The following is a 56956-nucleotide window of genomic DNA, read 5'->3' on the forward strand; positions in this document are numbered from 1 at the left end:
CGGAATTATTAGATGATGGAGGCGGCTTTCAGCGCCGCCTTGATCTCGGCCTCCGCCTCGGGCGACAGGTCGCGAAGAGGCGACCGGATCGTCGCGTTTTCAAGGATGCCACGAGCGACCAGCGCGATCTTCAGGGCTACCGTGCCCTCCATATGCGATCCGCGATGGTAGATGGCCTTGGTCACCGGCAGCAACTGATCATGAATCTTCCGGGCCTTCGGATAGTCCTTGGCCTTCCCTGCGGCGATGAACTCCACCAGCAGCTCGGGCGCCACGTTGCCGTATCCGACCAGGGCGCCATCCACGTCGAACATGGTGTGCAGCAGGTACTCATCGTGGCAGGTGAGGATCTGCAGATCCGGGAACTCGTTGCGCAGCACCGGGATTTCCGTGTCCCAGCGACGCATGTTGCGCACACCGTTCTTGGTGGCCACCACGCCCGGCTGGGCGGCGATCTCCAACTGGGTTTTCAGATTATAGCTGGCCTTGGTGACGTCCGGGTATTGGAACAGGATGCACTGCAGGCCCGAGTGTTCATGGATGGCCTTGTAGCGGTCCTGCGGCGCGCCGTCCTGGAAGCCGAAGCGCAGCCAGCCGTGGGATGGATAGACCAGGGCGCCGATGGCGCCGGCGTCCGCGGCACGGCGCGCTTCCTTCGCCGCCACTTCCGTGCCCTCGCCGGTGATGCCGGCGATGATGGGAACCTGTCCGCCGACCGCCTCCACCAGCGTTTCAATGAGCTTCACCTGCTCATCCTGGGTCAGGAAGGTGCCTTCACCGGCATGGCCCAGGCAAACCAGGCTTTTCACCCCGTCGATGGAGACCAACCATTTCGCCAGCGCGGCGTTGGCTTCGTAGTCCACCTTGCCGTCCTTGGTGAAGGCCGTCACCGGGGCCGGGCTCAGGCCACGCAAATCCATGACGGGGGTACGGAAGGCAGACTTCTCCTGCCGGGAGATGGGCGCGTTCATGGGTTTCCTCACAGTTATCGGTTTCAGGCGACGGTCCATCACGGGGATAGGGATCGTTCGCGGGAACGTTCCCACGATCGATCCAAAGCATACTGGAGTCAAGCCTGATGTTGAGGCATACAAAAGGGCGGCGGGGCACGCACGGCGTCCGTGGCGTGGATGGTGGGGAGATTGCGTTGGCGGAAAAGGAAGATATGGCTGGCCGCCCAGGGCGGGTGACGCTGCACGACGTGGCGGCGGCGGCAGGGGTGTCCAAGTCCACCGTATCGCGCATCCTGGACGAACGCTTACCCCAGTCGGACAGCGAGACAGCCAGGCGGGTCCGCCAAGTCGCGGCCGGCCTCGGCTATATCCGCGATGTCTCAGCCGCCAGCCTGCGGCGTGGAAAGACGATGACCATCGGCGTGATCGTGCCGCGCCTGACGGACACGGCCATGGCGATGCTGTATGAGGCGCTCACCAAGGCATGCGTCCGCTCCGGGCGGTTCGCCATCGTCGCCACGACGGATGATAGGCCCAAGGCCGACAGGGTGGCGGCGGAGACCTTGCTGCGCCGGGGGGTTGATGGCCTGGTCTTGTCCACGGCCCGGCAGGATGACGACTTTCCCACCGACCTGGCGCAGCGCGGCGTGCCCCATGTCCTAGCCTTGCGCACGGACGGCCATAGCCTGTCCTCGGTTGGCGACGACATGCTGGGTGGCTATCTTGCGACCCGGCATCTCTTGGATCTGGGGCATCGCCACATCGGCCTGATCGCCGGCCCCTCTTATGCATCCAGCGCCCGCGGTCGGGTCCAAGGATATAGGCAGGCGCTTGACGAGGCCGGCGTGGCGCTTGATCCCGCCTATATCGTCGAGTCAACGTTCGGCATCGAATCCGGGGCGGAAGCGGCCTCGGCCCTGATGCGCTTGGACCCCAAGCCCACCGCCATTTTCGCGGTCAATGACAACACGGCCATCGGCGCCCTGTCCGCGCTCACCAGGTTGGGCTACGCGGTGCCGGGCGACGTGTCCCTGGTGGGCTACAACGACATTCCCATCGTCGGTCACCTGCCCACACCGTTGACCACGTTGCGGGTGCCTTTCGACCAAATCGCCTCGGTCGCGCTGGAATTGCTTACGGAAGAGCCGACTGCGGTGAGCGATAGGATCAGGGTTTCCGCCCCCACGCTCATTCCTCGCCGATCCACGGCGCCACTTTCAACGAAGCGGCGTTGATCACTCCCACTCGATGGTGCCCGGCGGCTTGCTGGTGATGTCGTAGGTCACGCGGTTGATGCCGCGCACCTCGTTGATGATACGGGTGGCCACGCGGCCCAGGAACTCGTGACTGAAGGGGTAATAGTCGGCGGTCATGCCGTCGACGGAGGTCACGGCGCGCAGCGCGCAGGCGTAGTCGTAGGAGCGGCCGTCGCCCATGACGCCGACGGTGCGCACCGGCAGCAGCACGGCGAAGGCCTGCCAGATGACATCGTACAGACCGGCGTTGCGGATTTCCTCCAGGTAGACCGTGTCGGCCTTGCGCAGAATCTCCAACTTCTCAGGCGTGATCTCGCCGGGGATGCGGATGGCCAGGCCCGGGCCCGGGAAGGGGTGGCGGCCGATGAAGGCCTTGGGCAGGCCCAGCTCCACACCCAGGCGGCGGACCTCATCCTTGAACAGCTCGCGCAGCGGCTCCACCAGCTTCAGGTTCATGCGCTCCGGCAGGCCGCCCACATTGTGGTGCGACTTGATGGTGACGCTGGGGCCGCCGGTGAAGCTGACGCTTTCGATGACGTCGGGGTAGAGCGTGCCCTGGGCCAGGAAGCCGGCGCCGCCGATCTTCTTGGCCTCGGCATCGAAGATCTCGATGAAGGTGGCGCCGATGGTCTTGCGCTTCACCTCCGGGTCGCTGACGCCGGCCAGCTTGCCCAGGAACAGGTCGGCCGCGTCCACATGCACCAGCGGAATGTTGTAGTGGTCGCGGAACAGCGTCACCACCTCATCCGCCTCACCGGCGCGCATCAGGCCGGTGTCGACGAAGATGCAGGTCAACTGGTCGCCGATGGCTTCATGGATCAGCACGGCGGCGACGGAGCTGTCGACACCGCCGGACAGGCCACAGATGACCTTGCCGGTGCCGACCTGGGCGCGGATCTTCTCGATGGCCTGGGCCTTGAAGGCGGCCATGGTCCAGCTGCCCGACAGGCCGGAGACGGAGAACAGGAAGTTGCGGATCAGCGCGTCGCCATGCGGGGTGTGCACGACCTCGGGATGGAACTGCACGGCGTAGAAGCGGCGGGCGTCGTCGGCGATGATGGCGTAGGGCGCGCCCTCGCTGGTCGCCACGATGCGGAAGCCTTCCGGCAGCTTGGCGACGCGGTCGCCATGGCTCATCCACACCTGCTCGCGGGCGCCCACCTGCCACACGCCCTCGAACAGGGCGCAGGGCTCCTTGACGTCGACGAAGGCGCGGCCGAACTCCCGGGTCTCGCCTGGCTCCACCTTGCCGCCCAGCTGCTCGCACATCGTCTGCTGGCCGTAGCAGATGCCCAGCACGGGCACGCCCTTGGTGAAGACGATGCCGGGCGCGCGGGGGCTGCCCTCTTCCGTCACCGAGGCGGGGCTGCCCGACAGGATGATGGCCTTGGGCGCGTAGGCCTCGATGGCCGCCTCGCTCATGGAATAGGGGTGGATCTCGCAGTACACCCCCGCCTCGCGCACCCGCCGGGCGATGAGCTGGGTCACCTGCGACCCGAAATCGAGAATGAGGACCCGATCGGACGTCGTCTCTGTGGCCATGGGCTTATCCCTATCATTGGGGGTTGCGAGGGTGGCCGCACGCTAGTCCAAGGCACCCCGGCACGGCAAGCGCCGGACAGGCAAGGGCCCCCCGCGCCGAACGCGGGAGAACGGGAGAGCCGGAATTCACGTCGGCTGGACTTAGTTTTGCTATTTTGCTAATTAACAAAATATATTCCCTCCCCCGGAGCCTCCATGCGCGCCCTCCTCCACCGTTTGCTGGCCGCCGCCCTCATCCTCACGGCGCCAGTGGCCTTCGCCCAGTCACCCGACCCGTCCGATACCGCCCTGCCCGATGCCACCCTGTCCGATACCGAGGTCAGCCTGGACGGCGGCGGCGGGGCCTTGCTCTATGGTTCCCTGATGCGGCCGGCGGGCTGGACGGGCGGCGTGGCGGTGCTGATGCAGGCGGGCTCCGGCCCCTCGGACCGCGACGGCAATTCCACGACGCTGGCGGTGCGCAGCAACGTACTGAAGCTGATCGCCCAAGGCCTGGCCGCCGACGGCATCGCCAGCCTGCGGGTGGATAAGCGCTGCATCGCCAAGAGTGCCGCCGCCTGCCCCGGCGAGGACAAGCTGCGCTTTTCCACCTACGTCGACGACATGGTGGCCTGGGCCCGCACCCTGGCGCGGCAGCCCCAGGTGCGCTGCGTCATGCTGCTGGGCCATTCGGAAGGAGCCACCATCGCCACCCTGGCGGCGGCGCAGTTGGTCAAGGAGAAGGTGCCCGTCTGCGGCGTGCTGTCTCTGTCCGGCGCCGGACGGCCCTTCGGCGATATCCGCCTGCAGCAGATCCGCGACCGGGGCGCCCCGCCCGCCATCGTGGACAAGGTGGCGGCCATCGAGGCGGCGTTGAAGGAAGGCCGCACGGTGGAGGACGTGCCGCCCGCCCTGCTGGCGCTCTACCGCCCCGCCATCCAGCCCTACGTCATCTCCCAAGGCGCCGTCAGCCCGACGCAAGCGGCGGCGGCCCTGACGGTGCCGCTGCTGGTGCTGCAGGGCGACACCGACCTGCAGGTGGCGGTGGAGGACGCCCGGCTGCTGGCCCAGGCGCAGCCGGCTGCCAGGCTGGCGATCATCCCCGGCGCCAACCACGTGCTGAAGACAGCGCCGGCCGAGCCCAGGGCCAATATCGCCACCTACGCCGACCCCACGCTGCCCCTGGCGCCCGGGGTGATGGCGGCCATCACCGGCTTCATCCACCAGGCGGCGCCGGGCAACTAGGGCGGCCTATCCCTCGCTGTACGACGACAGCCGGGCCAGGGGGGCCAGGTCCAGCCAGCCGTAGGCGACCTCGGTCAGGCGGGCGCCGGCGAAGGTGATGGGCTGTTCCGCCAGGCGGCTGCCGCCCAGGCGCTCATAAAACCAACGGGCGGGGTTGTCGCGCAGCACCCAGACACAGGCCGAGCGCATGCCCGAACTCATCAGCTCGGTCGCCATGGCCGCCATCAGACGGCGGCCGTGGCCCTGGTTCTGGGCATGGTCATAAAGGTAGATGGCGTAGAACTCGCCCTCATAGCCCCGGATTTCCGTGCGCTGGGCGCCGCAGGTGGCGAAACCCACCACGCCGGTGGCGGGCAGGCCGTCGGCGGCGATGTTCTCGCCCACGGCGACGAAGGTGCGCCGCTGGCGGCCGGCCAGCAGGCCCCGCCAGCGCTGGGCGTGCCCCTCGGGCGACAGGCCCACCAGGTAGTCATCGGGCAATTGCCCGGGATAGGTCGTCCGCCAACTGGCGACATGGACGCGGGCTATGGCCGCGGCGTCCGCCACCGTGGCGGGCCGCACCAAACCGATTTCCGCCGGACCGTGAGCCATGAGCCGCCCCTCGTTCCCGTTACCGTCCCCACCATCCTGCCGCAGAAGCGGCCGTCCCGCCAGAGGGGGCGCGATGGTCGGGTGGGGATCGTTGGGAAACCTGGACGGCGTCAGGCCTCGGCCACGTCCTCGCCGGGGTCTTCCGTACCCTCTTCCGCCCCTTCTTCCGCCTCAGCGGCACCGGCGGCGGCCTCCTTGCGCACCATGACGGCGGCGAAGAAGCCGTCGGTGTCGTGGCGGGCCGGGGACAGCGACAGCATGCCGTTGGTGCTGGGCGGGGTGCCCATGCCCTCGGGCCAGGCCTCGGTGACGGGCAGCAGGGAGAAGTCCGGATGGCTGGCCAGGAAGCTGGTCACCTGGTCCTGGTTCTCCTCCGGCAGCAGCGAGCAAGTGGCGTAGACCAGCCGGCCGCCGGGGCGCACCAGGCGGGCGGCGCTGTCCAGGATCTCCGCCTGCAAGGGCAGCAGCTCGGACAGGCCCGGGCCCAACTGGCGCCAGCGGGCGTCGGGGTTGCGGCGCCAGGTGCCGGTGCCGCTGCACGGCGCGTCCACCACCACGCGGTCGAACCGGCCCTTATGCCGCTTCACCCAGGGGTCGCGGGCGGACTTCAGCGGCCGCGTCTCGATGTTGTGCAGGCCGGCGCGGCGGAACCGCTCCTGCGCCCGCTTCAGCCGGCCGTCCAGCACGTCGCAGGCGATGACGCGGCCCTTGTTGGCCATCATGGCGGCGATGGCCAGGGTCTTGCCGCCGGCGCCGGCGCAGAAATCCACCACCTGCTGACCCGGCTGCGGGTTGGCGGCGAAGGCCACCAGCTGCGAGCCTTCGTCCTGGATTTCCAGCAGGCCGTCCTGGAAGGCCTTCAGCGTGGCGATGGGGAAGCGGTTGCGCACCCGGATGCCCAGGGCCGAGATCTTGGTCGGCTCCGCCTGCACGCCGGCCTTGGCCAAGGCCGCCAGCGCCTGCTCCCGCGTGCCCTTCACGGGGTTGACGCGCAGGTCCATGGGGGCGGCCCCCAGCATGGCCTGCATCTCCGGCACGAAGCGCTCACCCAGGGCGGTGCGCAGCGTGTCCGCCGCCCAGTCCGGCACCTCGGCCACCACGGCGTCGGGCTGCTGCGGGTGCTCCAGCGTATGGGTTTCCAGCGCCTGGATCAGGGCGCGCTCATGCGCCTCCAGCGGCAGCGGCGCGAACTTGCCGCCGTTGAAATGCTCCGCCACCGACGACGCGCTGCGCCCCCTGGTCAGCAATTCATCGGCGATCAGCAAGGCGCGGGCGTCCACCGCCGGCTGGGCCGTACCATCCGCATTGACACCGCCATAACCGGCGCGGTTCAGCCACCAGTGCAGGCGGGCCCAGCGGCGCAGGATGCCATAGACCTTCTCCGCCACGTCGGTGCGGTCCTTGGCGCCGATATAGCGGCGGGCGCGGAAAAAGGCGCTGGCCACGGCATCGGCGGGGCGGGGCGTGGCCAGGACTTCCGTCAGAAGGTCGATGGCCGCCTGCAGGCGGGCGGTCGGGGTCATCAGTATATTTTCCTCAAACGCCGGCGGGCCATCCGGCCCTTGGCTCATCCTCGGTTTCCAGTCCGCTACGCTCCCCGGAAACCTCCGGCGGCTGCGGTCGCAGCCTAAACTATTTTCCTCAAACGCCGGCGGGCCATCCGGCCCTTGGCTCATCCTCGGTTTCCAGTCCGCTACGCTCCCCGGAAACCTCCGGCGGCCGCAGTCGCGGCCTACAGCGGCATGAGACTTATCTCATGCCGCTGAGGGCGTCCCAACTATGGATGGAAGAAGCAAACGTGATCCGAAATCAACCCGGACGGTAGTTGGGCGACTCGTTGGTGATCTGGATGTCGTGGACATGGCTTTCGCGCAGGCCCGCGTTGGTGATGCGCACGAAGCGGCAATTCTTCTGCATCTCCGGTAGGGTGGCGTTGCCGGTGTAGCCCATGGCGGCGCGCAGGCCGCCCACCAGCTGGTGGATGACGCTGCCCACGGGGCCCTTGTACGGCACGCGGCCTTCCACGCCCTCGGGCACCAACTTCAATGTGTTGCTGACCTCCGCCTGGAAATAGCGGTCGGCGGAGCCGCGGGCCATGGCGCCCACCGAGCCCATGCCGCGATAGCTCTTGTAGCTGCGGCCCTGGTACAGGATGACCTCACCCGGGCTTTCGTCCGTTCCCGCGAACATGCTGCCCAGCATGGCGCAGTCGGCACCGGCGGCGATGGCCTTGGCCAGGTCGCCGGAATATTTGATGCCGCCGTCGGCGATGACGGGGATGCCGCGCTCACGGCAAGCGTCCACCACATCCATCACGGCGGTCAGTTGGGGCACGCCCACGCCGGCGACGATGCGGGTGGTGCAGATGCTGCCCGGCCCGATGCCCACCTTGATGGCGTCGGCGCCGGCGTCGATCAGCGCCAGGGCGGCGGCGCCGGTGGCAACGTTGCCGGCGATGACCTGGGTATAGTTGCTGAGCTTGCGCGCGGCGGCCACCTGGTCCAGCACCTTGGCGGAATGGCCATGGGCGGTGTCGACGACCAGCACGTCCACGCCGGCGTCGAACAGGGCCTCGGCGCGGGCCAGACCGTCCGGGCCGGTGCCCGTGGCGGCGGCGACGCGCAGCCGGCCCTTCTCATCCTTGCAGGCGTTGGGGTGCGACTGCGCCTTCTCGATGTCCTTCACCGTGATCAGGCCGATGCAGCGGTAGCTGTCGTCCACCACCAGCAGCTTTTCGATGCGGTGGGTGTGCAGCAGACGCTTGGCCTCGTCCTTGCCCACGCCCTCGCGCACCGTCACCAGGTTCTGGTGGGTCATCAGCTCGGACACCGGCTGGTGCGGGTTGGTGGCGAAGCGCACATCCCGGTTGGTCAGGATGCCCACCAGCTTGCCGGCGCCGCCGTTCTCCACCACCGGAATGCCGGAGATGTGATAGCGGGCCATCAGGCCCAGGGCGTCGGCCAGGGTGGCGTCGGCGGCGATGGTGATCGGGTTGACCACCATGCCGGATTCGAAGCGCTTCACCCGGCGCACTTCTTCGGCCTGGCGCTCGATATCCATGTTGCGGTGGATGACGCCCATGCCGCCGGCCTGGGCCATGGCGATGGCCAACGCCGCCTCGGTCACCGTGTCCATGGCGGACGACAGCAGCGGGATGCCCAGCTCGATGGTCTTGGTCAGGCGGGTGCGGGTGTCGACCTCGCCCGGCATGACGCTGGACGCCGCGGGCTCCAGCAAGACGTCGTCGAAGGTCAGGGCTTCGCGGATTTGGAGCGCACGGGTCATGAACCATCTCCCTAGACAGGCCGGCCACGGGACGTTAGGCGGGCCCGGGCGTCAGATACGGGTATGGGACGACCCGTCCGCCCCCACACGTGGGGCCGGCCGTGTCATCCAGGGCTTAAGGTTCGACGCACTATACACGCGCCTGCCGGCTTGTGAACCCACCACATATGGGTCAAATCCGCCATGGCAGACTTGCGTGGCGATCAGTTCTGGCGAGGTGGAAAATGCCCTCGATCACCGGGCGCCGGCAGTCGCCGCCCGGACTTCGCCGGTCTCAGTCCTCGTCGCCCTCGCCGGCGTCATCATCCCGCCGGGTGGTGGCGCCACGGAAGCCGGTGGCGACCACATAGGTTTCCGAGCTGTCGGCGCGGCTGGCAGCCGGCTTGGCGTGGCGTACCACGGCGAAGTCGCGCTTCAACTGGTCCAGCAGGCCGCGCTCCGCCCCGCCCTGGAACAGCTTGGCGACGAAGGCCCCGCCGGGGGCCAGCACCTCGGCGGCGAAGGCGTAGGCGGCGTCGGCCAGCGCCATGATGCGCAAATGGTCCGTCTTGGGATGGCCGGTGGTGGGGGCCGCCATGTCGGACAGCACCACGTCGGCGGGGCCGCCCAGGGCCTCCTTCAGGCGGTCGGGCGCCTCGGGCAGCAGGAAGTCCATCTCCATGGTGATGGCGCCCGCCACATCCTCCATACCCAGGATGTCCAGGCCCACCACCTTGGCGCCCCGCACCTTCTCCACCGCCACCTGGGTCCAGCCGCCGGGCGCGGCGCCCAGGTCGACCACGCGGGTGCCCGGGCGCAGCAGATGGTATTTCTCATCCAGCTGCAGCAGCTTGAAGGCGGCGCGCGAGCGGTAGCCGCGCTTCTTGGCCTCCGCCACATAGGGATCGTTCAGCTGGCGTTCCAGCCAGCGGGCGGAGGAGACGGAGCGCTTGGCCTTGGTCTTGACACGCACGGTCAGGCCGCGCCCGCTCAACTTGCTGCCCAGATCCTTGGTGCTTTTGGTCATGGTGATGGAAACCCGGCTTGGCGGACCGGGCCCGCGGCCCCGTCATCTCTCGGCATCGATTCGAAGCGGCGCATATTGGTCCTGACACCACCAAAGGCAAGTGAAACCTCAAGACAGACCGCGCGGGGCGGCCATGACCCTGCCTAACCGGGGCACCGCGTGGCGGCCAAGAGTTCGGTGAGGATGCCCTCGCGCACGCCCCGGTCGGCGATGCGCAGGTTTTCCACCGGCCAGCGTTCCCAGATGGCCTCCAGCACCGCGCAGCCGGCGATGACCAGATCCGCCCGGTCATGGCCGATGCAGGGATGGGCGGAGCGGCCGGCATAATCCAAGCACAACAGCGACTTGCTGATGGCCCGCGCCTCCTCCAGCCCCAGCCAGGACCCGTCGACCTGCGACCGGTCATACCGGGTCAGGCCCAGGCGGATGCCGGCCAGCGTGGTGACGGTGCCCGAGGTGCCCAGCATCTGCACCCGGCCGGCCGCGACCTCGCGCCGGATGTCGTTGCGGGCGTCGAAGTCGGCCAGCGCGGCGCCCACGGTGTCCACCATGCCGCGATAGGCCTCGGGCAGGACGCGGTCGCCGCCAAAGGTTTCCGTCAGGCTGACGACGCCCTGGGGCACCGACACCTGGTCGATCAGCATGGGCCGCCCGCGGCTGAAGGACAGCCACATGATCTCCGTCGAGCCGCCGCCGATGTCGAACACCAGGGCGCGGGGGATGCGACGGTTCAGCAGCGCAGCGCATCCGGCCAGCGCCAGCCGCGCCTCCTCCTCCGCCGAGATGATCTCGATGCGGATGCCGGTTTCCTCCGCCACGCGGTCGATGAAGCTGCCGCAGTTGGCGGCGCGGCGGCAGGCCTCCGTCGCCACGGCGCGCAGGTCGGTAACGCCGCGCCGCCGCATCTTGTTGCCGCAGATCTTCAGGGCCGCCACGGTGCGGGCCATGGCCTCGTCCGACAGGGCGTTGGTCCGACTCACCCCCTCGCCCAGCCGCACGATGCGGGAAAAGGCGTCGATGATGCGGAAGCCCTCCCGCCCAGGACGGGCGATCAGCAGGCGGCAGTTGTTGGTCCCCAGGTCCAGCGCGGCCAGCACCGGCCGCCGCAAAGGCTCACCCGGGCCCGCGCCCCGGGGGGCGCGGGTTTCAGGCAGGGGCTGAACGCCCGTTTCACTCATCGCCGAACCAGCCTTTTCCGTCACGCCCATTCCGGGCTTCCGCCGCCCTGCGGCGCCCGGTCAGCCACCCCGGATCCAATGTCCTCGGGGGGCGCCCCGGCACCGTTGCGGCACACAAGGCATACTCTAGACCATGACAGCGGCCCCGCACCACCACCCTCGCGCACGCGGCAGCGCCCCGCAATTGCACCATCGGCGGCCCTTGCGTCCGCCCCCGTCCCGCCCGGTGGCGCTTTCCGCCACCGTCAAAAAAATTCCAAGAAAGGGCTACACATCCCCCAAGAGGGGTGTTATAAGCCGCGCCGTCCGACGGACATGGTGGTCAGCGCCGCCGCGTTCGTTCTGCTGGGGGATCGTCTAGCGGTAGGACTACGGACTCTGACTCCGTCAACCTTGGTTCGAATCCAAGTCCCCCAGCCAATTTCTTCCGCGACAGCTCTGGTCACCTGAGCACCGGCGCCGATCCAGGCGTCATCGCGGCACGTCCTGCTGGGGGATCGTCTAGCGGTAGGACTACGGACTCTGACTCCGTCAACCTTGGTTCGAATCCAAGTCCCCCAGCCAAACGGCATTCAATCCCGTACCTTCAATAAATTCACAGCACCGTCCGGCATCGCACGCGATGGCCTGAGGATGGCTACCCACGTTGCGGCCTTCTCGGGGATATGCCAGAATATCCCGGCCAGCCATTCTGGAAGAGAGCCGCGCCATGTCACACAGCGTTGTCGGCAAATGGGGAAAGAACCTCGCCATCCGCGTGCCCATGGACCTGGCGCGCGCCACCGGTCTGGTGGATGGCGAGAAAGTGGACGTCGAGATTCAAGACGGTGACCTGGTTATCCGCCGCCAAGCCGCCCACATCCGGGCGCGGGACGACGCCGCGGCGGCGGCGGCCGAAATCATGGCTGAAAGCCGCCACCATTCCTTGGGTTCCACATCGATACGGGAGTTGCTTGAGGAGGGCAGAAGGGGATGAGCGTCGTCCTGGATGCCTCCATGGCCGTCGCCTGGCTCTTTGACGATGAACGGACGGCGTCGGCACATACGGCCATGCTGTGCGTCGTAGCCGAAGGCGCCTTTGTTCCCGCCCTTTGGCGGCTTGAGGTCGCCAATGTCCTGCGGAACGCCGTCAGGCGGGGTCGGTGTGACGAGGCCTATGTCGACCGGTCACTCACGCGGCTGGGTCGCATGGCCATCCAGAGCGATGAGGAAACGGACAGCCGGGCATGGACCACAACCCGGCAGTTGGCGCGGGAAGAGGATTTGACGCTGTATGACGCGGCCTATCTGGAACTGGCCCTGCGGCGGGGTATTCCATTGGCCTCCTGTGACGCCGCCTTGATCGCCGCCGCGAAGCGCCGTGGCCTGGAGGTCCTGTCAGCCTAACGCATCGTTGACAGCGCCCCGCCAATCGTCGTTTCCTCAACCGCAGTGCGCAGTGGGGCGCCACCTGTCCGCGGCAAGGGGGCCTGGCCTCCACCCATTCGGCTTCGTCCGTACCCGACATATCCCTTCTTCCGGCCCCTTGTAGCGGACATCGGGCATTTCACGGAAGGAAGGTCCATGTCCTCGCGCACCCTCTCCCCCCGCACCACCGCCGACGCCCTGCGCCGTGAGGCAAAACGCTGGCTGAAGGCGCTGAACGCCGGCGATGTCGACGCCGCCGCGCGCTTCCTCAGCCAGTTCCCCGGGCACGCCACCGCGCCCAAGCTGCGCGAGGTGCAGCACGCCCTGGCGCGGGAGCACGGCTATCCCACCTGGGCGGCCCTGACCCGCGAGCTGGCCGACCGTGCCCGCACGCAGGAGGAGCGCATCCGCCTGTTCCTGGAAAAGTCGGTCAACCGCTATGGCACCGATCCCGCCACGCGCACCTGGGGGGATTATGAGCAGGACGGTGCCGGCCGGGGCGCCGTCGCCGCCCGCCTGCTGGCACGGCATCCGGAGATCGCCAAGGCCAGCATCCACACGGCGGTGGCGGCGCATGACCTGGACGCGACGCGCGCCTTCCTGAAGAAGGACGCGGCCCTGGCGCAGGACCGCAGCGATTTCGATGGCTGGACGCCCCTGATCCGTCTGGCGTACGCGCGGCTGCCGGCAGAAGGCGCGGATGGAGGCGCGGACGCCCTGGCCATCGCCACCCTGCTGCTGGACGCGGGCGCCGACGCCGATGCCGGCTGGTCGGACAAGAGCCCAGAATTCACCCCCCTGGTGGGCGTGATCGGTGAGGGCGAAGGCGGCCAGGCACCCCACCCGCAGGCGGCGGAATTCGCCCGCCTGCTGATCGGGCGCGGTGCCGACCCGTTCGCCGCCCAGGCGCTGTACAACACCTCCCTAGGCGCGGACTCGACCGCCTGGCTGGACTTCCTGTGGGCGGAATCGGCGAAGCGCGGGGAAACGGACAAATGGACCGGGCCCGCGCCCGACGCCCTGGGCGGCGACAAGGCGCGCAGCGCGGTGGCCTATCTGCTGGGCAACGCCGTGGCCAACAACCACCCCCGCCGCGCGGAATGGCTGCTGGCCCATGGGGCGGACGCCAACGACATCAACCACTACTCCCGCCACCCGGTTCTTAAGCACGCCATCCTCGGTGGGCGTACGGACATGATGGACCTGCTGCGGCGCCATGGCGCGCGAGAACCGGAGCTGAGTGGAGGGGAAAGGTTCGTGGCCGCCGCCGCCAGCGGCGATACCGCCACGCTGCGGCAGCTGGCGGCGGCGCATCCGGAGTTCCTGCGCCGCATGGCGCCCATGGCGGCCGCTATCCGCGCGGGGCGGGTGGACGTGGTCCGGACGCTGCTGGACCTCGGCATGTCACCCGACATCGCCGACGACCATGATCACAGCGCCCTGCATGCCGCCGTCCATGCCGGGGCGGTGGATATCGCCCGCCTGCTAATCGAGCGGGGGGCCGAGGTCGATCCCTTCGACCGGCGCTACGGCGGCACACCCCTTACCCATGCCGTCTATGTTGGCCAACGGGCCATGGCGGATTTCCTGGCCGGGCACAGCCGCAACTTCCGTGGCCTGTGCTTCGCCGGCAAGGTCGAGCGGCTGCGCACCCTGCTGACCGAGGAGCCCGACCGCGCCAACCGCCAGGACCGGCCGGGCGAGCCCGCCCTGTTCTGCCTGCCCGAGGATGAGGCGGCGGCGGTGGAGGTGGCGGAACTGCTGCTGTCCTTCGGCGCCGATCCCACCTTCCGCAACCCCCTGGACCAAACGCCGGCCGAGGCCGCCCGGCGCCGGGGCCTGGACGACGCCGCCGATGTGATCGAGATGGCGGCGGGGGAGTGAGGCTTTGCGACACTTAAGCCTTTGAAGGCAAAACCCGGCCCCGGCACACTGCCATCGGCAACCAGGGGGGCGACGGTGGGCATGGGGTGTATGGGCAGGAGGCGTTTGGGCAGGGGTGCGGCAGCCGCCCTGATGATGGTGGCCGCTTGGACGACATCCGCGCTGGCGGCGGATGCCAATGACTGGCGGCGGGCGGCGGAAACCGACCTGAACGCCATGCATGACATCCTGGTGGCCAACCATCCGGCCATGGTGGTGGCGAAGGACAGCGCCCCGTTCCGCGCCTGGCTGGAAACCGGGCGGGTGGAAGCCAAGAAGCTGCTGCCCGCAGTGCGGGATGAACTGACCTATTTCGACCTGCTGCGCTTCTACGCCGGCGGCTTCCGCGACAGCCACATCGGCGCTTATTGGCTGAAGGACCCCGGGCGTCTAAAGCGTCCCTACATCTGGCCCGGCTTCAATCTGGCATGGGCCGGCGGCGGCTACACCGTCACCGACCATCCGCCCGATCCTGCCCTGCCCCCGGCCGGCGCCCAGTTGGTGGCCTGCGATGGCGTGCCCGCCACCGCCCTGGCCCATGACCGGCAAGAGCGCAACGGGCAGGACCTGACCCTGGACTCCCAGCGCCGTCGCCACGCCTTCTGGCTGCTATGGTCCAGTGAGGGCAGCCTGTTCCTGCCGCCGTTGAAAGCCTGCACCTTCACACCGTCCGGTGGCGGCCCAGCCCGCCCCTACGCCCTGACTTACCGTCCGACGAAGGCGGATAGCAGGCCCGCGCCGCCCGCCCGCGCGCAGTTTGGCCTCAGCCGCTGGGGCCAGGACGGCTGGTGGATCGGCGCGCCGGACATGACCAGCGATCAGGCATGGAAACGCACCCTGACGGCGGTGAAGACCCATCTCCAAGCCATCCGACGGGCGCGGACGGTCGTGGTCGACGTGCGCGGCAACACGGGCGGAAGCGGAGACTTCGCGTACGCTCTCGCCGATCTGCTGTGGGGCGCGGATATGGTAAATGCCGATAAACCCGACCTGGGGCCCGTGGTCTATCGCGCGTCGCGCCTCAATCGTGACCAGCTCGCCGCCTACCTGCCCCAGATGAAGGAGATCAACGTCCAGACCGGCAGCGCCGCCATAATACGGCGCCGGCTGGCACGCTATGACGACGCCATCGCCGCCGGCCAGGGCACCTTCACCGAAGAGGCCCCCGGCCGGAACCAGCCCCTGCGTCCGCCGCCCAATCCCTTGCGGGGTCAAGTCATCGTGCTGACCGACGGCGCCTGCGTTTCCGCCTGCCTGGATCTGGTGGATTTGTTCCTGGCCCTGCCCAACGTGCGCCAGGCGGGCACCGAGACCGATGCCGACACTATCTTCATGGAATTGACCCAGGCGCCCCTGCCCTCCGGCCACGCCGGGATATCGTTTGGCCACAAGGCCTGGGTGGAGCGGCCGCGCGGCTCCAACGTCAGCTACCACCCCACCCCGGCCCTGACCTGGACGGGCGACCCGGCCGACGACGCCGGGGAGCGCGCCTGGCTGGCCAAGGCGGTGGGCGCCACGCCCTAGAGACGCGAAAAATCGAAGCGCGGGCGGAAGCCCAGCACGGCGGCGGCGCGGCCGGCGTCGTACACCCGGTCCAGCCGCGTCGGCAACGGCCATCCCCGCCGCTCGAACAGGGCCGCCACCCGGGGCAGGCGGGCGCGGATGAGGCCCGCCGCATCCGTGGCCAGCGCCCCCGCCTCCTCCCGCCGAAAGGGGGTTAGGGCGGAGATGAGGAAGGTGCCGGACACGTCGGCCGCCGCCGCGTGGACATGGGCCGCTGCCGCGTCGGCCATGCTGAGGCCCCGGTGCAGGCGGTGGGCGGCGCGCGTCGGCGCCGGCTCACGGAAGCAGCGGGCGATGCGCAGGATGGCCACGCCCTGGGTGAAGCCGGATGCGGCGGCGACACACATCCCCTCCGCCGCCTGTTTGGTCTGGTCATAGATGTCGCGCGGCCGGACGGGCGTATCCTCATCCACCCAGACCAGGCCACCCGGTGGCGGCACCAGGCTGTGACCGTAGAGGGAGGTGGTGGAGGTGTGGACGATGCGGCCCACCCCGGCCTCGGCCGCCAGGCGCAGCAGCGTCCCCGTCGCCTGCACATTCACGCGGTGAAAATCGGCCTCCGGCACCCGGCCCACCTGGGGCGCGTGCAAGGCCGCCACATGGATGACGGCGTCCTGTCCCTCAAGGGCCCGTGCCAGCGCGTCGGCATCCGCCACGTCGGCCAGGATGGCGGTGGTGGCGCCCGCCCGGATGTCCAGCCCCGTCGCCGCCCAGCCGCGCGCCCGAGCCTGGCGGACGATGGCGGCGCCCAGCGGGCCCGATGAACCGGTGACCAGCATGCGCATGCGGTCTTTCCCCAAGGACAGGGGCCCCAAAAAGAAACGGGGGACAGGTTTCCCCGCCCCCCGCTTTTACCACTGATCGGCCCTTAAGGCTCAGCGCCGCCAGGCGATGACCGTCTGCTCCTGCGTGCCCAGCAGATCGGAGCCCAGGCGCATGACGTCACCGGCCTTCAGGTACACCGGTTCCGGCTTCATGCCCATGCCCACGCCCGGCGGGGTGCCGGTGGTGATCAGGTCGCCCGGCTGCAGGGTGATGAAGCGGCTGATGTAGCTGACCAGCGTCGCCACGCCGAAGATCATGGTGCTGGTGTTGCCGGTCTGGCGGCGGGTGCCGTTCACATCCAGCCACAGGTCGATGTTCTGCGGGTCGGCGATCTCATCGGCCGTGACCAGCCAGGGACCGACGGGGCCGAAGGTGTCACAGCCCTTGCCCTTGTCCCAGGTGCCGCCGCGCTCGATCTGGTACTCACGCTCCGACACGTCGTTGATCAGGACGTAGCCGGCGACGTGGCTGAGCGCGTCGGCCTCATCGACATAGCGGGCGGTCGTGCCGATGACGATGCCCAGCTCCACTTCCCAGTCGCTCTTCACGCTGTCCTTGGGCAGCATGACGTCGTCATTGGGGCCGTTCAGGCAGCTGATGGCCTTGGTGAACAGCACCGGCTCCTTGGGCAGGGGCAGGTTGGATTCGGCGGCATGGTCGGCATAGTTCAGGCCCACGGCCAGGAACTTGGAAATGCCGGTGTAGGGCACGCCCAGGCGCGGGCTGCCGGACACGACGGGCAGGCTGGCGGGGTCCAGCGCCGCCAGGGTGGCGAGGCCCTGGGCCGACAGCTGGTCGGGGCCGATGTCGGCCACATGGCCCGACAGGTCGCGGATCTGGCCGGCGGCGTCCAGCAGGCCGGGTTTCTCCTGGCCCACCGGGCCGTAACGCAGCAGCTTCATGGGAAGTCCTACCCTGATTGATAAGGCGCATTGTTAGCGGTCGCAGTTTTCTTCCAAGCGGATACCGCTGGCAATGCCGAACCTTTCATGGCGCCCGTGGTGGCGGCGGGACTTGACGCCGCACCCGGCTGCCCAGGGGCGCAACCGCCGCCTTACCGGCCATCGCGGATGTAGGCGGCCAGCCCCTCCGCCAAATGGTCATACAGCAGGCGCACCCGGCGGCTGGACCTCAGGTCCGGGTGCATGACCAGCCAAGTATCGAGGTCGAAGCCCAGGGTCCCGGGCAGCAAATGCACCAAGTCAGGATCCCGCCGGCCCAGGCCCACGTGGCAAATGCCGATGCCGAAACCGGCGCGGATGGCGGCCAACTGCGCCACGTCGCTGTCGGCGCGGAAGGCGAAATGCTCACGCCCGAAATACCGCCCCCGGGCGCGTAGGCTGCGGATGACAGCCGTTTCGGTATCGAAACCGATCAGGCTGTGACTAGCCAGGTCATCCCAGCGGGTCGGGATGCCGTGCGTTTCCAGGTAGCGGCGATGGGCGTGAAGGCCCAGCGCGATGACGCCCAGGTGCCGGGCCACCAGGACCCCTTGCGTGGGCCGCACCATACGGACGGCGATGTCGGCGTCGCGCCGCAGCAGGTCCGCCGTCTCGTTGGACAGGGACAGCTCAATCGCCACCTTGGGATGGTCGCGGCGGAAGGCCGCCAGCAGGGGGGCAGCACCTCCACCCCCACCACCTCACTGGCAGTCACGCGCACGCTGCCCGTCACCGCGTCCGCCGGGCCCGACGCCGCGCGCTGCAGGGCTGCGGCCGCGGCGGCCATCACCTCGGCATGGCCGCGCAGTTCCAGCGCGGTTTCCGTGGGTGCCAAGCCTTGAGGGGAACGCGTGAACAGCGCCGTGCCCAACGCCCGCTCCAGTTCCTCCACATGTCGGCCGACGGTGGGCTGGGTCAGCCCCAGCGCCCGTCCAGCCGCGGACAGGCTGCCCTCCCGCAGCACCGCGAGGAAGGAGCGGTAGAGTTCCCAGCCGGGTTCTTGCCTAGTCATAAATATATGTATAGACGCCCCACTATATTGCGCAATTACGTTTAGCCGATCAGGTCCCTACCCTCCACTCATCGCACTGACGCGCATGAGGGATGAGATGACGACGACGAACGGCAAGACGGCGCTGGTGATCGGGGCCAAGGGCGGGTTCGGGGGGGCCGTGGCCGCCAGCCTGTTGGCCCAAGGCTGGACGGTGAGGGCGCTGGCCAGGGGCCACGCCACGCGGCAGGACCTGGCCGGCGCCCACTGGATCCAGGGTGATGCCCTGAACGCAGCCGACGTGGCCCAGGCCGCCCTGGGCGCGGATGTCATCGTCCACGCTGTGAACCCGCCGGGCTACAAGGATTGGGGCAAGCTGGTGCTGCCCATGATGGACAACACCATCGCCGCCGCCACGGCGGTGGGCGCCCGCATCGTCCTGCCCGGCACGGTTTACAATTACGGCCCCGACGCCCTGCCGGACCTCACGGAGGGATCGCCACAGAACCCCACCACGGTGAAGGGCGGCATCCGGGTGGCCATGGAGCAGCGGTTACGCCAGGCCAGCCAGAGGGGCGCCCGCGTCCTGATCCTGCGCTGTGGCGACTTCTTCGGGCCGCATGCCGGCAACAACTGGTTCGGCCAGGGCCTGGTGAAGCCGGGCCGGCCGGTGGCGTCCATCCCCTACCCCGGTCCGCACGCCGTCGGCCACGCCTGGGCCTATCTGCCCGATGCGGCGGAGGCAGTGAGCCAACTTCTGGCGCGGGAAAGCGAGCTGGCGCCTTTCGAGACCTTCCATTTCGGTGGCCATTGGCTGGAGCCGGGGGTGGAGATGGCCCACGCCATCCAGCGGGTGGTGGTGGCGCGGGGCGGCAAGCGGCCCGCCATCACCGCCTTCCCCTGGTGGCTGGTGACCCTGGCCTCCCCCGTCGTCACCGTGTTCCGCGAACTGCGCGAGATGCGGTATCTGTGGCAGCGCCCCGTGCGGCTGGAGAATGCCAAGCTGACCGCCTTCCTGGGGGCCGAGCCGCACACGCCGCTGGACGCGGCGGTGGCCGCCACGCTGGCCGACCTGGGATGCCTGCCGGCCTGACATCGCATCTGGCGCGGGATCGGGACTGGACAAACGCACCTGCATCCAACATCAAATTTTTATTGGATACGAAATCCTTGAGATGGAGCAGGGAATGAAAAAGATGGCAGGGGTGAACCGGCTGGCGGCGGGCGCGCTGACGGCGGTGCTGATGACCAGCGTGGCGGCCAACGGCTGGGCCGAGGACAAGAAGGACAAGGGCGGGGAGGACGGGCCCAAGGCGGGTAAGATCGCGGAGCAGATCGAGGCCGCCACCGCCCGCGCCCCCATCGCCGAGACGGCCAAGAGCAGCGCCCACACCGTCACCATCCACGGCAAGAGCATCCGTTATCAGGCGACCGCGGGCACCCTGACCATCCGCGACAATGACGGCAAGCCCACGGCCAGCGTCTTCTATGTCGCCTACACCGCCGACGGCGCGCCGGCGACCAAGCGGCCGGTGACCTTCCTCTACAATGGTGGTCCCGGCTCCGCCAGCCTGTGGCTGCACATGGGGCTGGGGCCCGTGCGGGTGCGCACCAACGCCCCGGACAACACCCCGCCGGCGCCTTATGTCTATGCCGCCAACGAGGAAAGCATCCTCGACAAGACGGACCTGGTGTTCATCGACGCGGTGGAAACCGGGTATTCCCGCGTGCTGGGCGACGCCAAGGGCAAGGACTTCTGGGGCGTGGACCAGGACGTGGACGCCTTCGCCCGCGCCATCAACCGCTATGTCACCATCAACAACCGCTGGAACTCGCCCAAATTCTTGTTCGGCGAATCCTACGGCACCACCCGGTCCGCCTCCCTGGCCAACCGGCTGCAGCAGGACGGCATGGATTTGAACGGCGTCGTCCTGCTGTCGTCCATCCTCAATTACGGCATCCGCCAGCCGGGATTCGACAACATCTACGTCTCTTATCTGCCCAGCTACGCCGCCACCGCCTGGTACCACAACCGCATCCCCAACAAGCCCGCCGACCTGCCGGCCTTCCTGCAAAAGGTACGGGAGTATGCGCGCGGCCCCTACACCGTGGCGCTGGCCAAGGGCCAGGACATCACGCCGGAGGAGGAGGACGCGGTGGCCAAGCAGCTGGCGGCCTATACCGGCCTGTCGGTCGATTATCTGAAGCACGCCAAGCTGCGCGTCAGCCTGCAGCGCTTCCGCAAGGAACTGCTGCGCGACAAGGAACAGACGGTGGGCCGGTTCGACAGCCGCTTCCTGGGCGTGGATAGTGACGCGGCCGGCGAAGGGCCGGAGTACGACGCCTCCTCCAGCGCGGTGACCAGCGCCTTCATCTCCAGCCAGCGCGCCTACATCAACGGCGACCTGGGCTACAAGACCGACCTGGATTACCGCCGCAGCGCGGAGGGGGCCATCGGCCAGTGGGACTGGCACCACAAGATCGGCGGCCGCCGCATGGAAACGCCAGACGTGGCCCTGGACCTGGCGGAGGCCATGCGCCAGAATCCGCACCTGCAACTGCTGTCGCTCAACGGCTGGTACGACATGGCCACGCCGTTCTTCGGCACGGAGTATGACATCGGCCACATGCAGCTGGAGCCCGCCCAGCGCAAAAACGTGACCTTCAAGTATTACCCCTCGGGCCACATGGTCTATCTGAACCCCGAGGCGCTGAAGCAGATGATCGCCGACCTCGACGCCTTCTACGACAAGGCGGCCCCCGCATCCCCGTAAGAGGCCGCGCCTTAAGCGGACAAACCAAACTGGGGCCGGCACTGCATCGGGTTGATGCGGCCGGCTCCAGCCCCTGCGACAAAAAGGCGGGACGCTGAAAAACCGGGGCAGACACGCGACGTGTTATAATATTACATTCCCTGCTATCGAGCCCTAGCATGTCGGGTTTTCAACAGGGAGTAGGGAATGCGTAAAACGGTCGTGGCCGCACTGACGGCAGCGCTGTTGACCTCCGTCGCCGTGGCCGGATGGGCGAGCGGCGCCGAGGACAAGAAGGACAAGGGCGGGGACGACGCGCCCAAGAACGAAAAGGTGGCGGAACAGATCGAGGCGGCCACCGCCCGCGCGCCGGTGACGGAATCCTCGAAGACCACGTCCCACACCGTCACCATCAAGGGCAAGAGCATCCGCTATCAGGCGACCGCCGGCACCCTGACCATCCGCGACAACGACGGCAAGCCCACCGCCAGCGTCTTCTATGTCGCCTACACGGCCGAGGGCGCGTCGCCGGCCAAGCGGCCGGTCACCTTCCTGTACAACGGCGGCCCGGGATCGGCCAGCCTGTGGCTGCACATGGGGTCGTTCGGGCCCATCCGCGTGCGTACGGCCAGCCCGGACAACAACGCCCCGGCGCCCTATAACTTCAGCGCCAACGACGACAGCCTGCTGGACAAGACCGACCTGGTGTTCATCGACGCCATCGGCACCGGCTATTCCCGCCCCCTGGGCGAGGCCAAGGGCAAGGACTTCTGGGGCGTGGACCAGGACGTGGACGGCTTCGCCCGGGCCATCGGCCGCTATGTCACGCTCAACAACCGCTGGAACTCGCCCAAATTCCTGTTCGGCGAGTCCTACGGCACCACCCGGTCCGCCGCCCTGTCCAACCGGCTGCAGCAGGACGGCATGGATCTGAACGGCGTCATCCTGCTGTCCTCCATCCTGAACTACGGCATCGGGCAGCCGGGCTATGACGAGGGCTACATCGCCTTCCTGCCCAGCTATGCCGCCACCGCCTGGTATCACAACCGCATCCCCAACAAGCCCGCCGACCTGGCGGCCTTCGTGCAACAGGTGCGCGTCTTCGCGCGCGGTCCCTACGCCGCCGCCCTGGCCAAGGGCCAGACCATCACGCCCGAGGAGGAGGACGCGGTGGCCAAGCAGATGTCCGCCCTGACCGGCCTGTCGGTCGATTACCTGAAGCGGGCCAAGCTGCGCGTCGACCTGTTCCGCTTCCAGAAGGAGCTGCTGCGCGACAAGCGGCAGACGGTGGGCCGCTTCGACAGCCGTTTCCTGGGCGTGGACACGGACGCCGCCGGCGAGGGGCCGGAATACGACCCCTCCGACAGCGCCATCAACAGCGCCTTCATCTCCAGCCTGCGCGCCTACCTGGGCGGCGAGTTGGGCTACAAGACGGATCTGGAGTACCGCGTGGGGTCCGACGAGGCCAATGAGCAGTGGGACTGGCACCACAAGGTGCCCAGCGTGGGCCGAATGGAGGTGCCGGACGTGGCCCTCGATCTCAGCCTGGCCATGCGCCAGAACCCGCACCTGCAGGTGCTGTCGCTGAACGGCTATTACGACATGGCGACGCCGTTCTTCGCCACGGAGTACGACATCAACCACATGGCCCTGGAACCGGCGCAGCGGAAGAACCTGACGTTCAAGTACTACCCGTCCGGGCACATGATCTACCTGAACCCCGACGCGCTGAAGCAACTGGTCGTCGACCTGGACGCCTTCTACGACAAGACGGCCCCGGGCGGCGCGTAAGGCATGAACGGCCGGCCCCGCCTGCCGCTGGGCGGGGCCGCCCCCATCCTGACGCCCTGATCCGATCACTGGACACCGCTCAAAGCCGGGCGGCCAAAAACGACTTGCGAGGATAACGATGCGCTCTTCCGTACTGGCGTTGGCCCTGCTGCTGGGCACCACCTCCCTCACCATGGCCGCCCCGCCCGCCCCGGCCACCAGCCCGGCCGCCCCGCTGATCGAACGCGCCAAGTTCTTCGGCAACCCCAGCCGCACCCAGGCCAAGCTGAGCCCCGACGGCAAGTGGCTGTCCTGGATCGCGCCGCGCGACGGCGTGCTGAACATCTGGGTGGCGCCCGCCAGCGACCCCACCAAGGCGAAGGCCCTGACGGCGGAAAAGGTCCGCCCCATCCGCCAGTATTTCTGGGCGCCCGACGGCAAGATGATCCTGTTCGTCAACGACAAGGGCGGGGATGAGAACTTCGTCCTCTACGGCGTCACGGTCGCCACGGGCGAACAGCGCACCCTGACGCCGCAGGAAAAGACGCGCGTCGACATCGTCGGCACCAGCCACCGCATCAAGGACCGCATCCTGGTCGGCCTGAACAACCGCGACCCCAAGTGGTTCGACATCTACAGCCTGGACCTGGCCAAGGGCGCCTTGACCCTGGTGTTCAAGAACGATGGCTATGCCGGCGTCACGGCGGACGAGGACCTCAAGATCCGGCTGGCGGGGAAATCCCGCCCCGATGGCGGCACCGACTTCTTCCGCGTGGTCGACAATAAGGTTGAAGCCCAGCCGCTGGGCGCGGTCGGGCTGGAGGACAGCCTGACCACCAATGCCCTGGGCTATACCGAGGACGGCAAGACCCTGTACTGGATCGATAGCCGCGGCCGCGACACCGCCGCGCTGATCGCCCAGGACGCCGCCACCGGCGCCACCCAGGTGGTGGGCCAGAACGCCAAGGCCGATGTGGGCGAGATCCTGGCCGATCCCAAGACCGGCGTGGTCCAGGCCTATGCCGTCGACTACCTGCGCACGGAATGGACGGCGCTGGATTCCAAGATCGGCGCCGAGCTGGACTTCCTGAAGTCCCAGCTGAAGGGCGACATCCACGTCACCAGCCGCACCGACGACGACAGCGCCTGGATCGTGGTGGTGGACCCGGTCACGGCGCCGGCGGCGACATACCGCTTCGACCGCAAGGCCCACACCCTGACCAAGCTGTTTGTCAACCGGCCGGAGCTGGAGGGCGCCGACCTCGCCGCCATGCATCCGGTAGAGATCAAGGCGCGCGACGGCTTGACCTTGGTCTCCTACCTCACCCTGCCGGCCGGGGCCGACGGCAAGGGCGACGGCCATCCCGACCAGCCCCTGCCCCTGGTGCTGTTCGTCCATGGCGGCCCCTGGGCGCGCGACGGCTACGGCTACAACGGCTATCATCAGTGGCTGGCCAATCGCGGCTATGCCGTGCTGTCGGTCAACTATCGCGGCTCCACCGGCTTCGGGAAGAACTTCATCACCGCCGGCAACCTGCAATGGGGCCGCAAGATGCACGACGACCTGATCGACGCCGTCGACTGGGCCGTCGGCCAGGGCATCACCACCAAGGACAAGGTGGCCATCATGGGCGGGTCCTATGGTGGCTATGCCACCCTCGCGGGCTTGACCTTCACCCCCGACGCCTTCGCCTGCGGCGTGGACATCGTCGGGCCCAGCAACCTGGCCACCCTGCTGAAGACCATCCCGCCCTATTGGGAGGCCGGCAAGCAGCAGTTCTACAAGCGCATGGGCGACCCCACGACGGAGGACGGCCGCCAGCTGCTGCACGACGCCTCCCCCCTGTTCAAGGCGGCGGCCATCAAGAAGCCGCTGCTGATCGGCCAGGGCGCCAACGACCCCCGCGTCAACCAGGCGGAATCGGACCAGATCGTGAAGGCGATGAAGGAGAAGAACATCCCCGTCACCTACATCCTGTTCCCTGACGAGGGCCACGGCTTCGCCCGGCCGGAGAACAGCATCGCCTTCAACGCCGCCGCCGAACAGTTCCTGGGCGCCTGCCTGGGCGGCCGCGCCGAACCCTTCGGCACGGCGCTGAAGGGCTCCAGCATCACCGTGCCGGACGGCGCGCAGTTCACGCCGGGCCTGGCGGCGGCACTGGCGGCGAAGTAACGGCGCCAGCGGGATGACGGGATGGGCACCGATAGGGCGCCCATCCCTCCCATCACAAGAATGCAATTGCGATCCGTTATCACTCTCACTATGAAGGAGCCCGTCACCGCCTTACCGAATGGAACCCCCAATGAAAACGCGCGCCGCCGTGTCGCTTCTGGCCCTGCTAACGGCCCTGCACTATTCCCAGCGGGCCCAGGCCGCCGATGCCGTCGGCGCCCCTGCGGAAACAGTGGATGCGATGGGAACCACCTCTGGGGGAACCGCCCCTGGGGGGACCGACGCCGGCCAGGAAAAGGCGCTGGACGACATCATCGTGAGCGGCACGCAGGCCCCCTCCTTCAAGGCGGAGGTGGTGCAGGTCGGCGCCTTCCGGAACCAGTCGCTGCTGGATACACCGCTGACGGTGTCCATCCTGCCGCGCGCCCTGCTGGACGCGCAGGGGGCGCAGGGGCTGGACGACGCGCTGCGCAACACGCCGGGCGTCACCCAGCAATCCACCAGCCCGCTGACCAGCAACAACTTCGTGTCGCGCGGCGTGCTGATGAACGCGCGCACCAACTATCGCCTGAACGGCTCCCTGCCCATCATCAACCTGGGCCCCATCCCCATTGAGAACAAGCAGCGGGTCGAACTGCTGAAGGGCGTGTCCGCCCTCTACTACGGCATCAGCACGCCCTCGGGCATCGTCAACGTGGTGACCAAGCGGGCGGGCCCCGACCCCGTCACCAGCTTCACCATGAACGGCGACGGCAACGGCAGCTTCGGCAGCGGCTTCGATATCGGGCGGGAGTTCGGCGACCACAACGAATACGGCGCCCGCGTCAACGGTTACGCCTCGCGCATCGGCACGCCAGTGAACGACGTGGACGGCCGGCGCTGGCTGATGAGCGGCGCCTTCGACTGGCGCGCCACCGAACGGCTGACCTTCAAGCTGGACACCGAATACTATCGCCGCGAGATGGATGAGCCGGGCGGCGTCACCCTGCCCAGCGCCGTGGGCGCCAAGAACGGCAATGGTGGCACCATCACCCTCCCCGCCGTGCCCGACCCCACGCTGCGCCTGGCGCCGCTGAACGCCCCGTACAACACCTGGGCCACCAACGTGGTGGGCCGCGCCGATTACGCCATCACCGACGACTGGTCGGCGCGTGCGGAATTTGGCGTCGCCTCCACCCGGCGGCAGCGCACCATCGCCAACCTGGGCTCCGTCAACCTTGCCACCGGCGCCGGCACCATCACCGGCACCTACACGCCCGACCAGGAATACCGCAACCAGAACCTGCGGCTGGAGGTGTCGGGCAAGCTTGACACCGGCCCCGTCAGCCATGAACTGCTGGTGGGTTTCAGCCGCAACCGCCAGACCCAGGAGGACCAGCACCAGCAGTCCTACGTCGGGGTGAAGCAGAACCTGTACGACCCGCTGACCATTCCCTATGACAGCCTGAAGTTCACCACCACCAAGTTGAACGCCGGCAGCGTGAACATCGACACCGGCGGCTATGTCATGGACATGGCGCACCTCGGCGAGAACTGGCTGCTGATCGCCGGGGCCCGCTATGTCGATTACGACACCGCCTCCGCCGCCCGGAACTACGCCGTGCAGACGGTCACCCCGACCGCCGGCCTGGTTTACAAGCTGACGCCGAAGTCCAGCCTGTACGCCACCTATATCGAGGGGCTGGAGAGCGCCGGCACCGCACCCGACGGCACCACCAACGCCGGCAGCATCCTGGACCCGGTGGTGAGCAAGCAGGTGGAAGTGGGCGGCCGCATGGAAGTGGGCGGGGCGATGATGTCGCTAGCCTGGTTCCATATCGAGCGGGGCCTGGCCTACACCGACGTCCACAACACCTATGTCGTCAACGGCACCGCCGTGCATCAGGGCGTGGAAGCCTCCATCCAGGGGGAGGTTTTGCCCGACGTGTCGCTGCTGGTCAGCGGCCAGTATCTGAACGCCCTGCAGGAGAACACGGGCAACGTGTTCCAGGACGGCCGGCGGGTGGAGAACACGCCACGCTGGTCCGGCTCCGTCTTCGCGGAGTACCACCCAGACTTCCTGGGCGGGGTGGCCCTGAACGCCGGCGTCTACTACACCGGCGACCGCGCGGCGGAGGCGCAGAACCGCGCCTATCTGCCCGCCTACACCACGCTCAGCCTGGGCGCCAGCTACAAGACTGAGGTACGGGGAAGCGGGCTGACCCTGCGCGTCAACGCCGACAACGTGACCAACGAACGCTATTGGGCCACCGGCGGCACCACGCTCTATGCCGGCATGCCGGCGACGGTGCGCTTCTCCGCCTCGCTGGATCTGTAAGTTCCCTGGGGCGCCGGGCGGCGACAACGCCGCCCCGGCTTCCAGCCCGGCGTCCGGCACGGTCGAAACGGTCAAAGATTGTCGCCACCGCCCTGGCATCGACCCTTTGATACCCAAGCATGCCTTGCCTGGAAATTTCGTGAGCATGTCCGCTTGACACGCCGGCCGGATGCCGCTTTTATCCTGGGCATCATGACCGTGACCACGAACACCCTGCTGCTCCTTATGAACCCGGCCTCCTGAGAGGACCGGGCATCTCGTCATAAGTTTGCGCAAGGTTCGTGAGTTTCCCCCATGTCATGTCCTATAGCCCCCGGGGCCGCCCCCAAGGGCTCTTCTGCCAAAGCCAGCACCGCCGCCGCCAGCGCCCAGCCGCTGGCCCTTGCCGCGCGCCTGCGCCTTACTGGCGGTCGCCGGGCCTGACGGCCATCCGGCGGCTGTAGATCTGGCCGTATTCATCTCCCCCGACTGAATACCTTAAAGCAGAGACGCCCTGACCATGTTGCGCGATCCGTCCACCAAGTACCGCCCCTTCGCCCATGCCGACCTGCCCGACCGCACCTGGCCGTCGCGCGCCATCACCCGCGCGCCCCGCTGGCTGTCCACCGACCTGCGGGACGGCAACCAGGCCCTGATCGACCCCATGGACGCGGAGAAGAAGCAGCGCTTCTTCGACATGCTGGTGAAGATCGGCTTCAAGGAGATCGAGGTCGGCTTCCCCTCCGCCTCGCAAACCGAGTTTGATTTCGTCCGCAGCCTGGTGGAGGGCGGCAAGGTCCCCGGCGACGTCACCATCCAGGTGCTGACCCAGGCGCGGCGCGACCTGATCGAGCGCACGTTCGAGAGCCTGCGCGGCGCCCCCCGCGCCATCGTCCACATGTACAACGCCATCTCCCCCGCCTGGCGCCGCATCGTCTTCGGCATGGACCGGGCCGGCATCAAGGACATCGCCGTCAAGGGCGTGACCATCATGCGCGAGCAGGCGGAGAAATATCCCGAGACCGATTGGATCTTCGAATACTCGCCCGAGACCTTCAGCACGGCGGAACCCGACTTCGCCCTGGAGGTGTGCGAGGCCGTGCTGGACGTGCTGCAGCCCACACCGGACAAGCCCGTCATCCTGAACCTGCCGGCCACGGTGGAGGCCGCCGGCCCCCACATCTACGCCGACCAGATCGAGCGCTTCTGCCGCCAGATCAGCCGCCGCGACAGCGTGGTCATCAGCGTCCACCCCCACAACGACCGGGGCACCGGCGTGGCGGCGGCGGAACTGGCGGTGCAGGCCGGCGCCGACCGTGTCGAGGGCTGCCTGTTCGGCAATGGGGAACGCACCGGCAATGTCGATCTGGTGACCCTGGGCCTGAACCTGTACACCCAGGGCGTGGATCCGGGCCTGGACTTCTCCGACATCCAGTCGGTCGTGCAGACGGTCCAGTACTGCAACCAGATCCCGGTGCACCCCCGCCACCCCTATGCCGGCGAACTGGTGTTCACCGCCTTCTCCGGATCGCACCAGGACGCCATCAAGAAGGGCTTCGCCGCACAGGCCGGCCGCAACGACCAGATCTGGGACGTGCCCTACCTGCCCATCGACCCCACCGACCTGGGCTGTGGCTATGAGGCGGTCATCCGCGTCAACAGCCAGTCGGGCAAGGGCGGCATCGCCTGGGTCCTGGAACAGGACAAGGGCCTGAAGCTGCCCCGCCCCCTGCAGATCGACTTCAGCCGCGTGGTCCAGGGCTATGCCGATGAGACCAGCCGGGAGATGACCGCCAGCGACATCTGGACCATCTTCCAGGACACCTACTGCCTGACCGGGCTGCAGCGCTTCGAGCTGATCGACTACCAGGAGACCGGCGCCGCCGGCAGCCGGGAGCGCATGTTCGTCGGCCGCATCAGCGTGGGCCGGGAGGAACGCAGCGTCAGCGGCCGGGGCAACGGCCTGCTGTCCAGCGTGCTGGCCGCGCTGAAGACCGATTGCGGCGTGGAGCTGGACATCGTCGATTACCAGGAACACGCCATCGGCCACGGCGGCGACGCCCGCGCCGCGGCCTATGTCGAGTGCCGCACCGGCGACGGCCGCAAGGTCTTCGGCGTGGGCATCGACACCGACGTCGCCACCGCCTCCGTCCGCGCCGTGCTCAGCGCCGCCAACGGCGTCGGCTGAGCCAAATGGAAGGACGGGTGGCGCCCCAACGCCACCCGCCCGCTCCCCCGCCTCAAGCCATCGCGATCACGCGGCCGCCCGTTACGCAGCCCCCCGCGCCGCCTTGGCGGCGGTGAAGCGGTTGACCGGCACCTCCAGCCCCAGATTGTCGCGGAAGGTTGCGCCGTCATACTCCCGCCGCAGCAGGCCGCGTTCCTGCAGGTGGGGCACCACGGTGTCCACGAACACGTCCAGCTGCCGGGGCAGCGCCTCGAAGAAGACGAAGCCGTCGGCGGCCTTGGCCTCCAGCCAGTGCTGGAACTTGTCGGCGATCTGTTCCGGCGTGCCGACGAAGTTGCCGCGCGGCGTTGCGAAACGCTGGGCCACCTGGCGCAGGGTCAGGTTGTCCGCCTTGGCGGCCGCCACGATCTTCAGCACGGCGCTCTGGGTGCTGTTGTACGCATCAGCGCCGACCTCGGGGAACGGCGCGTCCAGGTCGTACTGGCTGAAGTCATGGTCGTTGAACGGCCGGCCCAGCATGGACAGGGCGTTTTCGATGGACACCAGGTTGGCCAGCTCCTGGTACTTGGCCTCCGCCTCCGCCTCGGTGGCGCCCACCACCGGCGCCACGCCGGGCAGGATGAAGACCTTGTCCGGGTCGCGGCCGAAACCGGCGGCCCGCGCCTTCACGTCGGCGTAGTAGGCCTGCGCCTCCGCCAGGTCATCCTGGCCGACGAAGATGGCGTCCGCATGCTTCGCGGCGAAGTTCTTGCCATCCTCCGACGCGCCGGCCTGGAAGATCACCGGCTGCCCCTGGGGCGACCGGGCGATGTTCAGCGGTCCCCGCACCTGGAAGAACTCCCCCTTATGGTCCAGGGTGTTGAGCTTCTTCGGATCGAAGAAGACGCCGCTTTCCTTGTCATGGACCAGGGCGTCATCCTCCCAGCTGTCCCAGAGGCCCTGGACCACGTCCAGATACTCCGCCGCCAGGCGATAGCGCTGGTCATGGGCCAGGTGCTGCGCCTTGCTGTAGTTGGCGGCGCTGCCCTCCAACCAGCTGGTGACCACGTTCCACCCCGCCCGGCCGCCGCTGATGTGGTCCAGCGAGGCGAACTGGCGCGCCACGGTGTAGGGCTCGCTGTAGCTGACCGTCAGGGTCCCCACCAGGCCGATGTGGCTGGTGGCGCCGGCCAGCGCCGACAGGATGGTCAGCGGCTCGAAGCGGTTCAGGTAATGCGGGCTGGATTTCTCGGTGATGTAGACGCTGTCGGCCACGAACAGAAAATCGAACTTGCCCCGTTCCGCCACCTGGGCCTGGCGCTTGTAAAAGGCGACATCCGTGCTGGCGCTGGGCTGCGCATCGGGATGGCGCCAATCCCCCCAGGTACGGCCAACGCCGTGAAGGATGAAGCCCAGTTTCAACTGCTTGCCCGCACTCATGATCGCCTCCGGTGAAATCGAGGCGGTCAGCATCCGGGCGGGACCGGCGCCACACAAACGAGTCTTCTCAAAGAGGGTGTTGAGTGGCGCCGGGAATGGTTGGTCGTCAGAACCTCTCCACCCAGGGACGCAGCTCCACCTCCCAGAACTTGGATCACGCGTACCGCGGTTCGCCGTTCCGGTTGCGGGCGGCCCCGAACGGGATGCCCGGCCACGAGCATGTCGCATTTACGGGTAATTGCCCATATGATCGTTGACAGCGGCCCCGTGGGCGCGCCTGATACGCTGGCGCCCGTTTCCACCAGGACCGTCATGCCTGATACCGTCCCCCTCGCCACCGCCGCGTCCGAACCCACGCAGTGCAACTGCGCCGCTTTGCGCCAGGCCTCACGCCGACTGACCAAGTTCTACGACGCGGCCCTGGCGCCCACCGGCCTGGGCATCAACCAGTATTCCATCCTGTCCCGCCTCAACCGCCATGGCCCCAGAGGCATCCAGGATCTGGCGGCCCTGCTGGCCATGGACAGGTCCACCCTGGGGCACCTGCTACGCCCACTGGAGAAGCGCAATCTGGTGTGCCTGACCATCACACCAGCGGACAAGCGCCGCCGGGTCCTGGTGTTGACGGCGGAGGGGCGTGAACTGATCGCCCAGGCCCAGCCGCTGTGGGCGGCGGCGCAAGCACGGTTCGAGCAGGCATTTGGCAGCGACAACGCCCTGGCCCTGCGCGCCGTGCTGCGCCAGGTGGAAACAGCGGACCTGGCGGAGCCGGTGTAGTAAAGCCGCCGACCCCAATCAGATCTTTTAAATAAAATTCTATCTAATAACGGCGGGGCAGCGGCAGAACGCCGCAGCCCGCCTGCCTGCGACAGGATACGCGGTTAACGGCGGTAGCAATTGGATAGGTACACCCCATGTCATCTTCCTATAACGAAGTATCTCTTGTGGGAAATGGTTAGGGACCACAGCGCAATCCACTACGGGAGCAGCCATGCCGCGCCTTGTCGATCTTTCCTTGCGCACCCGGATATTCTGGGCCTTCGCGCTGGTCCTACTCGTGACCCTGGGCCTGGGGCTGTTCGCCCTGGAGCGTCTATCCCGCATCGAACAGGCCGCCGCCGACCTGGGCACCGACGCCTTGCCCTCCATCGTCGCCAGCGATGAACTGCTGCAGGGTGTGCTGGAGGCCCGCCGCTTCCAGCAGGGCATGTTGCTGGCCCCCGATGACGCCGCCCGGGCCGAGCAGGAAAAAACCTTCGCCCAGGAACTGGCCCACGTGAGCAAAAGCCGCCAAGCCTACGAGCCGCTGATCAACATCGAGCGGGCCCAAATGGACCGGTTCGACCAACTGTGGCCACAGTTCCTCGCCTCTTCCGCCCAGGTTAGCGACGCCCTGCACAAGGGCGACCGGGACACGGCGGTGAAGCTTTACGCTGGCGACAACCGGGAACAGACACGCGCCCTGGTCAAGGTGCTGACCGAGGCGGCCGACCTTAACTATCGCGCCGGCCAGGATGCGTACGCCCAGCTGAGCCACACCACCGGCATCTCGCGCCTGGGCACGCTGCTGGCGCTGGGCCTGGCCCTGGCCGTAGCCTTCGTCGCCGGCGCCATCACCGTGCTGACCACCAGCCGCCCCACCCGCCTGCTGACGGCGGCGATGAAGCGGCTGAGCCAGCGGCAGCTGGATGCCGCCATCCCCGGCACCGACCGCCAGGATGAGATTGGCGCCATGGCCCGGGCGGTCGAGATCTTCCGCGACGGCCTGGTGGAGGCCGACCGTCTGGCGGCCGCCCAGCGGGAGGCGGAGGCGGCCAAGGCCCGCCGCGTGGCCGCGATCGATCGCCTGGTCAGCGACTTCGACCAGCGATCCTCCCAAATCCTGCTGCAGTTCAGCGGCGCCGCCGCCGAGTTGGACACCGCGGCACAGAGCATGTCCGGCGTGGCGGAGGAAACCAACCGCCAGTCGGCCAGCGCCGCCGCCGCCGCCGGGCAGACCACCGCCAACGTCCAGACCGTGGCCGTGGCCGCGGAGGAGATGGCGTCCAGCATCGCGGAGATCAATCGCCAGGTGGTGCACGCCCAGACCATCGCCAGCCGCGCCAGCATGGACGCGCGGGAGACCATGGCCACCGTCGCCGGCCTGACGGACGCCACCCAGCGCATCGGTGAGGTCGTGACCCTGATCCAGACCATCGCGGAGCAGACCAACCTGCTGGCGCTGAACGCGACCATCGAGGCGGCACGCGCCGGTGAGGCTGGCAAGGGCTTCGCCGTCGTGGCGGCGGAGGTGAAGGGCCTGGCCAACCAGACGGCCAAGGCGACCGAGGACATCGCCGCGCAGATCATGGCCGTGCAGCAGGTGTCGTCGCGCACCGCCAGCGCCATCCAGGCCATCGGCACGGTCATCGAGGAGGTGAACGGCATTTCCACCTCCATCGCCGCCGCCATGGAGCAGCAAGGCGCCTCGACGACGGAAATCAGCCGCAACGTGGGCCAGGCCGCCACCGGCACCCAAGGCGTGGCCGACGCCCTGGGCGCCGTGACCCAGGCGGCTGGCCAGGCCGGTGCCGCGGCAACCCAGGTGCTGGGCGCCGCCCATGACCTGTCGGAACAGTCCGACGTGCTGCAAGCCCATGTCAGCCGCTTCCTGGCCGCCATCAAGGCGGCTTGAGAGCACGCCACCCGCCGCTGATACCGACGAAGGCCGGCAACGGATAAGCCCGTTGCCGGCCTTCTTTGCGCCTTGGAGCCCGCCGGCGATCCCCTTATGGTGCCCCGGTCACCGCCCCTCGCTGGAGCCTGAGACATGCAATCCCTCTACCGTGCCGCCGACGACCGTTACGAGGTCATGCCCTATCGCCGCTGCGGGCGCAGCGGCTTGGATCTGCCCGCCATCTCGCTGGGCCTGTGGCACAATTTCGGGGGCGCCGACGTCTTCGAAACCGGGCGCGCCATCCTGCGCCGGGCCTTCGACCGCGGCGTCACCCATTTCGACCTGGCCAACAACTACGGCCCGCCCTACGGCTCGGCGGAGGAGAATTTCGGCCGGGTCATGGCCGGCGACTTCCGGCCCTACCGCGATGAGATGATCATCTCCACCAAGGCCGGATACGACATGTGGCCCGGCCCCTATGGCATCGGCGGGTCACGCAAATACCTGATCGCCAGCCTGGACCAGAGCCTGCGTCGCATGGGCCTGGAGTATGTCGACATCTTCTATTCCCACCGTGTCGACCCGACCACGCCGCTGGAGGAGACCATAGGCGCCCTGGCCCAGGTGGTGCGCCAGGGCAAGGCGCTCTATGTCGGCATCTCCTCATACTCCGCCGACATGACGGCCAAGGCCGCCGCCCTGCTGAAGGAGATGGGCACGCCCTGCCTGATCCATCAGCCCAGCTATTCCATGCTGAACCGCTGGATCGAGGGCGGCCTGCTGGACACCTTGAAGGACACCGGCATCGGCTGCATCGCCTTCTCCCCCCTGGCGCAGGGCCTGTTGTCCAGGAAGTACCTGAACGGCGTGCCGGCCGACGCCCGCGCCGCCAAGGGCGGGTCGTTCAAGGAGGAACTGCTGACGCCGTCGGCGCTGGAACATGTGCGCGCCCTGAACGCCATCGCCGAACGGCGCGGACAGACGCTGGCGCAGATGGCGATCGCCTGGGTGCTGCGCGACGCCCGCGTCACCTCCGCCCTCATCGGCGCCCGCACTGTGGCGCAGTTGGACGACAGCCTGGACGCGCTGAAGAACCTGGCGTTCACGGACGCGGAACTGGCGGAAATCGACGCCCATGCTGTCGACACCGGCCTGAACATCTGGCAACGCTCCTCCGACGCCAGCACGCCGGAATAAGGTGGATAAATAAAGCGATGCCCGCGCCCTGGATGATGGGCGCGGGCATCAAGTCTGGCGGCGCGGCAGGGGCCGCGGGGTCCGCCCATGGGGAGGAAAGCGACGGGGTGAGAAAGTGCGGGGGGACACCCCGACGCCGCCTGGAAAAGCTACGCCAGAAGACGTCCGGGCGCTTGCACGCCACATCGACCTTTTGTCTGAAAGGGGCGTCATTTCAGCCCAGGAGGCGCGCCATCTCCGCCTTCACGGCGGGAACGTGGCGCAACAGCGTCACATCCTCCTCGTCATTCAGATCCTGGCGGCGGAAATACGCGTCGTCCAATCCTTCGCGCTTATGCGGGTGGTCATCCGGGAACGGGGCCCGGCCCCGCGCCCGCTTGCGCTCGAACTCCCCCCGCGACTTGACGGAATAGTGGTGGATGTACAGCCGGGCGTGGGAAATGTCGGGGGTGAAGGCGTGGTCGCGCAATTCAACGGCGGCCCCCAGGTCATCAACATAGCGCCACCCCTCCCGCAGACGTCCGGAGTGGATGAGCATGCGGTCCACAGCGGCCGTCCGCGCCAAAGTCTTCATATGGACATGCCCATTGTGTCGTGCCGGAGCGCAGCGGGTGAAGCGCTCGGTCACCAACCGGCCATCGGGTTCCAACTGCCCGCTGGAACCGAAGTAGCGCCAATTCAGCGCCACCGCCCCCACGCCTGGGTCCACGCCATAGTCCGCCGCCAGCGCCGGCAGCGACAGGCCCGTCCGGCTGACGACGAATTCGTCGGCATCGATGAACAGCGCCCAGTCCGTTTCCGCGCCGAAGTAGGTCAGGAAATGGTTGTAGGCGCGCAGTTGCGGCCCCAGCGTCCTGTTCCCCCACCAATCAAAATCCTGTGGATTGGGCAGCGACATCACGACATCGCGGGCCTCGGGGAAAAGCAGGGTGACGTGGCCCGCGGCCGACGGCCAGTCCACGACGGTGATGCCGGCGCGCGCGGCGATGCGGTCCAACAGCGCCCGCGTGCCATCGGTGCTGCCGTTGTCATAGATGATGAAGCGGTCGACACCCATCAGCCGGTAGTAGGCGACCCACTCCAGCAGGAAATCGCCTTCGTTCTTGACGATGGCGCAAATCGTCACGCGCGGCAGGCGTAATGCCTGGTTGTTGATGTCGACATGCCCTGCGCCCTGTTGCGAACCCGCTAAACCTTCGATTTTTCTCACTACCCCTTGCCAGACGCGTCCCCGGAAGCCCCGCCCGGAAGCCCCGGATGAAAACTATAAAAGCGGGCTGACGCATGGAACCAGTATGCCCTGCGCCGTAGGACGAAGGGCTTAAGCCGGTCAACGGTCGATACGGTAGACGAAGGCGTAGTCGCCCGGTGCCTGTTTGGGCACCACCAGATGCAGTCCATCCCCATCCTGGTGGAAGGAAAGGGTCTGGCCGGCCCCGCCATCCAGCAGGGTGACGGCCTTGACCGGCTCGGCCGCCGGCAAGGCGTGGATGGTGACCCGCCCGTCCTCCGGCCAGCCCATCTCGATGGCGTAGAGGGTGTCGCCCTTGACGGTGAAGCGGAAATCCTCCGGCCCGAACGGCCTGTCCGTTTCGCCCTCCTTGAACGAACCGCTGGCCATCCGGGCGGGCCCCTCGCCAAATTGGCGCCACGGCCGGGTGCCATAGATGGCCTCGCCATTCGTCTTCAGCCAGGCGCCGATGGCCAGCAGCCTATCCTGTGCCTCCTGCGGGATGGTGCCGTCGGCGCGCGGGCCGATGTTCAAAAGCAAATTGCCGTTCTTGGAGACGATATCAGCCAGCAGGTGGATGACCTTCTCCGGCGACTTGTACCGCTCCCCCTCGATATAGCCCCAGCTGTAGTCGCCGAGGGATGTGCAGGTCTGCCAGACGCGGGGCTGGATGTCGGGCATCAGGCCCCGCTCCACATCCGCCACGCCGCTGCCGGCCGCCAGCGCCCCCTCCTTGTAATTCACCACCGCCGACGCCCCGCGCCGCGCCTGCGTGTTGTAATAGTAGGCCAGGAACTTGGGCAGGGTGGTGCGGAAGGCCGGATGGCTGATCCACCAGTCGAAGTAAATGAGATCCGGATGGTAGTCCTCCACCAGTTCCGCCGTGCGCGCCAACCAGTCGTCCAGCCAGGCGGTGGACACGTGGGTGAAGTCGCCCGTCATCTGGGCGTCGCCCGTATCCTCCGCCGTCAGGCGCGCCTGCGCCGGGCCGTAGAGGTCGGCGTAGCGCGGGTCGTTCACGTCCGACGCGATGGTGCGCCCCTCGCCAAAGAACCAGTCATGTTCCGCCCGGTGGGAGGACAGGCCCAGGTGCAGGCCCTGGGCCCGCACCGCCCGGGCCAGGTCGCCGATCAGGTCGCGCTTGGGCCCCATGCGCAGGGCCGACCAGTCGGACAGGCGGGTGGCGTACATGGCGAAGCCGTCATGATGCTCCGCCACCGGCACCACGTAACGGGCCCCCGCCGCGCGAAACAGGGCGGCCCAGGCGCGCGGATCGTACTTCTCCGCCTTGAACAGGGGGATGAAGTCCTTGTAGCCGAACTTGTCCGGCGGGCCATAGACGGCCACGTGGTGCTGGTATTCCTTGCTGCCCGGGATGTACATGCGGCGCGAATACCATTCGCTGCCGAAGGCGGGCACGGAATAGACACCCCAGTGGATGAAGATGCCGAACTTGGCGTCCGCGTACCATGGCGGCACCTGCCAGGCGCGCAGGGAAACCCAATCCGGCCGGAAGGGCCCGCCGGCATCGCCCGCCGCCACCTTTTTCAGCAGGGCGTCCCGTTCCCGGGCCCCCTTGGTGGCCTGCCGCCATGTGGCATCCCTCTGCTCCGGCGTCAGGGAGGTCGCGGTGGGAGCTGTGGCGGGCGTCGCCCCGCCTTGCGCCCCGGCCAGGGTGGGCCAGGCCAATGTGGGAATGAAGACGGCGGCACCCAGCAATAGGGCGCGCACGGCCCCAGAACAGCGATCCACCCAGTGTCGGAATGAAGGCGTCATGGCCGGTGCCATCGGTCGTGGTCAACGAAGCGGAAACAGCCTCTCACATCAGCCGCCGCAGGGCTGCATCGAATGCGCCTGTCATCGCACCCGCACGCTGGCCTTGGCCCGCTGACCGGCGGCATCAATGACGGCGATGTCGGCGAAGCCGATGCCGTCCGGCACCCAGTCCGCCGCATCCCCAGCGGCCGGCGGCAGGGGCAGGCCGTTGACCAGCCAGCGCAAGGGGGGCTGGCCGCCCATCGCCTCCAGCGGGACGGGAATGGGGGCGCCATCGCGCCCCTCCGTCCGTTCCAACTCGGCGCCATCGGGGGGAAAGGCGATGCGCAAGGGGGCCTGGGTTTGCGCCACGCCTGGCCCACCCCGGTCGAACAGGGCCAGCGCCGGGGGCAAGGCATGGCCGGGGCCGGCCTCCAGCACGCCCGGCGGCGGCTCGGGGGCCCCGCCACGATCCGGCACCAGGTCCATCAAGCGGAATAGAAGCGGCGCGGCAGTATCGCGGCCGGCGGCGCCGGGCCGGGGGGTGCCGTCGGGCCGGCCCACCCACACCCCGACCACATAGGCGGGGGTGAACCCGACAGCCCAGGCGTCACGGAAGCCATAGGAGGTGCCCGTCTTATAGGCCAGCCACCGGCCCCCAACGGCGGCGCGTCCGTCAGGCCGGGGCGTGCCCGCCAGGATGTCGGCCACATACCACGCCGCCACCGGGCTCATCAGCCGGTGGCTGGGACGCTTGGCGCCGGATTGCGGGGTCAGCAGCAGGGGCTGGGCCTGTCCGCCATCGGCCAGGTCGGCATAAAGGCTGGTCAGGTCCGCCAGGCTCAGGCCCAGCCCGCCCAAGGCCAGGGGCAGGCCGGGGGTGGCATCCGGCCGGGGCAGGATGACTTGCGCCCCCGCGTCGCGCAGGCGGCCCAGAAAACGGGCGGGGCCCAGCCGGTCCAGCACCTTCACCGCCGGCACATTGAGCGACTGTTGCAGGGCCTCGCGCACCGTCACCAGCCCATGGAACCCGCCGTCGAAGTTGCGGGGCGCGTAGTCGCCGAAGATGGTCGGCGCGTCGTTGATGCGGGTTTCGGGATGCAGGGGCAGCGCCTCGAAGCCCAGGCCATAGAGGAAAGGCTTCAGGGCCGAGCCGGGGGACCGGGGGGCGGCCACCATGTCAACCTGGCCGAAGGGACCGCTGAAGCTGCCCCCGACATAGGCGCGGGCCTTGCGGCTGCCAACCTCCATGACCAGCACGGCGATCTCCGCCTCGGGCTCCAGCGTGCCCTGGGCATCGCGCACCAGCGCCTCCACCCGGCGTTGCAGACCGGCGTCCAGGGTGCTGGCGACGACAGCGCCCGGTGGCGCCTCACGGCGCAAACGGTCAGCCAGATGGGGCGCCAGGAAGGGCAGCGGCCGGCGGCCCAGGGGCAACGGCTCCGACATCGCTTCCCGCGCCGCCTGCCGGGTCAGCACGCCGGCAGCGGCCATGCGGCGCAGCAGCCCATCCCGCCCCGCCCGCGCCGCCGCCGGCGCCAAATCCGGCCGGCGCTTGGTGGGCGACTGCGGCAGCGTCACCAGCAGGGCCGCCTGCCCCGGCGTCAGCGCCGTGGGCGCGCGGTCGAAATAGGCCAGGGACGCCGCCCGCGCCCCCTCCAGGTTGCCACCGAAGGGCGCCAGGGTCAGGTACATGCCCAGGATGTCGCGCTTGGAGAACCGCGCCTCCAACTGCACGGCCCGCGCCATCTCCACCAGCTTGGCCCACACCGTCCGGGGGCGCGGCTCCAGCAGGCGGGCCACCTGCATGGTCAGGGTCGACCCGCCGGAAACGATGCGCCCGTGGCGGATGGCCTGTGCCAGGGCCCGGGCGAGGGCCAGCGGGTCGACACCGGGATGGTGGTAGAAACGGTGGTCCTCATAGGCGACCAGCAGCTTCAGATACAACGGGCTGGCCTCCGCCGCCGTCATGGGCAGCCGCCAGGCGTCGTCGTCGGTGATGAAGGCGCGCAGCACCTCCCCCTTCTCGTCCGTCACCAGGGTGGAGCGGTTCCGCCACCGCCCCAGATCGGGCGGGAACAGCCGGTCGGCCACCAGCGCCAGAACGACCAGGACCAGCGCCCCGGCCCCCAGGCGCCCGAGCCGCAGACACCGGGCCCACCACGCCGCCCGCGTCCACCAGGAGCGGACGGGCGGGGAAACGCTGGACGGGTCGGACGTCACGGCCCGGCGTCCACCACGGTGTGGCCGGCGGCGGTGCGGGCGATGGCGCCCGGGTCGTACATGTCCTGGGTGGAGGCGGGCGGCAGCGCGAACTGCCCGGGGGTCACGGCCCGCACGATGTAGGCGAAGCGGAAGCCCTGGGTGGGGCCGCTGTCCTCCTCGACGCCCTCACTCTCATCCTCATCATCCTCGTCCCGGTAGATCCAGGAAGATTGGCCCGCGTCCAGCACGCCGACGAAACGGTCGTCGCGGGCCTCCGCCACCGCCGCGCGGCTGAGGTTCTTCAGCCAATCCAGGGCCTTCTTGCCCTTGCGGGCCGGACGCAGGACGGACTCGATCTCCCAACCCGCCGGCAGCGGATCGACGGTCACCAGGGTCCGCTTCACAGGCTGCTGCAAGGTGCCGGTCAGCACCACCACCAGCCTCGTGTTGCGCGCGACGTGGTCGGTGCCGGCGGGCTGGCCGTCCAGGGTGTAGACCTCCTTGGTCAAGGTGATGCCTTGCGACACCGGCCCGGGGCTTTCCTTGGGCACCCCGCGCAGCTGCACGGTGCGCCAGACCGGGGCGGCACCGCTGTTGACCACCCCGAAGCCCGCCGCCATCTGCGCCGGGGTCGGGCTGTAGGTCAGGGCGCGCCCGGTGGCGGCCTTGGCGTAGCCGGTGGTGGTCAGGGTGATGGGCTGCCCCTTGGCCAGGATGGCCTGCGCCGCCAGCAGCAGCCAGCTCTTCTGGTTGGTGTTGTAGTACCACGGCTCCTTGAGGCCGGAGAGCGCCAGGCGCAGCGCCGTCTCCTGCAGGGCGGTGTTGTTGGCCTCCGCCGCCACCGCCAGGGTGGCGGCGGCATCCCGCAGCGGGCTGCTGTAATAATCGTGCGAGGCCTGGCCCAAATGGCGCCGCGCCCGCTCGAACGCCACGTCCGCCCGCGCCTTGTCGCCGGAGGCCAGCAAGGCCGCCCCCAGTTGCGCATACGCCAGGGGGCCGGCGGACAGTTGCTCCCCCGTCACGTCGTGGATGTAGCGCAGGTTGGCGGGATTGGCGTGGCCGCCCCGGGCCAGCAGATACTGGCCATAGACCAGCGCCTCCCCCTCGCCCCCCGTGGCGCCCACGCCGCGGTCGGTCTGCTGTGTCACCCAATCGGCCAGGGACTGCATCGCGGTGTCCGGCACGGCATAGCCGGCGGCCCGCGCCCGGCTGAGGAAATCGAACACGTACATCTGCAGCCAGGTCGCCCCCAGGCCGTCGCCCGCCGCCCACAGGCCGAACTGGCCCGTGGTGTCCTGGCGCTGCAACAGCCGGTCTATGGCGGTGTTCACCCGGTTGTCCGGGTCCTTCACACTGCCCTCCAGCCCCAACTGACGGGCCAGGTCGCGGAAGGCGACCAGCGGCAGGGCACGGCTGGTGGTCTGCTCAGTGCAGCCATAGGGGTAAAGGTCCAGATCCTTCATCAGACCGGCGACGTCGATACCGGGCAGGTTGGCATAGGACAGGGTGATGCTGCCGGTGCCGGGCAGGAAGATGTCCAGCAGGTTGGGCGGCAGGGTGAAGGCCTCGCCGGGCGCCTGCTGGCGCTGCTCGGCCATGACGATGGGCGCCTCCGCCGGACGCACGGTGATAGGCCATGACCGCTCCAGCTTCAGGCCGCCCGGTCCCTCCACCTGCAGCGTCAGCCCGCCGATGCCGGCCTCACCCCCGCGTAGCGCCACGGGCTGCACCACGCGCTGGCTGGCGGCCAGGGTCACGGTGCGCCGGGCATCGCCCACCAGCTTCAAGGCGCCATCGGCCACCAGGGTCACGCGATAATCGCCGGCGGCCCCCTCCAGGTTGTGCAGCAGCAGGGTCCCGGCCGCGGTGTCGTTGGGCGCCAGGAAGCGGGGCAGTATCACCTCCGCCACCACCGGGTCGCGCACCACCATGGCGCCCTCGGCCATGCCCATGCGGTCCTTGTCCAGGGCCACCGCCATCAGGCGCAGGCTGCCGTTGAAGTCGGGAATGTCCAGCGTCACCTTGCCATGGCCCTTGCCGTCCAAGGGCACCAGGCCGGAGAACAGGGCGACGGTGCGGGTGGGGACCACCGGCAGGCCGGCCCCGCCCGGCGACCCATCGCCCCCCTGGCGCAGCACGCCGGTTGCCCCGGCCTGGCTCTCCAGCAGACGACCGTAATCGTCGCGCATCTCCGCCGCCAGCTTGCGCTTGGCGAAGTAATGGGCCAGGGGATCAGGACTGCGGAACCGGGTCAGTTGCAGGATGCCCTCATCGACCGCCGCCACGGTGACATAGGCCCCCGCCCCCGCGCCCGCCGCGTCCACCTGCACGTCCACCTTCTGCCGGGGACGCAGGGTCTTGGGCGCGTTGATGCTGACCGTCAGCGCCTTGGGGGCGGAATCCACCGGAATCCAGGCCAGTCCAACCGCGCGCACAGGCTGATGGCCCACCACCTTGTCCGCTGGCCTGACGAAGGACACCAGGGCATAGGCGCCGGCGCCCCATTCCGCCTTCACCGGTATATCCACCGTCACCGGTTCCGCCCCCACCGCGCGGGTGGTCAGGATGTGGACCTCCTGGCCGGCGACCGCCACCTGCATCTGCCCGGCGAAGGGCGGCTCGATACGCAGGTGCGCGGTTTCACCGGCACGATACGCGGCCTTGTCCAAGGCCGAGGGCACCACATCGGGCGCGTCCGTGCTGGCGCCCGCCATGTACCAGCCGCTGTAGAAGGGTACGGTGGTGACAGCGCCCGTGGCGGGGTTTTCCACCAGCAGGCGATATTCGCCCCACTCCAGCCGCTGGCTGAGGCGCGCGGGCTTGCCAGCGTCCAGGTCCAGGGTGCCGCTGGCCACCGTCTGGTATTGCGCGCTGGACTTGTAGGACCACTGGTAGCCGCTGCGATACCAGGTGTAATGGCGGTCCACCCGGCTGACGGTATAGCGCAGCCCCTTGACCGCCTGCGGTGTGCCCTGGCCGTCCACCGCCAAGATGTCGAAATCGGCGTTACCCCCCTCCCGCACCCGGTGGTTGGCGAACAGGGGGCGGACGCCGACGAAGCCCGCCCGGTAATTGACCGGCAGCGCCGTCTGGTCCCGTGTCACCCGGCCACCCGGCTCGACCACCGCCACGGTGACGACGGCGCGCAGGGGGGCGGTCGCGGTACCGGCCTCGGGCACGGGGAACTGCACCTGGGCCTTGCCCTCGCCGTCGGTATGGGTATCGACGGCCGACGCCGTCTGCGGCTCGAACTTGTCGTCATCGCGGCCGAACGCGAAATCGGTCCACTTGGCGAAGGGCTTGTCGTCGCGCTCCAGCCGCACCTCGCCACCGACCGGCAGGTCCCCGGCCGCGGCGCCATAGAGGAAGCGCGCCTCCACCGGCAGGGTGGCGGCCTGGCCCGCCGTCAAGGAAGGGGCCGGCGCCTTGCCGATGGTCACCTTGAGGCGTTCGGGGACGAAATCCTCCACCTGGAAGCTGCCGCTGCCCACCACCGCGTCGCCGCCGGCGACATAGATGTCGATTGTCCATTCCCCCCGGGGTGCGGCGGCGCTGATGGGCAGGTCGACGGTCCCGGCCCCGCTGGCCAGCTTGGCCGTCAGGTGGGCCGCCTCCACCCCATCGCTGCGCCGGACGACAAGCGCCACGGTGTCCACGGCGCTGGTGCGGATCTGCGCATCGCGCAGCATGAAGGCGGCGTGCACCACCTCCCCCGGGCGATAGATGCCCCGCTCGGTGTAGACATAGGCGTCCAGGGGGCCGGGGTCCGGCCGCCCGTCGGCGCCGCGCGCGCTGAAGTCAAACGCGGCGCGATCCAGCGACAGGGCGGCGAAATCGGCCGGCGAGCTGGCGAAGGGAATGAGGGAGGGGCCGCCGGCGAACGCTTCCACCAGCGCCGGCCGCGCACCGCCCTTGCCGCGCAACAGCCCGATGGGGAAATGGGCGATACCGTCGCCATCGGTCTTGGCCTCCCCCAGGGTGCCGGAATCGTGCGCCACGAGGACCACGCGGGCGCCGGAAAGGGGCGTGGCCTTGGCCAGCGACCGGGCAACCACCGTCAGGCCATCCCCGCCCGTCAAGGCAGTCAGCGCCATGTCGGTTTCAACCAGCCAGCGCGCGGCCGTACGGGCCTCGCGTTCCTGATAGGGCAAGTCGTCCTTGTCCTTGGCCAGCTTCTCATCCTCCACCACCAGCAGATAGGCGCCGGGCTGCCGGTCCTTCAGAACCTGGTCCAGGGGGAAATTGGTGATGCTGCGCTTGTTCTGCTGGCCCTTGGTGTCCATCGTGCCGGTCCAGACCGGCCGCACCTTTTCGTTCACCAGGCTCTCGACACTCCAGCCCGTCGGATCCTGGTTCAAGGACAGGTTGGCCAAGGCGGTTTCCGGGGCGCGGTAGAGGCTGAGCGTCACCCGGGGGATGTTCACCGTCTCCACGCCCACCCCGGCGTTGCCGACGCGGGGCAGGACGTAACCCGTGCCGGCGATGCGGACACTGCCCGGCAGGTCGTGCATCACCAGGCGGAAGGTCAGGTTCTTGGGCAGGACGGCGCCATCGGCGGCCGGCAGGCCAGCGCGTACGGTTACACTGTAGGCCTTGCCCGGCTCCAGGCCGCTGAGACACAACTGGCGGTCATTGGCCGTCACCGCGACATCCGCCGCCGGTTCCAGGGCGACGAAGGCGGACAGGTCGCCACGGTTTTCAGCCAAAGGCGCGTTGAACCAGACGCAGGCGCCGCTGGCGTCGGTGTCGCTCTGCGCCAAGGTGCCGGACGGCGCCAGCATCCCCGCCGCCATCGCCGGTCCGCACCAGGGTGGGGCCAGCAGCAGGACTGCGGTGACCAAACGGGCGACCAACGCGGCGCAGCGTCCCATGCGAGACCCCGGAATATGAGGGAAGCGAGGCGGCCACAGGCCGCGACGCCCGATCCTGGCGACAGCGTCCCGACGGCGTCAAGGCGGATCGGCAATCAAGGCTTTCATCGTCCCGGAGACTATGTCGTAAAGGTAAGGGAGCGAGGCACGACCTCTGCCATTGAGGGGCCACCGGGACCGGGAATTAGGACGGTGCTACTGTCCTTTCTTCCTGAAGCGCTCTTTTGGAGTCGGCCCCGTCCGCCGGGTGGACGTCGCACCGGTAGAACCCGACAGCATCGTCATTAAATGTGGGATTGTGTCCGGGCTGGCATTGTCCCACCATCCCCACCATAATCTTTGTTAGATTTAAAAAGGATACCCTTGGATGTCCGCGCCCGTGCCCCACCGTTCCGCCGACCTGCACCCGTCGCTGGGTGCCAGCCTGTCCGGCACGAACCTGGAGCGGGCGGGCGACCACAACCAGCGCGTCATGCTGCAGGCCATCCGCGTCAGCGGCCCCATTACCCGGAGCGAACTGGGAACCATCACCGGGCTGACGGCACCGGCCATCGCCAACATCACCAAGCGGCTGCTGAATGACCAATTGATCATGGAGGTCGGGCGCCTGCATGGGGCCCGGGGTCAACCGGCCATGCGCCTGGCCATCAATCCCGATGGCTGCTACTCCATCGGCGTCAATGTCGACCGCGACCACGTCACGGTGCTGGTGCTGGATCTGCTGGGACAAATCCGCCATCGCGCCACGTTGGACATCGATTTCCCCCTGCCGGATGCCGTGGTCGCCTTCTTCAAGGAACAGGTGGACGCGCTGCTGTCGGGCAGCGCCTTCCCGAAGGAACGCATCGTCGGCATCGGCGTCGCCGTGCCGGATGACCTGGGCCGGGTGAACCTGCCCAACCGGCCCGCCAGTTACGATGTGTGGAACACCGTCGATGTCGCGCGGCTGTTCTCAGCCATCCTGCCCCTGCCGGTATTCCTGGAGAACGACGCGGCGGCGGCGGCCCTGGGCGAGCTTCAGTTCGGCCATGGGCTGCACGATCCCAGCTTCTTCTACATCCTGATCAGCCGGGGCCTGGGGGGCGGCATGGTCATCGATGGGCATTATTTCCGGGGCGCGCAGGGCCGCAGCGGCGAGATCGGCTTCCTGCCCGTCTCCTCCCCCCGCACGCCCGCGGCCTCCCTGCAGGAGGCGGTGTCGCTGTCCGCGCTGTTCAGCTTCCTTCAATCCAAGGGCTATCCCTTGAGCCAGCCGGACCAGTTGGCCGGCCTGGATGCCACGGGCCTGGGCCTGGTGGACCAGTGGCTGGACCTTGCGGCGGAGTTGCTGACCCCGCCCATCATCGCCGTCAGCTGTCTGGTCAATCCGGAAGCCGTCTTCCTGGGGGGCCGCCTGCCCATGCCGCAGTTGGACCGCCTGGCCCAGTTGATCACGGAGCGGCTGCGGGCGCACACCGGCACCATTCCGGTGATCGCCCCGGTCTATCGCGCGGCGACAGCCATGGACGCGCCGGCGGTGGGGGCCGCCATCCTGCCCTTCAACGACCGGCTGTTGCCGTCGCGCGCCGCCTTGATGAAGACCGCCGCCGCCTGACCCACGGCAATTAATATTTCAACTTTCATTTTCCGGCCCCCACGATATGGTCGCGGCCAAGGACGGGGGGTACAGCGGTTCCGCATGCCGGAGCGCAGGGCCTTCGTCCGCGATCCCGTATTGCCCCATGCCCTTCATGGATACCCCGGACGAAAAGGAACGCCGCATGTCCACCACCCCTTCCGCCGCTTTCCTCGACGCCGCCGCCGTTCGCGGCCAACTGAAGGCCTGGCTGGTGGAGCATGCCTATCCCCTGTGGTGGGAGGTGGGGGCGGATCGGGTCCATGGCGGCTTCCATGAGAAGCTGGGCCTGGACGGCAAGCCCACCAACGACGCCCGCCGCGCCCGCGTCCAGGCCCGTCAGGTCTATTCCTATTCCGTGGCCGCCCGGTCGGGTTGGAACGGCCCGGTGCGCGAGGCGGCGGAGCATGGCCTGACCTTCTTCCTGAACCATTACCGCCGGCCCGACGGCCTGTTCCGCACCAAGGTGGCGCCGGACGGCACCGCGCTGGACGACACCGTGGTGCTGTACGACCAGGCCTTCGCCCTGTTCGCCCTGGCCGCCGCGCAGAGCGCCACGCCGGAAAGCCGCACGCCGGAGGAAATGGCCGTGGCCGTGCGCCAGCGCCTGCTGGACACGCTGCACCATGCCCAGGGCGGCTTCGAGGAAAGCCACCCCCGCACCCTGCCTTTGCTGTCCAACCCGCACATGCACATGCTGGAGGCCTGCCTGGCCTGGATGGAGCAGGGCGGCGACGCCGGCTGGCGCGACCTGGCGGAGGAGATCGTGGGCCTGGCGCTCACCCGCTTCATCGATGACGACATGGGGGGGCTGAAGGAGTTCTTCGACGGCGACTGGCGGCCCCAGGCTGGCACCCCCGGCCGCATCGTGGAACCCGGGCACCAGTTCGAATGGTCCTGGCTGATGCTGCGCTGGTCCGCCCTGAGCGGCAGCAAGGCGGCGGCCGACGCCGCCTGGCGCATGATGGCGATTGGTGAGGGGCCGGGCGTGGACCCGGTGCGCGGTGTGGCCATGAACGCCCTGCTGGACGACCTGACCCCGCACGACGCCGTCGCCCGCCTGTGGCCGCAGACGGAGCGGATCAAGGCCGCCGTGCTGGCGGCGCTGGCCACCCGCGACGACGCCGACCGCAGCGACAGCTACTGGACCATGGCGGCCAATGGCGGGCGCGGCCTGATGAAATACTTCGACACCCCGGTGAAGGGCCTGTGGCGCGACCGCCTGAACCCGGACGGCACCTTCGTCGAGGAGGCGGCGCCGGCCAGCAGCTTCTACCACATCGTCTGCGCCATCCAGGAACTCGACCGGGCCGTGGACATGGCAACCCATCGCGGTTGATCGGCACCCGGACGCCGCATTAGCCTTGCCGCACACGTCACGAACAGGGCGGTTGGCAATGCGGCGTCTGATTATCCTGATGGGCCTGTTGGCGGCCCAATCCGTCTGGACGGCACCGGCCTTGGCGGCGGTGGAGCGGGTGGAAATCACCGAACGCACGGCGCTGGCCGACGGCGCGGCCTTCGGAACAGTGGGCCCGTATGAGAAAATCCGGGGGACGGCCTGGATCGCGTTGGACCCGGCACTACCCGCCAACGCCCGCATCACCGACCTGGCCCTGGCACCCAGGGATGACCATGGCCGCGTGGTCTTCGCCACCGATTTCCTGATGCTGCGCCCCGTCAATGCCGGCGGGCGCAACGGCGCGCTGTTTTACGACGTCAACAACCGGGGCGGCATCGCGGCCTTGGGGCAGGTCAACGGCGCCAGCCCGGCGCATAACGACCCCACCACGCTGGCCGATACCGGCAATGGCTTCTTTTTCAAGTGCGGCTTCACCCTGCTGTGGTCGGCCTGGACCTGGGATGTCCAGCAGGGCGGCCCGTTGGACAAGCCCTTCATCCTGAAGCCCCCGGTCGCCCGGGACAAAGGCGGCAAGCCCATCATCGGCAAGGTCGCCTATGAGTTCATCGTCGACAAGGCGGCCCAGACCGCGCCCTACGTCGGCATGAAGGGCACGCCCTACCCCTTTGCCACCGATGGCGCCCCCGATGCCGTCCTGACGGAGCGCGATGGCCCCGACGCGCCACGCCACCCCCTTCCCCGCGACGCCTGGACCTTCGTGGAGAACCCCGAGGGCGGCCCGCCGGTGGAGGTGCGCCTGGAAGCGGGCTTCCAGACCGGTAAGATCTATGAGGTCGTCGTCCCCTCCCGCGACCCGTACGTGGTGGGCGTGGGCCTGGCCGGCATCCGCGACCTGCTGTCCTTCTTCAAGACCCAGCCCTTCGCCGGACAGCCGCCGCTGGACCGGGCGCTGATCTTCGGCATCTCGCAGTCCGGGCGGGTCATCGACACCATGCTGTACAACGGCTGGAACCGGGATGAAGCGGGCCGCCCGGCCTTCGATGGCGCCTACGCCCAGGTGCCGGGGGCCGGCAAAGGCGCCTTCAACCAGCGCTTCGGGCTGGCCACCCGGCATTTCAGCCCGCTGGTGGAGCAGATCTATTTTTCCGACGCCTTCCCCTTCACCACCGTCCCCTCGACCGATCCGGTCACGAAACAAACCGGCTCGCTGCTGGATGGCGCGCGGGCGGCTGGGCCCTTGCCCAAGATGATCTTCACCAACACCTCGGCCGAGTACTGGAACCGTTCCGCCTCGCTGCTGCACATCACCCCGGACGGCCAGGCGGACGCCGCCATCGACCCGAACGCGCGTATCTATATGCTGGCGGGGTCGCAGCATTACGTCGGCCGCAGCCGCGACCGCCGGCCCTTCACCGCCTGCGTCAACACCACCAACCATTATCCGGTGGAACGGGCCCTGGTGGTGGCGCTGGACAACTGGGTACAGGGCAAGGCCCCGCCGCCGGACAGCGCCGTGCCCAAACTCGCGGACGGCACCCTGGTCCCGGCCGAGACCTACAAAGGCGCCTTCCCCAAGGTTCCGGGCCTCACCCCGCCCGCCGGCCCCCTGATGCCGCCGCGCCTGGACTTCGGCCCGCGCTACACCCAGGGCATCGCCGACACCGTGCCGCCGGCGCGGGGCCTACCCTATCCCACCCGCGTTCCCGCCCCCGACGCCGACGGCAACGACCGGGGCGGCATCCGGCCGGTGGAGCTGGAGGTGCCGCTGGGCACCCACACCGGCTGGAACTTGCGGGCGCCGGAAACCGGCTTCGCCACCTACCAGGGCCGCTTCGACGGCTCCTTCGTGCCCTTCGCCCGGACGGAGGCGGAGCGCGCCGCCACGCGGGACCCCCGTCCATCGCTGGCGGCGCGTTATCCCACCCGCGCGGACTTCATGGTCAGGGCCCAGGCCGCCATCGCCCGCGAAGTCGCCGCCGGCTGGGTGCTGGCGGAGGAGGCGGACGGCCTGCTGGCGGATCAGGGCGCGCTCTATGACCGCATCATGGCCCATAGCCCCGACGACGACGGTTGCGGCTATCTGTTCGCCCCCTGAGGGGCGACCGCAGCTTCCCTGATGCGGCCAGCGCATCAAAGTAGTCTTGGAATCCCAACACGCCTACCGGTGTATGGTATCGGCTGCGCAGCCTCCGCGAAGGACAGTAAGCCATGAACGCCAAGATGGCCTGGCCCCGCATCGAGGCCGCGCTGGACCAGTTGCTGGACCTGCCGCCCAGTAACCGCACCGCCGCCCTGCTGCGCCTGGCGGGCGACGACGCCACCATGCTGTGCGAATTGCGCCGCCTGCTGGACCAGGCCGTCCGGGACGAAACCTGGCTGGACCGGCCGGCCGCCTATGAGGACGGTTCCCCGGCGCCTCCGCTGACCAATCTGGCGCCAGGGCAGCGTGTCGGCGCCTATCGCATCATCGACGTCATCGGCCGGGGGGGCATGGGGGAAGTCTACCGCGCCGAACGGGCGGACGGCCATTTCGAGCAGCAGGTGGCGCTGAAGCTGATCCGGCGGGAAGCCGTCGAGCACGTGGACCGTTTCCAGGCGGAACGCCAGATCCTGGCGGGGCTGGACCATCCCGGCATCACCCGCATCCTGGACGGCGGCCTGCTGGACGGCCAACCCTATATGGTCATGGAGTTGGTGGACGGCCTGCCCATCACCCTCTGGTGCCGGGACCGGCGGATCGACCTCGACGGGCGCCTGACGCTGTTCCTGGCCGTGTGCGACGCCGTCGCCTATGCCCACCGCAACCTGATCGTCCACCGCGACCTCAAGCCCGGCAACGTGCTGGTGACACCCCAGGGGCAGGTGAAGCTGCTGGATTTCGGCATCGCCAAGCGCATCGCCACCGGGGACGAGGCCAGCCCGGAAACGATGATGGCCCCCCTCACCCCCGGCTATGCCGCGCCGGAGCAATTGCTGGGCGGGCCGGTCAGCACCGCCACGGACGCCTATGCCCTGGGCATGCTGCTCTATGAACTTCTGGCGGGCGCCCGCCCCTGGACGCTGGAGGGCATGCCGCTGGCCCTGGCCGTCCGCGCGGCCCTGCAAGAGGTGCCACCGCCGCTGTCCCAGTTCGCCGCGCGCTCTGACGGCGCCCCGCCGGTGCCGGTGAAGGACCTGACGGGCGACCTGGACGCCATCGTCGCCAAAGCCCTGCGCAAGGAGCCGGGCCAGCGCTACCAGACCGTGGACGATCTGGCGCGGGATGTAGAGCGCATGCGCCAGGGCAAGCCGGTGTCCGCGCGCGCCGGCTCCCGCCTCTATGTCGCGGGGCGCTTCGTCCGGCGCCACCGCCTGCCCATCGCCGCGGCCGGACTGCTGGTCCTGGCCATCCTGGGGGGGCTGGGCGGCGTCACCTGGCAATATCTGCGGGCGCAGCGGCAGGCCAATCGGGCGGAGACCATCAAGAATTTCGTGCTGAGCCTTTACAACGGCCGCGACCCCGGCTTCCCGACGGATAAGAACCGCCGCGACGTGACGGCGGAAAAGCTGTTGGACCTGGGCGCGGACCGGATCGCGCGCGAATTCGCCGGGGACCCCGACCTCGAGATAGAGCTGTACACCCTGACAGCCCAGCTCTATGAGGCCCTGGATGACCGTGGCCGTGCTACGCAGATCATCCAGAAAAAGGTCGACGTCGCCCGGCAGGCCTATGGCGAGGCCAGCCCCATCGTCATCGACGCCCTGCTGGCCCAATGCGCGGACGCGTGGCGGTCCGGCGACCTGGCCACAGCACAGCGGCTTCTGGACAAGACCGACGCCTTGTTCCGCATCGCGGGCAAAAGCGCCGAGGGCATCCGCCCGCGCTGGTGGCTGAACAAGGCCCAGATATTGGCGAAGCAGGAAGCCGGAAGTCCGGCCCACCTGGCCGCCCTGGACGAAACGCTCAAGTCCTTCGAGCGATACGCGCCCAGCCATGTGTTCTATGTGACGGCCCTGCAAGCCGCCGGGCTGGTCCAGGCTCAGATCGGGAATTACGAAAAGTCCACGGCCTTTTTCCAACAGGCGCTGGACCACTTCAAGGCCTTGCCCCCGGCGGAACAGGACTCCGACACCCGCATCACCCTGCTCTACAACCAGGTCAGCGCGTTTCAGCGCACCGGCCGCCTCGACGACGCGCGCAGGAATCTGGAAGCGGTGTCGGCCCTGGCCATGGAAGCCCAGGGCATCTCGCCGGCCTATTGGATGAGCCTGGCCCAACTGGGCCGCATGCTGGACTGGCAGGGGTTGCGGACCGACGCCGCCGCCCAGTTCTCCAAGATGCTGGCGGCCTTGCCCAGCCCCCCGCCCTCACCGGCCGACTACTACTACACTGCCAAACTTATCCAGGCCGAAAGCCTCATCGCGGAAGGCAGGGGGGCTGAGACCCTTCCCTTCCTGGAGGATTTGAAAGAGCGCCTGGTGGCGGCCGGCAATTTGGGCACCGCGCTGCGGCGAACCCGCGCGGCGCTGGGCTTGGCCTACGATCAATCAGGCCGGACCGGCGAGGCGCGCATCGAACTACGGAAGGCGATGGACGGCTACGCGGCCACCCCCAACAATCCGGAGGCGCAGAATCTGCGGGGCCAGTGGGGCTGCTTCCTCTTGGCCCAAGGCGATCCGGAGGCGGCCACCGTTTTCGACGGGATCGTGGCCGATGAGGCCAGCATGCGCGCCGCGTCCATCGCCCCGGCGCTGGCCTGGGCCGGGCGGGCCCGCCTGGCGTTGGCCCGAGGTGACGCGGCGGCGGCGACCGCCGCGGTGACCCAGGCCTTCGCCGCGTATCAGCAGATCAAGGGCTTGCACGACATCCGCGTGCACACCTCCCTGCTGCTGACCCGCAGCGCGGTGCGCCTGGCCGCCGGCGACAGGGCGGGGGCCGGTGACGACGCGGCCCAGGCGCTGGCGGATGCCCAGCGGACCGACGCGCCGGAAAGTGCCGTGATTGTGCAGGCTCGTGAGGCCTTGGCCGCCACGACCGGGAAAATTTCCCCGCCGAATTAATTTCACGACCCCATGTCCGGTTTGGGCGGATGCCCGGGTTTACTCAAGCGGTCCACCCCCCTGCCGTAGGGGGTGCCCTTTGAGGAGACCTCGGCGCCACCCGAAAGGAAGTCCCGGACATGTCGTTCCCAGCCCAGCATCCCGACTATCCCGCGGCCGCCGTAAGCCTGCCTCGTGCCATCGCCTTCAAGAACTCCGGGGGCCCCTCCTTCGGTGACAGCGCCCGATTGCGGGGCCGTGCGGCCGATGGCCAAGCCGCGCATCTGGCGCGGCGCTTCCATGTGCCCTCGGGGCCCCGCCTGACCGTCGATTGCCGTCATGCGAATGCCAGCCTCACGGTGACACGACTGACATCCGCCGTGCCGGGCGGCCACGCCACCCTGCCGTTCGAACCGGAGGACACCTTCCTCATCCTGCTGCAATTGGCGCCCCTGGGCAGCCATCGCTTCTGGCAGGGGGATCGGGAGGACATCGTGAGGCCCTACGCCGCCGGCGGCGTCTCCATCGTCCATTTGGAACAGCGCCCGCGCTGGCTGATGACCTCCGCCTTCGACATGCTGGCCATCAGCCTGCCCCGGGCAGCGCTCAACGAGCTGTCGCGGCGCTACGACGCGCGACTCATCCCGGCCTTGCAGTGCCCCGACGGCACGGTGGACGAGGACGCGCTGCGCCTGGGCGCCTGCCTGTTGCCGGCCCTCAAGGCCGGTGAAAGCGGCGCCTTCTTCGTCGAACATGTCATCCTGGCGCTCTGCACCCATATCGCCCAACGCTACGGCGGGCTGGAGAGCCAACCGCGCGCGCGGGGCGGGCTCAGTCCCCGGCAGGAGCGGCTGGCGAAGGAAATGCTGCTGGCCTCGGTGCAGAATGGTCGTTCGCTGCGCGAGATCGCAACGGAGCTGGGGCTGTCCTCCGGCTATTTCCTGCAAGCCTTCCGCCAATCGGTGGGGGAGACGCCGCACCGCTGGCTGACGGCCTGCCGGCTGGACCATGCCAAGCGGCTGCTGGCGGACTCTGGCCTGCCGCTGGCGGAAATCGCCATCATCTGTGGCTTCAGCGACCAGTCCCACCTGACCCGCGTGTTCACCCAGCACGTCGGCAAGCCGCCGGGGGCCTGGCGCCGCGACCTGCGATGAGGGGGATTCCCCGGCCCCGGCGGACGCCCAAATGGGAGAGTGCCACGGCTTCGCCCTGCCTCCGATGGGCGCTTGCGGCGGTGCGGCGGAACTATGCTATCGTGTTGATCGATCTGCACTTCCACCCTCTGGCCCCTCCCCTGGCCCCTCATGCTCGACACCATCCAGGATTTGGTCGTTCCCAGCGACGATCCCGAGGTCGTTCGCACGGCCGACGCCCTGCTGCCCCTGTTCTATGAGGACCTGCACCGCCTCGCGCGGCGGGAACGGCGCCGCCTGCCTAGCGACACGCTGCAAACGACCGCCCTTATTCATGAGGCCTATCTGAGGCTGCGGGGGACCGCCGGTTTCAACGACCACAGCCACTTCCTGCGGGCTTCGGCGCTGGCCATGCGCCATGTCCTGGTGAACCGCGCCCGCGACCGGCTGGCCGGGAAGCGCGGTGGCGGGGCGGCGGTCCTGCCCTTGGAGGAGGAGATGCTGCCCGAGGGCGCTCTCCAGAGCGACAGCCGCATCCTTGAGGTGAACGAGGCCTTGGGCCAACTGGCCACCCTCAACCTGCGTCTGGCCCGGGTGGTGGAATGCCGGTTCTTCGCCGGCTACAGCGAGGCGGAAACCGCCCAGGCCCTGGGCGTCACCGACCGCACGGTGCGCCGCGACTGGACCAAGGCGCGGGCCTGGTTGCTGCACGCCCTGTCCCTGAACGCCGAGGCGGACGACACGCGGCCGGTGGCCGTCCAGCCCGCCGCCACCCCCTCCTGAGGGGGCGCTTCTACAGGCGCCGTATGCTCAGCATGTCCATGACCATCCGGTCGCGCCAAGCCTCGTCCCTGGCGGCACCACCCTCCCGCGCCCGCCGGCAGGCGGCGACAGCCCGGTCCCGGCCGAGATCGAGCGCGGCGGTGTCGGATGTCACGGTTTGCAGCGTGTCGGGACAGAGGCCACGCAGTTCCTCCGCCAGGTCGGGCGGCGGCGGGGCGGCGGCGGCTAGGAAGGCCTCGGGCCCCCGGAATGCGTCGCGGCGGAACAGGTCGATCATGTAATCGCAGCCCATCTGCAGGCGGGCCGACTGGCCGGGGATGCGGCTGATCATGGGGAAAAGCGGGGCCAGGTCCGGCACCACCAGATTGGGGAAAATCTCCGCCCCCCAGTACTTCCCCGCGATCTCGATGAAATGGTCGATGTCCCGGATGGGCACCAGGCCGCAGTCCGTGATGGGCAGGATCTCGACCTTGGGCTTGGTGATGACCACCGTGTCGTTGGCGACGTCGGCATACAGGCTGCCGATCTGCAAGGCGTTCTGGAAGTAGGTGCCGCGCAAAGCCCCCCAGATGCTGCGGATCCGTCCCCCCTGGCGCTGGAAGGAGGCCAGGGCGTGCTCGACCGAATGGGCCGGCCGCCGCAGGCGCCGCGCCAGCACGATCAGGGCGGCACGGGTGATCTCCTCGCACCGGCCCAGGGGATAGGGCTTGGCCGGATTGACCGGGAAGTTGGGTTGCAGTTCCTCGTCCAGCTGGGCCCGAAGGTCCGCCAGATAGGCCATCAGCTGCGGCAGGATGGGCAGCACCATGCGGCGGGTCAGCTTCTCGGCCTCCGGCGTCGGCGGCTCGATCTCCTGCGGCAGCAGCGCGCTCATTCCCGTGCCTCCGGTCAACGGCCGGCCCGGTTGATCAGCAGGGCCCAATCGCTGAGGGAGGCCAAGTGGGCGTAAGCGGCCGCCAGCCATCCCTTGTCGCGCCAGTCCACCAGGCGCTCGGCCGGCAGCCGGTTCAGCTTCTCCGCGTCGATGACGCGGAAGCCGGACAGGTGGCGCGGCTCCCCGGATTTCAGGACGATGTCCGCCTGGTTCTGTACCAGCATGTCCTGGTCCCGCAGGGCGGCGACGAAAGCGGCGGTCTGGACATGCCCCGCCTGATAGTGGCGCGCGAAATCCAGGGCCTGGACGGTCAGGTCCGTCGGCTGTCCATCGACGAAGAACGGGTTCTCGGTGCCCGCCACGACATTGTCCGCCCCCTCGTCCAGGCAGAGCGTGAACTCCGTCCCGCCATTTTCCTCCATCAGGATGAAGGGGTAACGCCGGACATAGGCGGGGAGATAGGCGTCCTCATCCCAGCGGCCCGCGGCGTCCACAAAGAGGTTCTCCCCCTCGCGCAAGCCCAGCAACGCGACCGGCGCCGCCGCCTCGCCCGCGAACAGGATGGGAAAGGACTTGGCGGCGGCGAAGAATTCCCCCAGCACCAAGGGAACCGAATGCACGCTGGCGGCGAAGCGGTAATCCGTGGGCTGGCGCAAGGACATGGCCCCGTCCACGGCGGCCTGCATCGGGCGAGGATGGGTGTAGAACGGGGGAAGCGGGAGGGTCATGGCCAAGTACCAATTTTGCCAGCGCGGGCCCCTTAGGAAGGACAAGCGGCGGCGGGTGTCAACCGGCAATTGCGCGCGACGCCTGGAACGCCCAAACCCGGAACAGCAAAAAGCCCGCGAGCCGATGCGGCTGCGGGCTTTTTGCTGATTTGGTTGCGGGGGCCCGCAACCATCTTAACTTGCTGTTTCAGTCGGCGGCATAAGCGGTATCGGCCTCAGAAGTTCCAGCTGGCGCGCAGGAC

General features: G+C 68.6%; 38 protein-coding genes, 2 tRNA genes and 1 pseudogene. 23 read left to right on the plus strand and 18 right to left on the minus strand.

Features of this window, described 5'->3' with window-relative positions; all coding sequences use genetic code 11:
- Positions 1 to 8: 8 nt before the first annotated feature.
- A complete protein-coding gene (locus ULB03_RS14155; protein WP_322483724.1) occupies positions 9 to 971 on the minus strand; it encodes a dihydrodipicolinate synthase family protein in 963 nt (320 codons plus the stop codon).
- Positions 972 to 1165: 194 nt separating this feature from the next.
- Here ULB03_RS14155 and ULB03_RS14160 point away from each other — a divergent pair, with 194 nt between their 5' ends.
- Positions 1166 to 2188, plus strand: a complete 1023-nt coding sequence (locus ULB03_RS14160; protein ID WP_322483725.1) for a LacI family DNA-binding transcriptional regulator — start codon at positions 1166 to 1168, stop codon at positions 2186 to 2188.
- On the opposite strand, the gene guaA is transcribed toward ULB03_RS14160, so the two are convergent.
- Positions 2189 to 3751 (minus strand): glutamine-hydrolyzing GMP synthase, encoded by a 1563-nt coding sequence (gene guaA / locus ULB03_RS14165; protein ID WP_322483726.1) that lies wholly within the window; start codon positions 3749 to 3751, stop codon positions 2189 to 2191.
- 195 nt (positions 3752 to 3946) lie between these two features.
- Between guaA and ULB03_RS14170 the strand changes: the two genes are divergently transcribed.
- Positions 3947 to 4975 carry an alpha/beta hydrolase gene (locus ULB03_RS14170; protein ID WP_322483727.1) on the plus strand — a complete coding sequence of 343 codons (1029 nt, stop codon included), beginning with the start codon at positions 3947 to 3949 and terminating at the stop codon, positions 4973 to 4975.
- 6 nt (positions 4976 to 4981) lie between these two features.
- On the opposite strand, the gene ULB03_RS14175 is transcribed toward ULB03_RS14170, so the two are convergent.
- From ULB03_RS14175 to ULB03_RS14195, 5 genes are all read right to left on the minus strand, one after another.
- A complete protein-coding gene (locus tag ULB03_RS14175) occupies positions 4982 to 5566 on the minus strand; it encodes a GNAT family N-acetyltransferase (protein WP_322483728.1) in 585 nt (194 codons plus the stop codon).
- 110 nt (positions 5567 to 5676) lie between these two features.
- Complete coding sequence (locus ULB03_RS14180) at positions 5677 to 7089, minus strand: RsmB/NOP family class I SAM-dependent RNA methyltransferase (RefSeq protein ID WP_322483729.1); 1413 nt, start codon at positions 7087 to 7089, stop codon at positions 5677 to 5679.
- A gap of 286 nt (positions 7090 to 7375) precedes the next feature.
- Entirely contained in the window at positions 7376 to 8851 is a 1476-nt protein-coding gene (gene guaB, locus ULB03_RS14185) for an IMP dehydrogenase (RefSeq protein ID WP_322483730.1), read from the minus strand.
- Between the two features lie 274 nt (positions 8852 to 9125).
- Entirely contained in the window at positions 9126 to 9857 is a 732-nt protein-coding gene (locus tag ULB03_RS14190) for an RlmE family RNA methyltransferase (protein ID WP_322483731.1), read from the minus strand.
- Between the two features lie 143 nt (positions 9858 to 10000).
- Positions 10001 to 11035, minus strand: coding sequence for a Ppx/GppA phosphatase family protein (locus tag ULB03_RS14195; RefSeq protein ID WP_322483732.1), 1035 nt, complete (start codon positions 11033 to 11035; stop codon positions 10001 to 10003).
- 346 nt (positions 11036 to 11381) lie between these two features.
- Between ULB03_RS14195 and ULB03_RS14200 the strand changes: the two genes are divergently transcribed.
- The 6 genes from ULB03_RS14200 (at position 11382) to ULB03_RS14225 (ending at position 15889) form a co-directional block, all read left to right on the plus strand.
- Positions 11382 to 11455, plus strand: a tRNA-Gln gene (locus ULB03_RS14200).
- A 70-nt stretch (positions 11456 to 11525) separates the two neighbouring features.
- Positions 11526 to 11599: transfer RNA gene (locus ULB03_RS14205), tRNA-Gln, on the plus strand.
- 145 nt (positions 11600 to 11744) lie between these two features.
- Positions 11745 to 12011 carry an AbrB/MazE/SpoVT family DNA-binding domain-containing protein gene (locus ULB03_RS14210; RefSeq protein ID WP_322483733.1) on the plus strand — a complete coding sequence of 89 codons (267 nt, stop codon included), beginning with the start codon at positions 11745 to 11747 and terminating at the stop codon, positions 12009 to 12011.
- On the plus strand, positions 12008 to 12421 hold the full coding sequence (locus ULB03_RS14215; RefSeq protein WP_322483734.1) for a type II toxin-antitoxin system VapC family toxin: 414 nt from the start codon (positions 12008 to 12010) through the stop codon (positions 12419 to 12421). The genes ULB03_RS14210 and ULB03_RS14215 overlap by 4 nt, the downstream gene beginning before the upstream one ends.
- 177 nt (positions 12422 to 12598) lie before the next feature.
- The gene (locus tag ULB03_RS14220; RefSeq protein ID WP_322483735.1) at positions 12599 to 14326 is read left to right on the plus strand and encodes an ankyrin repeat domain-containing protein; all 1728 of its coding nucleotides are present in this window, start codon (positions 12599 to 12601) and stop codon (positions 14324 to 14326) included.
- A gap of 132 nt (positions 14327 to 14458) precedes the next feature.
- Positions 14459 to 15889 carry a hypothetical protein gene (locus tag ULB03_RS14225; RefSeq protein WP_322483736.1) on the plus strand — a complete coding sequence of 477 codons (1431 nt, stop codon included), beginning with the start codon at positions 14459 to 14461 and terminating at the stop codon, positions 15887 to 15889.
- On the opposite strand, the gene ULB03_RS14230 is transcribed toward ULB03_RS14225, so the two are convergent.
- The 4 genes and pseudogenes from ULB03_RS14230 to ULB03_RS14245 all read right to left on the minus strand — a co-directional run.
- The gene (locus ULB03_RS14230; protein ID WP_322483737.1) at positions 15886 to 16713 is read right to left on the minus strand and encodes an NAD-dependent epimerase/dehydratase family protein; all 828 of its coding nucleotides are present in this window, start codon (positions 16711 to 16713) and stop codon (positions 15886 to 15888) included. The two genes, ULB03_RS14225 and ULB03_RS14230, sit on opposite strands and share 4 nt — an antisense overlap.
- Positions 16714 to 16803: 90 nt before the next feature.
- Positions 16804 to 17655, minus strand: coding sequence for a 2,4-didehydro-3-deoxy-L-rhamnonate hydrolase (locus ULB03_RS14235; protein ID WP_322483738.1), 852 nt, complete (start codon positions 17653 to 17655; stop codon positions 16804 to 16806).
- Between the two features lie 152 nt (positions 17656 to 17807).
- Positions 17808 to 18335, minus strand: a complete 528-nt coding sequence (locus tag ULB03_RS14240; RefSeq protein WP_322483739.1) for a LysR substrate-binding domain-containing protein — start codon at positions 18333 to 18335, stop codon at positions 17808 to 17810.
- Between the two features lie 233 nt (positions 18336 to 18568).
- A pseudogene (locus tag ULB03_RS14245) lies at positions 18569 to 18706 on the minus strand (helix-turn-helix domain-containing protein); the annotation flags it as partial.
- A 97-nt stretch (positions 18707 to 18803) separates the two neighbouring features.
- On the opposite strand from ULB03_RS14245, the gene ULB03_RS14250 reads away from it, so the two are divergent.
- The 6 genes from ULB03_RS14250 to leuA all read left to right on the plus strand — a co-directional run bounded on the left by ULB03_RS14250 (position 18804) and on the right by leuA (position 29865).
- A complete protein-coding gene (locus tag ULB03_RS14250; protein WP_322483740.1) occupies positions 18804 to 19778 on the plus strand; it encodes an NAD-dependent epimerase/dehydratase family protein in 975 nt (324 codons plus the stop codon).
- A gap of 94 nt (positions 19779 to 19872) precedes the next feature.
- On the plus strand, positions 19873 to 21459 hold the full coding sequence (locus ULB03_RS14255; RefSeq protein WP_322483741.1) for a S10 family peptidase: 1587 nt from the start codon (positions 19873 to 19875) through the stop codon (positions 21457 to 21459).
- A gap of 186 nt (positions 21460 to 21645) precedes the next feature.
- Entirely contained in the window at positions 21646 to 23229 is a 1584-nt protein-coding gene (locus tag ULB03_RS14260) for a S10 family peptidase (RefSeq protein ID WP_322483742.1), read from the plus strand.
- Positions 23230 to 23347: 118 nt separating this feature from the next.
- Entirely contained in the window at positions 23348 to 25381 is a 2034-nt protein-coding gene (locus ULB03_RS14265; RefSeq protein ID WP_322483743.1) for a S9 family peptidase, read from the plus strand.
- 130 nt (positions 25382 to 25511) lie between these two features.
- On the plus strand, positions 25512 to 27698 hold the full coding sequence (locus ULB03_RS14270) for a TonB-dependent siderophore receptor (protein ID WP_322483744.1): 2187 nt from the start codon (positions 25512 to 25514) through the stop codon (positions 27696 to 27698).
- Positions 27699 to 28197: 499 nt separating this feature from the next.
- Positions 28198 to 29865: a 2-isopropylmalate synthase gene (gene leuA, locus ULB03_RS14275; RefSeq protein WP_322483745.1), complete on the plus strand. Its 1668-nt coding sequence runs from the start codon at positions 28198 to 28200 to the stop codon at positions 29863 to 29865.
- A gap of 81 nt (positions 29866 to 29946) precedes the next feature.
- On the opposite strand, the gene ULB03_RS14280 is transcribed toward leuA, so the two are convergent.
- A complete protein-coding gene (locus ULB03_RS14280; RefSeq protein ID WP_322483746.1) occupies positions 29947 to 31284 on the minus strand; it encodes an LLM class flavin-dependent oxidoreductase in 1338 nt (445 codons plus the stop codon).
- Positions 31285 to 31596: 312 nt separating this feature from the next.
- Between ULB03_RS14280 and ULB03_RS14285 the strand changes: the two genes are divergently transcribed.
- The 3 genes from ULB03_RS14285 (at position 31597) to mgrA (ending at position 35137) form a co-directional block, all read left to right on the plus strand.
- On the plus strand, positions 31597 to 32061 hold the full coding sequence (locus tag ULB03_RS14285) for a MarR family winged helix-turn-helix transcriptional regulator (RefSeq protein ID WP_322483747.1): 465 nt from the start codon (positions 31597 to 31599) through the stop codon (positions 32059 to 32061).
- Between the two features lie 214 nt (positions 32062 to 32275).
- Positions 32276 to 33958, plus strand: coding sequence for a methyl-accepting chemotaxis protein (locus ULB03_RS14290; protein WP_322483748.1), 1683 nt, complete (start codon positions 32276 to 32278; stop codon positions 33956 to 33958).
- Positions 33959 to 34093: 135 nt separating this feature from the next.
- Positions 34094 to 35137, plus strand: a complete 1044-nt coding sequence (gene mgrA / locus ULB03_RS14295) for an L-glyceraldehyde 3-phosphate reductase (protein WP_322483749.1) — start codon at positions 34094 to 34096, stop codon at positions 35135 to 35137.
- 214 nt (positions 35138 to 35351) lie between these two features.
- On the opposite strand, the gene ULB03_RS14300 is transcribed toward mgrA, so the two are convergent.
- The 4 genes from ULB03_RS14300 to ULB03_RS14315 all read right to left on the minus strand — a co-directional run bounded on the left by ULB03_RS14300 (position 35352) and on the right by ULB03_RS14315 (position 45199).
- Positions 35352 to 36347 (minus strand): glycosyltransferase family 2 protein, encoded by a 996-nt coding sequence (locus ULB03_RS14300; protein WP_322483750.1) that lies wholly within the window; start codon positions 36345 to 36347, stop codon positions 35352 to 35354.
- A gap of 120 nt (positions 36348 to 36467) precedes the next feature.
- Entirely contained in the window at positions 36468 to 38144 is a 1677-nt protein-coding gene (locus tag ULB03_RS14305) for an alpha-L-fucosidase (RefSeq protein WP_322483751.1), read from the minus strand.
- Positions 38145 to 38225: 81 nt separating this feature from the next.
- Positions 38226 to 40346, minus strand: a complete 2121-nt coding sequence (gene pbpC, locus ULB03_RS14310) for a penicillin-binding protein 1C (protein ID WP_322483752.1) — start codon at positions 40344 to 40346, stop codon at positions 38226 to 38228.
- Entirely contained in the window at positions 40343 to 45199 is a 4857-nt protein-coding gene (locus tag ULB03_RS14315; protein ID WP_322483753.1) for an alpha-2-macroglobulin family protein, read from the minus strand. Before ULB03_RS14315 ends, pbpC begins: the two co-directional genes overlap by 4 nt.
- 367 nt (positions 45200 to 45566) lie before the next feature.
- Between ULB03_RS14315 and ULB03_RS14320 the strand changes: the two genes are divergently transcribed.
- The 6 genes from ULB03_RS14320 (at position 45567) to ULB03_RS14345 (ending at position 55112) form a co-directional block, all read left to right on the plus strand.
- Complete coding sequence (locus ULB03_RS14320; protein ID WP_322483754.1) at positions 45567 to 46793, plus strand: ROK family transcriptional regulator; 1227 nt, start codon at positions 45567 to 45569, stop codon at positions 46791 to 46793.
- Positions 46794 to 46959: 166 nt separating this feature from the next.
- Positions 46960 to 48153: an AGE family epimerase/isomerase gene (locus ULB03_RS14325; protein WP_322483755.1), complete on the plus strand. Its 1194-nt coding sequence runs from the start codon at positions 46960 to 46962 to the stop codon at positions 48151 to 48153.
- A 58-nt stretch (positions 48154 to 48211) separates the two neighbouring features.
- Positions 48212 to 50272, plus strand: coding sequence for an alpha/beta hydrolase domain-containing protein (locus ULB03_RS14330; RefSeq protein WP_322483756.1), 2061 nt, complete (start codon positions 48212 to 48214; stop codon positions 50270 to 50272).
- 113 nt (positions 50273 to 50385) lie between these two features.
- Positions 50386 to 53217, plus strand: a complete 2832-nt coding sequence (locus tag ULB03_RS14335; RefSeq protein ID WP_322483757.1) for a serine/threonine-protein kinase — start codon at positions 50386 to 50388, stop codon at positions 53215 to 53217.
- A gap of 119 nt (positions 53218 to 53336) precedes the next feature.
- Complete coding sequence (locus ULB03_RS14340; RefSeq protein WP_322483758.1) at positions 53337 to 54350, plus strand: helix-turn-helix transcriptional regulator; 1014 nt, start codon at positions 53337 to 53339, stop codon at positions 54348 to 54350.
- A gap of 150 nt (positions 54351 to 54500) precedes the next feature.
- Positions 54501 to 55112 carry an ECF-type sigma factor gene (locus ULB03_RS14345; protein ID WP_322483759.1) on the plus strand — a complete coding sequence of 204 codons (612 nt, stop codon included), beginning with the start codon at positions 54501 to 54503 and terminating at the stop codon, positions 55110 to 55112.
- A 10-nt stretch (positions 55113 to 55122) separates the two neighbouring features.
- On the opposite strand, the gene ULB03_RS14350 is transcribed toward ULB03_RS14345, so the two are convergent.
- The gene (locus ULB03_RS14350; RefSeq protein WP_322483760.1) at positions 55123 to 55986 is read right to left on the minus strand and encodes a hypothetical protein; all 864 of its coding nucleotides are present in this window, start codon (positions 55984 to 55986) and stop codon (positions 55123 to 55125) included.
- 14 nt (positions 55987 to 56000) lie between these two features.
- Entirely contained in the window at positions 56001 to 56714 is a 714-nt protein-coding gene (locus tag ULB03_RS14355; protein WP_322483761.1) for a SapC family protein, read from the minus strand.
- Between the last annotated feature and the right edge of the window lie 242 nt (positions 56715 to 56956).

The organism is Nitrospirillum goiasense (assembly GCF_034427435.1).
In the GTDB taxonomy this organism is placed as follows: domain Bacteria; phylum Pseudomonadota; class Alphaproteobacteria; order Azospirillales; family Azospirillaceae; genus Nitrospirillum.

What these genes read in the sequence shown, in the direction of transcription:
- ULB03_RS14155 (WP_322483724.1), bottom strand. Translation starts at nt 971, where the DNA reads ATGAACGCGCCCATCTCCCGGCAGGAGAAGTCTGCCTTCCGTACCCCC.
- ULB03_RS14160 (WP_322483725.1), top strand. Translation starts at nt 1,166, where the DNA reads ATGGCTGGCCGCCCAGGGCGGGTGACGCTGCACGACGTGGCGGCGGCG.
- guaA (WP_322483726.1), bottom strand. Translation starts at nt 3,751, where the DNA reads ATGGCCACAGAGACGACGTCCGATCGGGTCCTCATTCTCGATTTCGGG.
- ULB03_RS14170 (WP_322483727.1), top strand. Translation starts at nt 3,947, where the DNA reads ATGCGCGCCCTCCTCCACCGTTTGCTGGCCGCCGCCCTCATCCTCACG.
- ULB03_RS14175 (WP_322483728.1), bottom strand. Translation starts at nt 5,566, where the DNA reads ATGGCTCACGGTCCGGCGGAAATCGGTTTGGTGCGGCCCGCCACGGTG.
- ULB03_RS14180 (WP_322483729.1), bottom strand. Translation starts at nt 7,089, where the DNA reads ATGACCCCGACCGCCCGCCTGCAGGCGGCCATCGACCTTCTGACGGAA.
- guaB (WP_322483730.1), bottom strand. Translation starts at nt 8,851, where the DNA reads ATGACCCGTGCGCTCCAAATCCGCGAAGCCCTGACCTTCGACGACGTC.
- ULB03_RS14190 (WP_322483731.1), bottom strand. Translation starts at nt 9,857, where the DNA reads ATGACCAAAAGCACCAAGGATCTGGGCAGCAAGTTGAGCGGGCGCGGC.
- ULB03_RS14195 (WP_322483732.1), bottom strand. Translation starts at nt 11,035, where the DNA reads ATGAGTGAAACGGGCGTTCAGCCCCTGCCTGAAACCCGCGCCCCCCGG.
- ULB03_RS14210 (WP_322483733.1), top strand. Translation starts at nt 11,745, where the DNA reads ATGTCACACAGCGTTGTCGGCAAATGGGGAAAGAACCTCGCCATCCGC.
- ULB03_RS14215 (WP_322483734.1), top strand. Translation starts at nt 12,008, where the DNA reads ATGAGCGTCGTCCTGGATGCCTCCATGGCCGTCGCCTGGCTCTTTGAC.
- ULB03_RS14220 (WP_322483735.1), top strand. Translation starts at nt 12,599, where the DNA reads ATGTCCTCGCGCACCCTCTCCCCCCGCACCACCGCCGACGCCCTGCGC.
- ULB03_RS14225 (WP_322483736.1), top strand. Translation starts at nt 14,459, where the DNA reads ATGATGGTGGCCGCTTGGACGACATCCGCGCTGGCGGCGGATGCCAAT.
- ULB03_RS14230 (WP_322483737.1), bottom strand. Translation starts at nt 16,713, where the DNA reads ATGCGCATGCTGGTCACCGGTTCATCGGGCCCGCTGGGCGCCGCCATC.
- ULB03_RS14235 (WP_322483738.1), bottom strand. Translation starts at nt 17,655, where the DNA reads ATGAAGCTGCTGCGTTACGGCCCGGTGGGCCAGGAGAAACCCGGCCTG.
- ULB03_RS14250 (WP_322483740.1), top strand. Translation starts at nt 18,804, where the DNA reads ATGACGACGACGAACGGCAAGACGGCGCTGGTGATCGGGGCCAAGGGC.
- ULB03_RS14255 (WP_322483741.1), top strand. Translation starts at nt 19,873, where the DNA reads ATGAAAAAGATGGCAGGGGTGAACCGGCTGGCGGCGGGCGCGCTGACG.
- ULB03_RS14260 (WP_322483742.1), top strand. Translation starts at nt 21,646, where the DNA reads ATGCGTAAAACGGTCGTGGCCGCACTGACGGCAGCGCTGTTGACCTCC.
- ULB03_RS14265 (WP_322483743.1), top strand. Translation starts at nt 23,348, where the DNA reads ATGCGCTCTTCCGTACTGGCGTTGGCCCTGCTGCTGGGCACCACCTCC.
- ULB03_RS14270 (WP_322483744.1), top strand. Translation starts at nt 25,512, where the DNA reads ATGAAAACGCGCGCCGCCGTGTCGCTTCTGGCCCTGCTAACGGCCCTG.
- leuA (WP_322483745.1), top strand. Translation starts at nt 28,198, where the DNA reads ATGTTGCGCGATCCGTCCACCAAGTACCGCCCCTTCGCCCATGCCGAC.
- ULB03_RS14280 (WP_322483746.1), bottom strand. Translation starts at nt 31,284, where the DNA reads ATGAGTGCGGGCAAGCAGTTGAAACTGGGCTTCATCCTTCACGGCGTT.
- ULB03_RS14285 (WP_322483747.1), top strand. Translation starts at nt 31,597, where the DNA reads ATGCCTGATACCGTCCCCCTCGCCACCGCCGCGTCCGAACCCACGCAG.
- ULB03_RS14290 (WP_322483748.1), top strand. Translation starts at nt 32,276, where the DNA reads ATGCCGCGCCTTGTCGATCTTTCCTTGCGCACCCGGATATTCTGGGCC.
- mgrA (WP_322483749.1), top strand. Translation starts at nt 34,094, where the DNA reads ATGCAATCCCTCTACCGTGCCGCCGACGACCGTTACGAGGTCATGCCC.
- ULB03_RS14305 (WP_322483751.1), bottom strand. Translation starts at nt 38,144, where the DNA reads ATGACGCCTTCATTCCGACACTGGGTGGATCGCTGTTCTGGGGCCGTG.
- ULB03_RS14315 (WP_322483753.1), bottom strand. Translation starts at nt 45,199, where the DNA reads ATGGGACGCTGCGCCGCGTTGGTCGCCCGTTTGGTCACCGCAGTCCTG.
- ULB03_RS14320 (WP_322483754.1), top strand. Translation starts at nt 45,567, where the DNA reads ATGTCCGCGCCCGTGCCCCACCGTTCCGCCGACCTGCACCCGTCGCTG.
- ULB03_RS14325 (WP_322483755.1), top strand. Translation starts at nt 46,960, where the DNA reads ATGTCCACCACCCCTTCCGCCGCTTTCCTCGACGCCGCCGCCGTTCGC.
- ULB03_RS14330 (WP_322483756.1), top strand. Translation starts at nt 48,212, where the DNA reads ATGCGGCGTCTGATTATCCTGATGGGCCTGTTGGCGGCCCAATCCGTC.
- ULB03_RS14335 (WP_322483757.1), top strand. Translation starts at nt 50,386, where the DNA reads ATGAACGCCAAGATGGCCTGGCCCCGCATCGAGGCCGCGCTGGACCAG.
- ULB03_RS14340 (WP_322483758.1), top strand. Translation starts at nt 53,337, where the DNA reads ATGTCGTTCCCAGCCCAGCATCCCGACTATCCCGCGGCCGCCGTAAGC.
- ULB03_RS14345 (WP_322483759.1), top strand. Translation starts at nt 54,501, where the DNA reads ATGCTCGACACCATCCAGGATTTGGTCGTTCCCAGCGACGATCCCGAG.
- ULB03_RS14350 (WP_322483760.1), bottom strand. Translation starts at nt 55,986, where the DNA reads ATGAGCGCGCTGCTGCCGCAGGAGATCGAGCCGCCGACGCCGGAGGCC.
- ULB03_RS14355 (WP_322483761.1), bottom strand. Translation starts at nt 56,714, where the DNA reads ATGACCCTCCCGCTTCCCCCGTTCTACACCCATCCTCGCCCGATGCAG.